Annotated in this window: 45 protein-coding genes and 1 pseudogene (1 of these 46 cut by a window edge); 22 read left to right on the forward strand and 24 right to left on the reverse strand. The window is 54.3% G+C overall.

The features are described 5' to 3' along the window. The 9 genes from murD to BLV48_RS14020 all read right to left on the reverse strand — a co-directional run. Positions 1-259 carry the beginning of a UDP-N-acetylmuramoyl-L-alanine--D-glutamate ligase gene (gene murD / locus BLV48_RS13980; RefSeq protein WP_091827411.1) on the reverse strand. Its footprint begins 1,091 nt before the window's first position, so 259 of the gene's 1,350 nt are visible here — the first part of the coding sequence; it begins with the start codon at positions 257-259; the stop codon falls past the left edge of the window. 25 nt (positions 260-284) lie between these two features. Then, on the reverse strand, positions 285-1,367 hold the full coding sequence (gene mraY / locus BLV48_RS13985) for a phospho-N-acetylmuramoyl-pentapeptide-transferase (RefSeq protein ID WP_091827412.1): 1,083 nt from the start codon (positions 1,365-1,367) through the stop codon (positions 285-287). Between the two features lie 4 nt (positions 1,368-1,371). Then, positions 1,372-2,745, reverse strand: coding sequence for a UDP-N-acetylmuramoyl-tripeptide--D-alanyl-D-alanine ligase (locus BLV48_RS13990; RefSeq protein WP_091827413.1), 1,374 nt, complete (start codon positions 2,743-2,745; stop codon positions 1,372-1,374). Beyond that, positions 2,742-4,256: a UDP-N-acetylmuramoyl-L-alanyl-D-glutamate--2,6-diaminopimelate ligase gene (locus BLV48_RS13995; protein WP_091827414.1), complete on the reverse strand. Its 1,515-nt coding sequence runs from the start codon at positions 4,254-4,256 to the stop codon at positions 2,742-2,744. The genes BLV48_RS13990 and BLV48_RS13995 overlap by 4 nt, the downstream gene beginning before the upstream one ends. Further along, positions 4,253-5,971: a peptidoglycan D,D-transpeptidase FtsI family protein gene (locus tag BLV48_RS14000; protein WP_091827415.1), complete on the reverse strand. Its 1,719-nt coding sequence runs from the start codon at positions 5,969-5,971 to the stop codon at positions 4,253-4,255. The genes BLV48_RS13995 and BLV48_RS14000 overlap by 4 nt, the downstream gene beginning before the upstream one ends. Next, a complete protein-coding gene (gene ftsL, locus BLV48_RS14005; RefSeq protein ID WP_091827416.1) occupies positions 5,958-6,371 on the reverse strand; it encodes a cell division protein FtsL in 414 nt (137 codons plus the stop codon). Before ftsL ends, BLV48_RS14000 begins: the two co-directional genes overlap by 14 nt. Then, positions 6,368-7,306 carry a 16S rRNA (cytosine(1402)-N(4))-methyltransferase RsmH gene (gene rsmH, locus BLV48_RS14010; RefSeq protein ID WP_091827417.1) on the reverse strand — a complete coding sequence of 313 codons (939 nt, stop codon included), beginning with the start codon at positions 7,304-7,306 and terminating at the stop codon, positions 6,368-6,370. The genes ftsL and rsmH overlap by 4 nt, the downstream gene beginning before the upstream one ends. 24 nt (positions 7,307-7,330) lie before the next feature. Then, the gene (gene mraZ / locus BLV48_RS14015; protein ID WP_091827418.1) at positions 7,331-7,783 is read right to left on the reverse strand and encodes a division/cell wall cluster transcriptional repressor MraZ; all 453 of its coding nucleotides are present in this window, start codon (positions 7,781-7,783) and stop codon (positions 7,331-7,333) included. Between the two features lie 310 nt (positions 7,784-8,093). Next, complete coding sequence (locus BLV48_RS14020; RefSeq protein ID WP_091827419.1) at positions 8,094-9,626, reverse strand: sensor domain-containing diguanylate cyclase; 1,533 nt, start codon at positions 9,624-9,626, stop codon at positions 8,094-8,096. A gap of 386 nt (positions 9,627-10,012) precedes the next feature. Here BLV48_RS14020 and BLV48_RS14025 point away from each other — a divergent pair, with 386 nt between their 5' ends. Further along, entirely contained in the window at positions 10,013-10,984 is a 972-nt protein-coding gene (locus BLV48_RS14025; protein WP_091827420.1) for an L-threonylcarbamoyladenylate synthase, read from the forward strand. Positions 10,985-11,028: 44 nt separating this feature from the next. Here the strand turns inward: BLV48_RS14025 and BLV48_RS14030 are convergent, their stop codons facing one another. After that, positions 11,029-11,427 (reverse strand): DUF3429 domain-containing protein, encoded by a 399-nt coding sequence (locus BLV48_RS14030; RefSeq protein WP_254775047.1) that lies wholly within the window; start codon positions 11,425-11,427, stop codon positions 11,029-11,031. A gap of 137 nt (positions 11,428-11,564) precedes the next feature. Here BLV48_RS14030 and BLV48_RS14035 point away from each other — a divergent pair, with 137 nt between their 5' ends. Continuing rightward, positions 11,565-11,879 (forward strand): cupin domain-containing protein, encoded by a 315-nt coding sequence (locus BLV48_RS14035; protein ID WP_217633025.1) that lies wholly within the window; start codon positions 11,565-11,567, stop codon positions 11,877-11,879. On the opposite strand, the gene BLV48_RS14040 is transcribed toward BLV48_RS14035, so the two are convergent. The 4 genes from BLV48_RS14040 to BLV48_RS14055 all read right to left on the reverse strand — a co-directional run bounded on the left by BLV48_RS14040 (position 11,870) and on the right by BLV48_RS14055 (position 17,599). Next, positions 11,870-12,667, reverse strand: coding sequence for a CLCA_X family protein (locus tag BLV48_RS14040; protein ID WP_091827422.1), 798 nt, complete (start codon positions 12,665-12,667; stop codon positions 11,870-11,872). The two genes, BLV48_RS14035 and BLV48_RS14040, sit on opposite strands and share 10 nt — an antisense overlap. A 162-nt stretch (positions 12,668-12,829) precedes the next feature. Beyond that, positions 12,830-15,493: an ATP-binding protein gene (locus tag BLV48_RS14045; protein WP_091827423.1), complete on the reverse strand. Its 2,664-nt coding sequence runs from the start codon at positions 15,491-15,493 to the stop codon at positions 12,830-12,832. A 7-nt stretch (positions 15,494-15,500) separates the two neighbouring features. Then, the gene (locus tag BLV48_RS14050) at positions 15,501-16,292 is read right to left on the reverse strand and encodes a response regulator transcription factor (RefSeq protein ID WP_091827424.1); all 792 of its coding nucleotides are present in this window, start codon (positions 16,290-16,292) and stop codon (positions 15,501-15,503) included. 218 nt (positions 16,293-16,510) lie between these two features. Continuing rightward, positions 16,511-17,599, reverse strand: coding sequence for an EAL and HDOD domain-containing protein (locus BLV48_RS14055; RefSeq protein WP_340147927.1), 1,089 nt, complete (start codon positions 17,597-17,599; stop codon positions 16,511-16,513). A gap of 453 nt (positions 17,600-18,052) precedes the next feature. Here BLV48_RS14055 and BLV48_RS14060 point away from each other — a divergent pair, with 453 nt between their 5' ends. The 9 genes from BLV48_RS14060 (at position 18,053) to BLV48_RS14100 (ending at position 30,362) form a co-directional block, all read left to right on the forward strand. After that, a complete protein-coding gene (locus BLV48_RS14060; RefSeq protein ID WP_091827426.1) occupies positions 18,053-22,555 on the forward strand; it encodes an SdrD B-like domain-containing protein in 4,503 nt (1,500 codons plus the stop codon). Between the two features lie 158 nt (positions 22,556-22,713). Next, positions 22,714-23,070: a DUF4870 family protein gene (locus BLV48_RS14065; protein ID WP_091827427.1), complete on the forward strand. Its 357-nt coding sequence runs from the start codon at positions 22,714-22,716 to the stop codon at positions 23,068-23,070. 443 nt (positions 23,071-23,513) lie between these two features. Continuing rightward, positions 23,514-24,539, forward strand: coding sequence for a diiron oxygenase (locus BLV48_RS14070; protein ID WP_091827428.1), 1,026 nt, complete (start codon positions 23,514-23,516; stop codon positions 24,537-24,539). Between the two features lie 118 nt (positions 24,540-24,657). Next, entirely contained in the window at positions 24,658-25,701 is a 1,044-nt protein-coding gene (locus BLV48_RS14075; RefSeq protein WP_091827429.1) for a 2Fe-2S iron-sulfur cluster-binding protein, read from the forward strand. A 100-nt stretch (positions 25,702-25,801) separates the two neighbouring features. Continuing rightward, positions 25,802-26,896 carry a 4Fe-4S dicluster domain-containing protein gene (locus BLV48_RS14080; protein ID WP_091827430.1) on the forward strand — a complete coding sequence of 365 codons (1,095 nt, stop codon included), beginning with the start codon at positions 25,802-25,804 and terminating at the stop codon, positions 26,894-26,896. Further along, positions 26,896-27,738, forward strand: coding sequence for an FAD/NAD(P)-binding protein (locus tag BLV48_RS14085; protein WP_091827431.1), 843 nt, complete (start codon positions 26,896-26,898; stop codon positions 27,736-27,738). Before BLV48_RS14080 ends, BLV48_RS14085 begins: the two co-directional genes overlap by 1 nt. Positions 27,739-27,740: 2 nt before the next feature. Continuing rightward, a complete protein-coding gene (locus BLV48_RS14090; RefSeq protein WP_091827432.1) occupies positions 27,741-28,538 on the forward strand; it encodes an NADH-quinone oxidoreductase subunit B family protein in 798 nt (265 codons plus the stop codon). Further along, on the forward strand, positions 28,531-29,826 hold the full coding sequence (locus BLV48_RS14095; RefSeq protein ID WP_091827433.1) for a Ni/Fe hydrogenase subunit alpha: 1,296 nt from the start codon (positions 28,531-28,533) through the stop codon (positions 29,824-29,826). The genes BLV48_RS14090 and BLV48_RS14095 overlap by 8 nt, the downstream gene beginning before the upstream one ends. Then, complete coding sequence (locus BLV48_RS14100; RefSeq protein WP_091827434.1) at positions 29,823-30,362, forward strand: hydrogenase maturation protease; 540 nt, start codon at positions 29,823-29,825, stop codon at positions 30,360-30,362. Before BLV48_RS14095 ends, BLV48_RS14100 begins: the two co-directional genes overlap by 4 nt. Here BLV48_RS14100 and BLV48_RS19540 read toward each other — a convergent pair. Both BLV48_RS19540 and BLV48_RS14105 read right to left on the reverse strand, forming a co-directional pair. Next, positions 30,290-30,505: a hypothetical protein gene (locus tag BLV48_RS19540; protein ID WP_309546610.1), complete on the reverse strand. Its 216-nt coding sequence runs from the start codon at positions 30,503-30,505 to the stop codon at positions 30,290-30,292. The genes BLV48_RS14100 and BLV48_RS19540 overlap by 73 nt on opposite strands. Next, on the reverse strand, positions 30,468-31,109 hold the full coding sequence (locus BLV48_RS14105) for an ATP-grasp domain-containing protein (RefSeq protein ID WP_309546611.1): 642 nt from the start codon (positions 31,107-31,109) through the stop codon (positions 30,468-30,470). The genes BLV48_RS19540 and BLV48_RS14105 overlap by 38 nt, the downstream gene beginning before the upstream one ends. Positions 31,110-31,293: 184 nt before the next feature. On the opposite strand from BLV48_RS14105, the gene BLV48_RS14110 reads away from it, so the two are divergent. Continuing rightward, positions 31,294-32,229, forward strand: a complete 936-nt coding sequence (locus tag BLV48_RS14110) for a DMT family transporter (RefSeq protein ID WP_091827435.1) — start codon at positions 31,294-31,296, stop codon at positions 32,227-32,229. A 23-nt stretch (positions 32,230-32,252) separates the two neighbouring features. Here BLV48_RS14110 and BLV48_RS14115 read toward each other — a convergent pair whose 3' ends face one another. Then, positions 32,253-32,672, reverse strand: a complete 420-nt coding sequence (locus BLV48_RS14115) for a hypothetical protein (protein ID WP_091827436.1) — start codon at positions 32,670-32,672, stop codon at positions 32,253-32,255. A 142-nt stretch (positions 32,673-32,814) separates the two neighbouring features. Further along, entirely contained in the window at positions 32,815-34,746 is a 1,932-nt protein-coding gene (locus BLV48_RS14120; RefSeq protein ID WP_091827437.1) for an FAD-dependent monooxygenase, read from the reverse strand. Positions 34,747-35,001: 255 nt separating this feature from the next. Here BLV48_RS14120 and BLV48_RS14125 point away from each other — a divergent pair, with 255 nt between their 5' ends. Continuing rightward, positions 35,002-35,481 carry a MaoC family dehydratase gene (locus BLV48_RS14125; protein WP_091827438.1) on the forward strand — a complete coding sequence of 160 codons (480 nt, stop codon included), beginning with the start codon at positions 35,002-35,004 and terminating at the stop codon, positions 35,479-35,481. Between the two features lie 41 nt (positions 35,482-35,522). Here BLV48_RS14125 and BLV48_RS14130 read toward each other — a convergent pair whose 3' ends face one another. After that, the gene (locus BLV48_RS14130) at positions 35,523-36,974 is read right to left on the reverse strand and encodes a DNA recombination protein RmuC (RefSeq protein WP_091827458.1); all 1,452 of its coding nucleotides are present in this window, start codon (positions 36,972-36,974) and stop codon (positions 35,523-35,525) included. Positions 36,975-37,090: 116 nt separating this feature from the next. On the opposite strand from BLV48_RS14130, the gene BLV48_RS14135 reads away from it, so the two are divergent. The 8 genes from BLV48_RS14135 (at position 37,091) to BLV48_RS14170 (ending at position 46,941) form a co-directional block, all read left to right on the forward strand. Then, positions 37,091-38,482 (forward strand): mannose-1-phosphate guanylyltransferase/mannose-6-phosphate isomerase, encoded by a 1,392-nt coding sequence (locus BLV48_RS14135; protein WP_091827439.1) that lies wholly within the window; start codon positions 37,091-37,093, stop codon positions 38,480-38,482. A gap of 61 nt (positions 38,483-38,543) precedes the next feature. Then, positions 38,544-39,077: a DUF3750 domain-containing protein gene (locus BLV48_RS14140; protein WP_091827440.1), complete on the forward strand. Its 534-nt coding sequence runs from the start codon at positions 38,544-38,546 to the stop codon at positions 39,075-39,077. Between the two features lie 81 nt (positions 39,078-39,158). Further along, a complete protein-coding gene (gene doeB2 / locus BLV48_RS14145) occupies positions 39,159-40,328 on the forward strand; it encodes a N(2)-acetyl-L-2,4-diaminobutanoate deacetylase DoeB2 (RefSeq protein WP_091827441.1) in 1,170 nt (389 codons plus the stop codon). Between the two features lie 450 nt (positions 40,329-40,778). Then, on the forward strand, positions 40,779-41,291 hold the full coding sequence (locus BLV48_RS14150) for a sigma-70 family RNA polymerase sigma factor (protein ID WP_091827442.1): 513 nt from the start codon (positions 40,779-40,781) through the stop codon (positions 41,289-41,291). After that, positions 41,288-42,268 carry a FecR domain-containing protein gene (locus tag BLV48_RS14155; RefSeq protein WP_091827443.1) on the forward strand — a complete coding sequence of 327 codons (981 nt, stop codon included), beginning with the start codon at positions 41,288-41,290 and terminating at the stop codon, positions 42,266-42,268. The genes BLV48_RS14150 and BLV48_RS14155 overlap by 4 nt, the downstream gene beginning before the upstream one ends. 172 nt (positions 42,269-42,440) lie before the next feature. Then, positions 42,441-44,813, forward strand: coding sequence for a TonB-dependent siderophore receptor (locus BLV48_RS14160; protein WP_091827444.1), 2,373 nt, complete (start codon positions 42,441-42,443; stop codon positions 44,811-44,813). Between the two features lie 131 nt (positions 44,814-44,944). Further along, entirely contained in the window at positions 44,945-46,276 is a 1,332-nt protein-coding gene (locus BLV48_RS14165) for a PepSY-associated TM helix domain-containing protein (RefSeq protein WP_091827445.1), read from the forward strand. Between the two features lie 176 nt (positions 46,277-46,452). Next, entirely contained in the window at positions 46,453-46,941 is a 489-nt protein-coding gene (locus BLV48_RS14170; protein WP_479691121.1) for a tyrosine-type recombinase/integrase, read from the forward strand. Between the two features lie 262 nt (positions 46,942-47,203). Here BLV48_RS14170 and BLV48_RS14175 read toward each other — a convergent pair whose 3' ends face one another. The 3 genes from BLV48_RS14175 to BLV48_RS14185 form a co-directional block, all read right to left on the reverse strand. Continuing rightward, entirely contained in the window at positions 47,204-47,620 is a 417-nt protein-coding gene (locus tag BLV48_RS14175; protein ID WP_091827446.1) for a hypothetical protein, read from the reverse strand. Further along, positions 47,613-48,182, reverse strand: a complete 570-nt coding sequence (locus BLV48_RS14180; protein WP_091827447.1) for a hypothetical protein — start codon at positions 48,180-48,182, stop codon at positions 47,613-47,615. Before BLV48_RS14180 ends, BLV48_RS14175 begins: the two co-directional genes overlap by 8 nt. 61 nt (positions 48,183-48,243) lie before the next feature. Then, positions 48,244-49,485: an MFS transporter gene (locus tag BLV48_RS14185; RefSeq protein WP_091827448.1), complete on the reverse strand. Its 1,242-nt coding sequence runs from the start codon at positions 49,483-49,485 to the stop codon at positions 48,244-48,246. 196 nt (positions 49,486-49,681) lie between these two features. On the opposite strand from BLV48_RS14185, the gene BLV48_RS14190 reads away from it, so the two are divergent. Next, complete coding sequence (locus BLV48_RS14190; RefSeq protein WP_091827449.1) at positions 49,682-50,644, forward strand: LysR family transcriptional regulator; 963 nt, start codon at positions 49,682-49,684, stop codon at positions 50,642-50,644. 178 nt (positions 50,645-50,822) lie between these two features. On the opposite strand, the gene BLV48_RS14195 is transcribed toward BLV48_RS14190, so the two are convergent. Beyond that, positions 50,823-51,722, reverse strand: coding sequence for a hypothetical protein (locus tag BLV48_RS14195; RefSeq protein ID WP_091827450.1), 900 nt, complete (start codon positions 51,720-51,722; stop codon positions 50,823-50,825). Then, positions 51,721-52,300, reverse strand: a pseudogene (locus tag BLV48_RS14200) (IS3 family transposase); the annotation flags it as partial. The gene BLV48_RS14195 and the pseudogene BLV48_RS14200, both read right to left, overlap by 2 nt.

Genomic DNA, 52,300 nt, shown 5'->3' on the forward strand with positions numbered 1-52,300 from the left:
CGATAACCGGATGCCGTTTGTCCACGCCCGGGCTGATGATCAGCTCGCCAGCCCGACCAAGCCAGTCGGCATCAAGCTCACCAAGACGAAGCTCTACAGACGGAAACTCAGCACGAAAGGCATCAACCCCAGCCGGAGCCTCGCGGGTGTCGCAGACCGCAAAACGAAGCCCTCGCCGTTGCAGGTAGCGCGCACAGGACAGCCCGGTCTGGCCCAGACCGATGATGATGCGCTGCTTGTCAGTCGTAATCAGACTCACCCTGCTCTCCTGCTCGAAACTATCGTTAACGAATCTTCAATGTCGCCAGACCAATCAACACCAGCACCACAGTGATGATCCAGAAACGCACGATGACCCGCGGTTCCGGCCAGCCCTTTAATTCAAAATGGTGATGGATCGGCGCCATGCGAAAAATACGCCGCCCGGTCAGCTTGAATGAAGCTACCTGCAGAATCACGGAGATGGTTTCCATCACGAACACCCCGCCCATGATCACCAGTACCAGCTCCTGCCGCACGATGACGGCAATCACCCCCAGAGCCGCACCCAGTGACAGGGCGCCTACGTCACCCATGAACACCTGAGCCGGGTAGGTGTTGAACCAAAGAAAGCCCAGACCGGCCCCAACAATGGCACCACAAAAGATGATCAACTCACCGGAGCCAGCCACGTATGGAATGTGCAGATAGTTGGCAAACTGAACGTGACCACTCAGATAGGCAAATACGGCCAGCGCCGCCGCCACCATCACCGTCGGCATGATCGCCAGGCCATCAAGGCCATCGGTCAGGTTGACCGCATTGGAACTGCCCACAATGACGAAGTAGGTGAAGACAATGAAGAAAATCCCCATATCAATGGCGACATCCTTGAAAAACGGCAAAATCAGCTGGGTTTCCACTGGTGACTGCGCCGTCATGTACAGCACTACGGCGGCACCCAGCCCGCCAATCGACTGCCAAAAATACTTCCAGCGTGCAGGCAAACCGCGTGGGTTCTTCTCGATCACCTTGCGCCAGTCATCCACCCAGCCGACGGCACCGAAGATCAGCGTTACAATCAACGTCACCCAGACATAGCGGCTGGTCAGATCGCTCCACAGCAACGTACTGATGGCGATGGAGAGCAGAATCAGAGCCCCCCCCATGGTAGGCGTTCCCGCTTTGCTCAGATGTGATTGGGGGCCGTCAGAACGGATCGCCTGACCGATCTGTTTTTCCTTAAGGCGCGTAATCAACCAGGGACCCAGAAAGAGCGACAGGCCCAGAGCGGTCAGGATTCCCATGATGCCGCGCAGGGTGATGTAGCGGAACACCCCGAAGCCGGTATAAAACTGTGACAGGTATTCAGCGAGCAACAAAAGCATGGTTTCAGTTATCCCCTTTCAACAAGGCCGCAACTACCCTGTCCATTGCGGCACTGCGCGAGCCCTTGACCAGAAGGGTCAGCTGTTCCTGCGGCAGTGCCTGAATATGTGTTATCAGTTGTGTTTGTGTCGCAAAATGCTCGGCTCCCTGCCGGATCGCCGCATAGGCATTGGCCGCTGCACGCATGGCAGGGCCGGTTACCAGCAGCTGATCAATATCACGCTCGGCTGCATAGCGACCCACTTCGGCATGCAGCTGTTTCGATTGCTCGCCCAGCTCTGCCATGTCACCCAGTACCAGCACACGATGCCCTGGCAGCTGGGCCAGCAGATCGATGGCTGCCTTTACCGCATCGGCATTGGCGTTGTAGCTGTCATCAATCACCAACGCGCCGCTGTCAAGGCGATGTGGACTGAGACGCCCCGCCACCGACCGGCACTGATCCAGTACACCGGCAATTTTTGACAACGGTCTCCCTGCCGCCACCCACGCCGCCGCCGCCGCCGTTGCATTGGCCACGTTGTGGCGCCCCAGCAACTTCAACGATACCGGCAGCTGTTCTGTACCGTCATCCAGCACAAAACGCCAACTGCCATCCGCATTCATCTCCAGCTTTGAGGCACTGACATCGGCAGCGCCATTTTCGACGCCAAAGCTGATCATGCGACGTTTCAGACGCTGCAGGCGCTCAATCCAGGCCGAGGCATGGGGCGAGTCCAGATTGACAACCCCCACGCCACCTTCGGGCAGCCCTTCAAAAATTTCGCCCTTGGCACGCACCACACCCTCAAGGCCGCCAAAGCCTTCCAGATGGGCCCCCATCGCATTATTGAGTATCGCCACATCAGGGCGGGTCATGGCTGTGGTGCGAGCAATTTCGCCCTGTGCACTGGCTCCCAGTTCGATCACGGCGGCCTCATGCTCGGGTGACAGCTCCAGCAGCGTCAGCGGGGCGCCGATTTCGTTATTCAGGTTACCCCTGGTTGCCAATACCTTGCCGCTGGTGGCCAATAGCCGTGCCAGCATCTCTTTCACCGTGGTTTTGCCGCCACTTCCTGTGACGGCAAACACGGGTGCACGGAACAGCGAGCGGTTGTATCCGCCCAGCTGCCCCAATGCCTTTAGGGTGTCGGTGACAACCAACTGAGGCAGGGTTGTGTTCATCAACTGACTCACAACCACGGCCTCAGCCCCCTTCAACTCGGCAGCACCGACAAAATCGTGACCATCAAAATTAGGGCCCTTCAATGCCACAAACAGATCACCCGACTGCAACTGCCGGCTATCCGTGACAACCCTTGCGACGGTCCTGTTCTCTCCCTGGAGATGCGCTCCGAGCACCTGCTTGAGCTCATCCAGTTCGAAGGCGCGCATCATACATCAGCTCCCTGTTTCAATACACGCAAGGCGTGTTCATGATCACTGAATGGGTGGCGTGTTCCATCTATTTCCTGATAGTTTTCATGCCCTTTTCCGGCAATCAGTACGAGATCACCGGGACCGGCATGACTCACAGCCCAGCGAATGGCAGCTGCACGATCCTGCTCCACATGCAGGCGCGCAGTCGCAGGCACCCCTGCCATAACCTCACGAATGATCTGCTCGGGTGGTTCACTGCGTGGATTATCACTGGTCAGCACCAGCCGATCGGCAAGCTTTGCTGCAACAGCGCCCATTTCAGGCCGCTTGCCCCGGTCACGATCACCGCCACAGCCAAATACACACCAGAGATGCCCACTGCCAGGCTGGTGCAGGCGCAACGCCTGCAATGCCTGCGCGAGCGCATCCGGGGTATGGGCATAATCAACAACGACCAGCGGTTGCCCTTCGGCCTGAGGTAAACACTCCATACGTCCGGCCACCGGCCTGACTGCACCAAGGGCTGACGCGATCTGCTCAAGATTGAAACCCATCAGCTGCAGAAGGGTTGCACTCAGCAGCAGATTACTGACGTTAAAGCTGCCCAGCAGGGCCGAATGCACTCGCTGATGACCCTGAGGGGTTGTAAGCTCAAACCGGCAGCCGCTGGCATCAAACTCCAGCTGACCGGCAGCCACATCAACTCCAGGCTCGACACTGCCGAAACCGAGAACACAAGACGATTCGCTGGCTTGACGATCAAACAAGGTGCGACCAAACACATCATCCAGATTGATTGCCTGCAGCGGCGGCGCATAGTCTGCAAACAGACGCGCCTTGGCATCGCCATAGCGAGCCATGTCACCATGATAATCAAGATGGTCCCGGGTTAGGTTGGTAAACGCTGCCGCCGTAAAATGCACCCCAGACACACGCTTCTGGTCCAGTGCATGGCTGGACACCTCCATCACCACGTACTCGGCACCCTGAAGCCGAAATTGGGCCAGCAATGCCTGCAGCGCGATGGGATCGGGCGTGGTATGGGTTGCCGGCTGCAAATCATCGACAAAACCGTTGCCAAGGGTGCCGATTACGGCACAGCGATGCCCCAACGACTCGAGTGCCTGTGCCAGATAGCTGCTGCAGGAAGTCTTGCCGTTGGTACCGGTTATGCCGACCACCTTCAGATGCCGGCTGGGCCGGTCATGAAAGCGGCTCGCCACCTGACCTATCACCTGGTCCAGGTTATCAACCTCCAGCAACGGAACGGAAACCTCGGCTCGTTCGGCGCTGTCCAGTACGCCATGCTGTACCATCACCGCAACAGCACCCTGCTTGACCGCATCCGCGATAAAGTCAGCACCGCGATGATTGATACCTGCACGCGCAAAGAACAGGTCGCCAGGTTTAACCCGACGACTGTCCAGCGCCAGACCACTGACATTCACACTGCGATCAGACGGCAAAGCCGCAAGCGTTGCACACGCCTGCGGCAGTAATGTGAGCAATGATTGAGAATACTGATTCATTGCATCGCCACATGAGTTGATGGAGGTTCAGGCCATTTATCTGGCGGCACATTCAAAAGCCGCAGAGAGCCGGCTGCGATACGCGAAAATATTGGTGCCGCTACTAACCCGCCGTAATATTCCTGCCCTTTTGGGTTGTCGACCATCACCGCGATAACCAGACGCGGGTTGGTCAGAGGTGCAACCCCTGCAAACACCGACACATACTTGTCTTCGGCATAACCGCCGCCGCTCGCCTTGTGAACCGTTCCGGTCTTGCCACCGACACGATAGCCTTCAACCGCTGCCCGTCGGCCCGTACCTTTTGCACTTATGACGGTTTCAAGCATATCCAGCACCTGAGGCCCCACACCCGGCGGCAAAACCCGGGTGCCAGCGGGTGTCTGAGTCTGTTTCAGCAGCGTTGCCGGTCGCATGATGCCGTCGGCCGCTAATGGAACATACGCCTGTGCCAGCTGCAAAAGCGTGGTGGAAAGACCATAGCCATAGGACATGGTTGCACGTTCAACACGCTGACGCTCCGCCAGGAACGGCAACACTCCGGTACGTTCACCGGGAAAGCCTGTGCCGGTATCTCGGCCAAGGCCCACATTGTGCAGCAGGTTGCGAACGGTATCATGCGGCATTTCGAGTGCGAGTCTGGTCACTCCCACGTTGCTCGATTTGGTGATGATCCCGGTAAGATCCAGCTTGCCGTAGTTGCGATGATCCTTGATGCTGGCGCCACCCACTCGAATGTATCCGGGTGAAGTATCGATGATGGAATCACGCGTATACTGGCCACTCATCATGGCTGCTGCCACAGTCAAGGGCTTCATGGTGGAGCCCGGTTCAAACAGGTCCGTCAGTGCCCGGTTACGCAACGCATCCGTCTTGAGTTCCGAACGGTCATTGGGGTTGTAGGATGGCTGATTCACAAGCGCCAGAACTTCTCCGGTCTTAACATCCAGTACCACGGCAGAGCCGGCATCAGCACGATGCGACTCCACCGCTGCCTTAAGCTCGCGGTAGGCCATGTACTGCAGGCGCAGATCAATACTCAACTGCAGATCGCTTCCAGCATCGGCATCCTGCAGTGAGCGGATATGCTTGATGGTACGCCCCACACGGTCTTTGAGCACCAGCTTGCGCCCAGGCTCGCCCCTCAGGCTGTGGTTATAAGCCAGCTCAAGCCCCTCCTGACCTTCACCATCCACGTTGGTAAAACCGATCAGGTGGGTTGCCACCTCTCCTGCCGGGTAGTAGCGCTTGTATTCACGGTCTGCATGCACACCCGGAATACCCAGTGCCTCAACGGCCTCTGCCAGCTCGGGCGTTACCTGTCGTTTCAGATAGAGAAAGCGGCGCTCGGGGTTTGCTGTCAGCACCGACTTGAGTTCGTGCGGCTTCATATCAAGCAACTGGGCCAAACGGGTCAGTCCGCCGTGCTGCAGGTCGGTTCGCAACGGGTCTGCCCAGATGGTTGCAACCGGTGCACTCACCGCCAACGGTTCACCGTTGCGATCCGTAATCAGCCCACGATGAGCCGGAATCAACATGGTTCGCAGCGTTCGAGCATCGCCCTGACTGCGCAGAAAGGCTTGATCATCACCGTAGAGTGACAACAGTTTTGAAGTAATACCCGCCACGATCAGTGCCAGCAAAAACACAACCAGCCAGATCCGCCAGCTTCTGGCTGCATGGGTCTGTATGATCGGGTCTTCACTTTTGCTCATGACGTATGATCTCGATTGCTTCTGTTTCCGGCACGACCATATCCATTTCACTGGCCGCCAGCGACTCTATCCGATGGTGCGAGGACCATACACTCTGCTCCAGCAGGTACTGCCCCCACTCCACCTGTAACTCGTCCCATTGCTGCACCAGAATCTGGTGCTGGTTAAACAGACGGCGGTATTCATAGGCCGAAAAAATGACCGCCATCGCACTGATCATCACCGCCAAGGTCAGCCCCGTCACCAGCAACGCCGGCACCAGCAACTCACCTCCGCTTACCATTCGCTGCTCAGGTTCCCCTTTTGCGCGCTGCGGCAACAGCCTGCGCCGCGCAGACCCAAGCCACTCCTGCCAGAACTCGGCCGTCAACCAGACGGGTGTGCCAAAACCAAGCTTCATGCCAGTTTGATGGCGGCACGCATTACAGCACTGCGTGCCCTGGGGTTCTGGTTCAACTCATCCTTACCTGCCTTTACAGCCTTCCCTGCCGATTTAAGGCGTCGTTTCATCATCGCATCGGTCACCGGCACACCTGGCGGCAAGTGCTCATCCCCTTTAACGTGACGACGAATGAAGCGCTTCACAATCCGGTCTTCCAGCGAGTGAAAGCTGATCACGACCAGCTTGCCCCCTGGAGCCAACACCTCAAGCGCCTGATCCAGGCACTGTTCCACATCATCCAGTTCACGGTTAATGTGGATGCGAATGCCCTGAAAGGCACGCGTCGCAGGATTTTTGCCTTTTTCCCAGCGAGGGTTGGCTTCTGCAATGATTTTTGACAGCCGTGCCGTTGTGGTAATGGGAGCCTGCTCTCGTTCAGCCACGATTGCGCGCGCCATACGCCTTGAAAAACGCTCTTCGCCGTAGCGATACATCACATCCGCGATTTCCTGCTCATCAGCACGATTGATCCAGTCTGCGGCACTCTCACCGCTACTGATATCCATGCGCATATCAAGCGGACCGTCGTTGACGAAGCTAAAACCTCGCTCAGGATCATCCAGCTGAGGCGAACTGACCCCCAAATCCAGCAGCACGCCAGTGACCTGCCCCATCAAGCCACGCTGCTCAACAAAGGACTGGAGCTGTGCAAAAGAACCATGTTCGATACTGAATCGAGGCTCACCGGCAAAGCGCTCAGCGGCAAAGCTGATTGCTTCGGGGTCCTTGTCGATGGCCATGAGACGACCGCCTGCAGAAAGCTCTGCAAGGATACGCGCACTGTGACCGCCACGGCCGAAGGTGCCGTCGATGTAGAAGCCTTCCGGATCTGTTACCAGCTCCTTGACCGCCTCTTCCAACAGAACTGTGGTATGGCTGAATGTCTGACTCATGCTGCCCCGTTACCTGGGAGTGCGTTAAAGTGACAGTGACTGCAGTTCCTGGGGGATCTCTTCATCCTCATCAGCCTGCAAATATTCGTCACGCGTACTGTTCCAGAGCTCTTCACTCCAGATCTCAAACTTGTTGCCCTGCCCCAACAGCACAATCTTCTTGTCCAGCTGCGCATACTCTCGCAGCGGTGCCGGCAGCAACATGCGCCCATTAGCATCCAACTCCAGATCGGTCGCATGACCGGTCAACAGACGCTGAATGCGACGCACCGCCTTGTTAAAACTCGGCAGCGCATCAATGCGGGCCTGAATTTCGTCCCACTCGGGCTGAGGATAAAGCAGCAGGCATTTGTCTTCGGTATCAATCGTCACCACCATACGGCCGTCACAATGGCTGTGTACCGACTCGCGATAGCGTGCCGGAAGCGCCATTCGGCCCTTGGCATCGAGATTGATCGGATTGACTCCGCGGAACATGACGCCCACTGTCTTTCCCCAAATAGCCCACTTTTAACCACTTTTTCCCACTACGCGACACTATAGGTAGTAAGCACAGTAGATGCAAGGTCGAAAACAAGTGAAAAGGGTGTGGTTATCAGATGAGATCGAGGCCACGTCCTGCCTGACCGAAAATAGCTACAGCCCATGCAGCATGCGACCTGCACAGGAAGCTGATAGGAAACATGAGGTTGCAGGTGTAAAAGTGGGACGGGCGTCAAAGCGTTGGTGGGAGAGACGACAGCTATTGATCTCAAGCCACGAGAGATTCGCGGCCCAAGAGCAAGGTTCAGTGCATCACAACCTTGTTTCTGCCATTGCTTTTGGCCGCGTACAGGTTGCTGTCTGCACGACCAAACAGGGATTCGGCTGTATCGTCAGACACGACCTCTGCCACACCGATTGAGATCGTGATGTGTACCGGGCGACTCTGGAAATTGAACGGGCTTTGCTCAACAGCCTTGCGCACCTTCTCGGCCGCTTGACGGGCGGACTCCCCACCGGTCGACGGCATCAAAATGACAAACTCTTCGCCGCCAAAGCGAGCAATAAAATCAACCCCGCGCAAACTGCTGCGCAGCACTTTGGCCATCAGCCGCAGCACCTTGTCGCCCGCCAGGTGACCATACTGGTCGTTAATGCGTTTGAAAAAGTCGATATCAGCAACACAAAGAGCGAAAGGTGTGCCGTAGCGCTGATAGCGCGCAATTTCATTCGCAAGTTGCTGGTCATAGGCAAACCGATTCGCCAATCCCGTGAGCGGATCGGTACGCGACTTCATATGCGCTTCTTCCGCACTTCTGCGGAACCCGGCAGCCTTCGACTCCATCTCCTCAAGGCGACTCAACAGGATCTTCCGCTCCCGCTGCAGTTCGGCGACATGCTGATTTTCCGCTTTCTTGTGTGTATCAACCGCTTTGATCAAGCTTGCCAGCTGAGTACTGACAGCCGTTTTCAACTCATTGATGTCACTGGTCTGTTTGACCGCTTGACTGATTTTATGAACATCATGGCGCACCGTCTGGTCCAGCAGATTATTGCGCTTAAGCTGTACCACATCAGCCGTTTCTGCCCTGTCCAGAAAGCTGCGCAGATAGGCAAGCTGTTCATTCAACCCCACAAGATAGGCCTGAATATCCTCCCCTGTACTACCTCCGCAGGTCCGCGCCAAGGCGGAAACTTCCTCAAGACAGCGTTCCAGCTCTTCCGGACCAGGGCCCGCCTCCAGGCGACTGATCAATTCGTGGGTACGTGCTCGATGCTGGACAGGTACATTGAACAGCTGAATCAGCTCAAGCAATCGCTGAGCCATACGCTTGCTGATCACATCGTTTAGTTGCGCCAAATCATCAGTGCTTACAGCACCAACGTCAGAACGACTAATCTGTCGCTGGAAGGTCAAAAGCGTATCAATCAGCCCCGGCAACTGCCGCATGTTGTTAGCCACACCGGCAAGCTTTTGCCTGACTTCAACCACCCCCCCTTCCTCGCTTTCAGCCGTACCCTGCAACAACAGCCCCCACTCATCGATGCGTTTGATCAGCTGCCTGGCCTGCTGCGCCCGTGTTTCATCCAGCAGACGGACATGTTTTTCGGTTTTGCGCAGCAACTCTGGCACTTTATCCAGCTTGCCAGTCTGCAACTCAGTCACCAGCGATGCCAACAACTGGTCAAGCTCAGCCGATTCGCCATGCGCCGCCAAGTCAAGTTGAACGGCCAGGCTGCGAAGACAGTCAGCCGCCTGTGAGCGCTGCTGCTCATGCTGCTCCACCTCAAGTGCCAGCGCTCTGTATTTACCACGCCAGTCAACCTTGTCTGTCATCGTAAAATCTCCATTTTATCTGAGGCAGAACGGTTCAATTCAGATACTCGCAAAACGATACACAACCGGAAACCGGAACACCCTATTTGACCGCATAAATATCATGACATCAAATTGCGACAACGGCTGCAGCAGCAACATTAAACCGTTGTGGACACGATTCATTCAATTTGCGGAGCGTTCGCCAAAATCGCGACAGGAGCGCACACAGCCCTGTGATTACGCCATTTATCTGTTCGAAACACTTGAAACACTCCTCAACCCCATACCCCGACTACAGTAACGCCTTTTGAGCAGCGACTTTTTAACACCAGGAGCAGTATGAAATGGATGCTCGCGACGCGTCCAATGTTACAATAATTACCAGTCCGTTACTGGTGTGATCCATGAAGACAGAAAGACTCAGCGCTCAAAACCCCGACCACCTGCAACGTGCCGGCGAACTGTTGCTGGCTGGCGAGCTGGTCGCCGTGCCGACAGAGACGGTATACGGGCTGGCTGCCGATGCCTCAAACCCCGAGGCGGTAGCAAAGATTTTTGCCGCGAAACGGCGCCCGACCAACCATCCGCTTATTACGCACATCGCCTCACTTGATCAGCTGCCACGCTGGGTCAAAACCGTGCCTGACTGGGTCGCCCCTCTGGCAGCAGCGTTTTGGCCTGGCCCACTGACACTGATTTTTGATCGCCATCCGGATGTCTCAGATGTCATTACCGGCGGCCTGCCAACGATCGGAGTGCGTATGCCCGATCACCCGGTGCTGCTGTCATTACTGCAACGCTTCGATATTGCTGTCGCCGCTCCGTCGGCCAACCCGTACCAGAAACTCAGTCCCACCAGTGCGGAACAGGTACTGGCCAGCATGGACGGGATGATTGCAGCCGTGCTTGACGGCGGTCCCTGCGGTGTCGGCACGGAATCGACCATTTTGCGTGTGGATGAACACAGTGCAGAAATTCTGCGAAGCGGCCCCATCTCAGCAGAGATGCTCCAGCCCTATCTGCAGGTACCGGTGCGCACTCCGAGCAGCCATGAGCACGCTGTCTCCGGCAACAAGAAAATTCACTATCAACCCAATGCCCGCATCACGCTCTGTAAGACTGACGAGATAACGGCCCTGGCTGCATCAGCAGCCCCGCACTCAGGTGCGCTGGTGTATTCAACAGCACTGAGATCACTGCCTTGCAAGCACCTGAAGGTGATGCCGGCTGATCATCAAGGCTATCGTCAGGCACTGTATGCCGCCCTGTACGAAGCCGATTGTGACGGTGTAACCCAGCTATGGGTCGAAGCACCACCCAAAGATCCCGCCTGGGCTGATATATGGGACCGTCTGAGTCGCGCCGCTGCCAACTGACTGGTGCGAACTGCTGCTTGAGCTGGATAGAGCGGGATCAGTGATCAAAAAATCACGAAAAACATCCAGCTACCATGGCACACCAAAACCACAATACTAAGACAGCGTCTTAACTGCCGATAATCGCCGTTTTTCACCTGACTGTAGTCGTACCCCCACCAAAGCGCGTAGGCTACAAAAAGCAGCGCAAACGCCAGCGCAACTGGCAACAGCAAGGCCACCCACCCCAGCAAACTGGGGAGCATGCACAGACAAAGCCGCCAGCTATTGCTCCACTTGTCGTCTTGCAGTGCCACGCCCCAATGAATCCCGCCCAGAAACGACAGAATTACCGCGCTGTATGACAGGAAGTAAGTAACTGCCCAAGACTGATGCATCAGTACTGTTAACCCGACAAAGGGAATCAAACCGGACAAACCAAGTAGATAGGCTGTTTTGTTCATGAGCATGTTATCAGTGTGTTGGCGTTTATACCGATACGACAGCTGCCGGATTTGGTTCACTCGGTCATGCGGAAGCCGTATTGTCATGTTGTAGGCTTCTTGCCACCCACCTTATGTTTCTGAGCCAGGACTCTAACGTGCCGAATATATACAACAACATCCTCAGCCAGCTGCCTGAAGAGGTCTTTTCCAATCTACTAAGCTCGGGCAGCATTCGTATTGAGCGCATTCTGTCCACTGGACAGACTTCACCCGAAACCGGTTGGTATGATCAACATGAACATGAGTGGGTTATTGTTCTGCAGGGGGCTGGAGAACTAACCTTTGCCAACAGTGATGTCATCAACCTGAAACCGGGCGACTATCTGAATATCCCTGCTCACACCCACCACAAAGTGAGCTGGACTGACCCCATGCAGGTCACCGTTTGGCTGGCCGTGTTTTACACATGATGACAAATGCGCTTGAGCCCCGTGCCCAACAGATCGAAATAGTCCCGAAAGGCTTGATGAACTCTCTGCCGCTGCTCGCCTTGCGGAAACAGCCCAAGGCGAGCCTCTTTTGAAGAACGGCTACCCTTGACCAGGAAGTGATTACGGATCGGCTGATCCTGCACAAATGCCTCAAAGGCTCGCGCGCACATCTCTTCCGGGAGGCTGTAGTAGAGGCCGTTCAGCTGCCGGTCCATCGCCATGGAGGCGCGACAGAGCTCGCTGGGGCCTTCACCCGACTGGTCCAGCATGATCGCCTTGAAGCAAGCAAACAGGCAATCATTCAAAGGATGCGGCACGGGCGTAGCGTCATGCAACCAGGCTTTCGAGGCAAACATGCCTTTGGGTGCATCACCGAAGCATTTGTCAGCCAGATAGTGATCGAGGGCATGGAACCACTCATGTGCAATGCTACCAGGGACCGCATTCTTCGCCAGCGAGAAACAGCGTGTGGACGGTGTGTAATGGGCAGCCACGCCCGGGCGCCCACCGATACCATACTGAAAAGCCAGCGTACCACGCAGCGAGATAAGTGCCTCAGGTCCATTCAAGATTGTCATCAGGTCACCCAACGCATCGTAGAAATGGGCTGCGGCCTGTTCGTTTTCGTCTCGTGTTACCCAGCGACCGATTTCAATGGAACGAAAGTCATAACGTTTGCGGATGTCGGCGAAATTGATGATTTCACCAAAGCGATGCTCTGGACCACGGCGGTAGAAAGTACGACTGGAATTACGAGGTGCTGCCATCACATTACTTGCACAAGACCTTAAGACGCCGGAAAGCCTGCCTGAATATCAAAAGGGTTTCCAGCATTAGAACACGCATACAGCGACCACAGAACTGCGCGCACTTTTGATTCAGGGCCCGCGCCAGCTTTTGCTGCTTATTTTTGCAGGAGGAACTAAAGATCAACTCAACTCCAAAAGTCGCCTGTGAATGGCTTTGAAATCTCCCCTTTGCGCCAACGCGCTCAACTCTTCGGCGAAACAAGCACTTTCTGGATGTTGCTTGCCCAGTTGTTCACACCATTCGGTTATATCAGTAACAGCACCCAACTCCAGCCACACTTCCAGCTGTTGAATGGAATCCTCATTTATAACAATACTTGAGGCCGTCACACTACCTGAAGAATGCGCTTCCGAAGAGTTCGACGCTTGTATGTCAGCCAATCCACACGCACGAGCAACCTCATGACGCAGCAGAGCCAGGTCCACCGGCTTGCCCAGCAAGGCGGTGTAACACTCTCCCGTTTCTTGGCGTTCCGGTTGCAAGTACCAGGTAGCTGATAACAGCAGTACCGGCACCAGAGGGTCTATTGCTCGCGCCGCCTCGAGGACGGCACCACCTGACGCCTTTGGCAAACGATAATCAGTCAGAATGATGTCCGGCATTGTGTTCTTAGCCTGCAAAGCATTGATCGCTGACTCCGCGTCGGCGAACGTTACAACTGTAAAGCCTAGCTCTGACAGCTCCATGTACAGTAAATGACGAATCTGTTCAGAATCTTCAACCACCCAAGCCTCAAGGCCATCGGCATTATACAAAGGCAACATTCGAGTCGGGCTTTTAAGCACAGCAATGCCTGCATCTTCTCTACCCGGTTTGACCGGCACAGTGAAACGCACGCAGGTACCTTTATTTGGCACACTGCTCAAGAAAATATCCCCCCCCATTCGCTCGACCAACTCTTTGACAATAGCCAGCCCAAGGCCGGTTCCCTCCCCCTTATCAGACACTCGAAAAAGCGGGTCAAACAGCTGATCATGCTCTTCGGCATCTATACCACACCCTGTATCTTCAACCTCACACACCAACTGAAGCACGGACCCTTTCTCACTCTCGTGTGTATTCCTATCGTAAATACGAAGCGCAATATCACCATTAACCGTATATTTCGCTGCGTTATCCAGCAAATTAAGCAATACCTCACGTAAAAGCGTCTCATCACAGCGAATTACCGACGGAAGTAATTCATCAACTTCGAGCTTGAAGTCATTATTATTTTTACCGGCCAAAATACGGCCTTCATGCGAAACATTATTTATAAAAGCATGCAGATATAGATCAACCTCGTTCATTTCTATCGAGGTAACATCACGTGCATAATCAATCAGACGGTTAATCAGGTTAAGCATATGGCTGGCGCTGTCATAAATGATACGGCTCATTTGACCATTTTTACCTTGCTCCGTACTCAACAGCTGTGAATATCCCATAATGGAAGTCAGTGGTGACTTCAGATCATGTGTCACACGGCTTAGAAATTTTGTTTTTGATGCATCCGCCTTGTGCGCAGCGTCAAGCGCCTGATTCAATTCCTGTGTCCGCTGAGCCACCGCCCGCTCGAGGCGATCACGCTCGGCCTTTTCACTCTCACGCAGCTGCAACTCCAGCATGCGCCCATACTCACGCTGCTTAAGCACGTAGATCAACAGCAGCCCCACAATCACCATAATCTCAATGCCGATTCTGGCCAGAGAAAAACTTAAGCTATAGTGAATATTGAGGGCAAAGCTCATAATAAGGAGTGTTGTGACCAGCCAGTTCAGTGACAATAACCCGATTAGAAAGGGTTGCCACCTCGCTGAAATTTTTATCGCTGCAGGCACAATACACAGCCATAATAATGCAAAAAAAATGTGTACTCCTGATGCAAGCCTGCGTACGGCAACGCCATCAAGAAAGAAACCTGTTACCGAAGCCAAAAACGTTACACCCAAAACACCTATTGGCACCCAGCGCCAGTATGGATGTTTGTTAAGTCCCAGAAAAAAGACACTGACTGCTATAAAAAGAGACTTCTCGAGCAAAGAACTCATAAAACGAATATTTAGGCCGATATCCGACTGCTCCGAGAACAACAGGTAACTGATATAGCCCTCTTTTTCAGCTTCAAGAACAAATAGAGCCAACATCCAACAGGCAAGCAATAAGTAGTGCAGGTTATGTTGCAACAGCAGCACAACAAAAAGCGTCAGTACAATGGCAAACAGAACGGAGTGCTTTTGATACCTGTCACGCTCAGCAATAACAAAGTCAACGGGGTTCCAGCTTGTAATCACCAAAGCAGGGCGATGATTTGAGCGTACATGCAGCAACAACAATACTTGCTCTTTGGCGTTCAGGCTGACAGGTACAACCGCCCGAGTCGTCTTGATTTCTCGACTTTCAACAGGAACATCAGCGCCTATGCGCCAATGCCCGACAGTTTGCCTGGTGTCCGGTACCAACAGCCATGCATCGATTTCATCCAAAGCCCAAGGGGAAATTTCCAGCCAGCGATATAACGGCATATCACTGTCATTACTCAACACCACCCGCAGCCAAATTGACGATTGTTCACGTGGGGCAGCCAGTATCGCAGGAGTATCCTCAACCGGCACCCAAGACGCTTCATCAAGAATCTGGTAAGGCTCATGGCGCTCGCCATAGGCCACATCCAACACTTGCATCATGCTAGCCAGATTGGTTTTTGAATCCTGAACACTTAAATCCAGAACCGACTCTGCCCTAGCAAGCAGCGGTGCCAGCAGCAGGATACAAAACAGTCCTATCACGCGTACCAAAAGCATGACACTCTCACTGCACTGGACAAGCCTGACGAAAAGCCGAAGGGGTTGTGCCGAAACGCTCTTTAAAGGCAGTGGAGAAGTTCGCACTTCCACTGAAGCCGACCCGGCAGGCAATCTCGCCAACGGATAATGCCGTGTTGCGCAGCAATTGACATGCCTCTTTCATACGTTCCTCTCGAAGATACTCAAAAACAGTCATTCCGGAACAATGTTTGAAAGCGGCATTCAAACGCTTAGTGTTGGTGCCTGTCAGGCGCGCCAACTCCTGAATACCGGGCGCATCATCAAGGCTGCGCAACAGATACACCCGGGCACTGTGAAAGAGGACAGAATACAGATTGCCATCATTATTGCTGACTTCGCTCACCGTTCCAGGTACACCCATCACATCCGTAAAATGCTGAGGGCTTTGGATCAGACGATTCCGCAGGTGGACCGACAGTCGCAACCGTACCTCGTCAAAACTGAAAGGTTTTCCAATAAAATCCACAGCTCCAGCCAGCAATCCCTGCACCCGCTGTTCGGTACCGGAGAAAGCAGACAGAAAAATAACCGGAACCTGGGCTGTAGCTGGATCACCATTTAACGCTTTACATGCCGCAAAACCATCGCAACGCGGCATATCCACATCCATCAAAATCAGGTCTGGCGACAGCAGTTTGGCTTTATGGACACCATCGACACCATCATGCGCATGATAGAGGCGACAACCATATTGTTGCAGATAGGTTGAGATAAGCATCCGCTCCGCTTCAGCGTCATCGATCACCAGTATCCTTTTTCCCTTCAGCACATCCATTCCATACGCCCAACCGAATTACGTTCATGCTTGTGTTGTCGGCAATCATCGCACACAAACGAGCGTTTCATGTAATCAACCTATATTTTTTCCCTCTGGCAAAAGACTTACCCATCGGGCAAAAACCGAACCTATTCTATAACAAAACCAATGCTGCTAATGGGCATGACGACTACAATCAGCACGGCAACACCTGCTTTTCATGAACGCCTGACAGCTCAGGTACCATAAAGCCCTGCCAACGCGGCGCTTGTCCAGCTGCAACTCTCCAGATAGTAACGATTCAAGCGGATCACCGCTCTATCGGTCGTCGCTCCCAATGCAGCACCTTCAAAGGCAATCACCAGCTTTAAAACTTTGCCAAGGTTTCCTGTGCGCAGCATCAGTGCACGCTTGATCGCGTCACTCAAGGGCAACTGTTCACACACGGACTCCAGACTTTCGCTCAACATCAAGTCTGCCATCGACAGCAATCCCACCATAAATGCGGCATCAGGGTCATCATTGAATTCACCGGCCGCCAGTCGCAGACACATGGCAGCCCGCGTCAAAGCCTGTGGTAACAACAGCATATTGCACGGATCATCGTTTGCGAGCACCAGCGTGGTGACCAGTGTGCGCAGCCGATCGATACCCAACAGAAGTATTGCCTGGCGCAAACTGCTGATAGTATTGGCGCGCTTGCAATGCGCTGAATTGATCATTCGCAGCAGGCGTACACACAACTGTGGTTCATGTGCCAGCAGTTGCTCGATCCTGTCATAATCCACTTCCGGGTGTTGCAGCTCGCTTAGTATCTGCAACTGCGCCTCTCGATGCCCCTCCCGCTTGACTGCCGTTTTCCGTTTGACTTCAGGCCGTGCATAGAAGTACCCCTGAAACAGGGTAAACCCCTGCAATTTGCAGGACTCAAACGTTGCCAGATCTTCCACCTTTTCCGCCAGCAAGGTGATGCCCCGCGCCCGGTATTCATCCAGGTCGCGCTCTTTGAAGGTCTGATTGAGCATATCCAGCTTGATAATATCCGCCAACTCCAGCAACGGTCGTGTGGCCGGTGTCAGTTCAAAATCATCAAGCGCCAGCGCATACCCCCGCGCCTTAAGCCCTTGCAACGCCGCAAGCACCTCGGAGTCGCCTTCAACACTTTCCAGCACCTCGATTACAACCTGTTCTGGATTCGGTGGCAGCAACTCCGGCTGTAACAGCCAGTCACGTGGTGCATTGAAAAACAGTTTGCGACTGCCACACAGTGATTCAATACCGGTTTCGTAGAAGGCCGCATTACAAGCCCTCGCTGTGGCCATCATCTGATCATCTATAATCGCAGTATTTGCATTTGCACTGGCCCGATAGAGCAACTCATCTGCCACATGCCTCATGCGCGCATCACAAATAGGCTGCAGAGCTATGCAATAGTGTTGACTGGACGACATAAGCTGATGCCTGAACGAATGTTAGACGTAAACCAGCCTTAATCATAAAGGAAGTCCCTGATCGGAACTTTGGAGGCAAAGCCAACAGGTTTGCTCAAGGCGACTTTTGCTTGTGTAAATTTTCAACCAAGTTCTGCTTACTTCAAACGCTTACACATGCTCTTAACACTATGCGGATGGATTAATTTGAGTGGCACGGTCCTTGCCCCGGACAGAATCCAAAATGAGTCGTTCAAGCAAACGTTTTCGCCCTCAATAAAACAGGCATTTCATTGCTCGATGGTAGATTCTTGAGTTGATAATTCGAACTCAGTAGGACTACACGCCATGACGAAATGCCTCCATTCGATCTTGGAAAAATCAACTGCTTGTCCACATGACATGCGATCAAGCTCTGCAAAAAGATCCGAAGGGATTACCAAACGGTTGCCTAAACTATTGCGGCAAGCCGCCCTATTAATTCCTCTTACCGCTACCGCTGGTGTTGCGACTGCCTCTGACCTGGTTTTGGACTCGGTTATTGTTGGCAACCCCTCACAAGTTAGGGCAAGCGAAGAGGTAAACTATGAGGTCAGCCTGCGAAACAGCTTGAACGCAACAACAGCCGAGAATGTCGTCCTCACGATCAACCTGCCGGGAACTGCTGAATACATTGGGCATTCGGTGGCAGGCTCAACTGATAGTTGTAGTCATAACAGTGGCGTCCTGACTTGTAACCTTGATGATATCCCTTATTCCGTCGCGGTTGACACGACTGTTAATGTACAGACACGCATCACAGCCTCAACCCCCAACAGCGTAACCTACTCATCTAATGTTGCAGCCAGCACCGAAACTGCGGGCACCAATGACCAGGGCTCACGCAACGTGAGTGTTGCAAGCGGTACGGATTTGGAAATGCTGCTAACAGGTGACGCATCGGTGATGTCGGGCGGCGTAGTGACCTACGTCGCATCCATAGAAAACCACGGCCCAGACACCGCCCCCTCTCCACGCGCGGTGATTACACTATCACCCGATGTAACACGCACTGGTGGCCTTCCTGCGGGTTGTACACAGAGCAACCAGGTCATCACGTGCACCAGCGGTACGGCATTGTCCAACGGAAACACCTGGTCGATTGGAAACATCACCGCCATCGTCACACCCTCCAGTGGTAACGTTTCAACCACGGGTTCAGCCAGCTTCAACAACGGTACAGGGTTTGACGGTATTTCCAGCAACAATACCAAGACAGTGCTCACCGAAGCGACACCGGGGAGCGACCTTCGTGTCGAGATGACCCGTGTTGGATCAGGCACAATTGTCCAGTTTGATACGGTACAAGTCCGTTTGCGGCCAATTTATTCAGGCCAGGACCCGAGCAACCTATCAATGGTTGCAACCATTGATTCTAGCTTTGGGATCCAACAGGCTCCGAACTTTACCCAAAACGGCTGGAATTGCGCAGTAGCAGGACAACAGATCACCTGCAGCAGAACCTCCGGAGGTGGCGGTGACAACGTTGCTAACTATCAGATCGGCGATGTGCTGATCGACTTGGAGGCGCTCAGCTCGGGAGCAAACTTGCAAAGCAATACCGTTGTTTCTTCTGGTGGTTTGAGTCCAGACGCCATCCCAAGCAACGACACCGCGACGCTAGCTCTTACCGTCGCAGCGCCAAGTTTCAACCTTCAAGGCTTCAAAACCGGCCCGTCTGTGAACGAGTCACTGCGTGTGGTAAACGGCGAAACGTTCACCTACAGATTACGCGCACGCAACGACAGCAATATTCCGTTCCGCGGTGAGCTGCGCATGACCGATACACTGCCAGCGGGCATAGAGGTTACAGCTATCAATGCGAACGGCTGGGCGTGTACGCCCTCCACCACTCCAGTTACAGGCTCGGCTTCAATTGTTTGTAACCGGGATTACTCTGGCACACCTTTGGCGAGTGGTACTAATGCACCTGACGTGACCCTGACTGCGAGAGTGGTGACCGAAGGCGGCCCGTATCAAAACCAGATGTGCGTGAGCTACCACAACGTGCCGGCAGGCGTCGTTTATCCCACTGAATCAAATGGCGATGCCACCAGCGGCGATAACTGCCAAACGCATACCGGAGTAAGCGGCTACCAGGCTGTAGATAGTGCCGATCTATCTGTTGCGAAAACAGCATCGCCGGCCTCGGTTGCAGCGGGTGAGGTATTGACCTATACGCTGGAGTTGGTAAATGCAGGTACTGCTAATGCCACAAATGTAACCCTGAGCGATGCCTTTCCCGACCTGTTTACCGGGCACACATCTGGACAGAGCTATCTTGGCGCCACATTGCTTTCCTCTGGAAATACAACTGTCGCTAGTCTCGACGATATTTGTGGAACCAGTCATCAGAGCGGCAATGCCGGTAGCCATACACTGAACTGCACATTTCCGACAGTTCCGGTGTGTACTCAGGGTAGTGATTGTGCACGCATTGAGATTCAAGTACGCCCCCTTGGCAATACCAGCAACGCCGACCCGTTAACCAGAGTCAACAACGAGGCCTGCGCGTACTCTGCGAGCACCGCTGACTCAGACTTCAGCAACAACTGTGGCTCGGCGTCTAGCGAAATTACTGCAAAAGCCGACATTTCTGTCGTCAAAACAGCCGCTTGGCTTGAGGACCCTGAGCCCATCGCGGCAGGTACAAACCTGACGTATACCATCACGGTTCGCAACCCTGCAGCCTCGTCGGCTTCTGGTGCAGCCAACGTTGAGCTGGAAGAAACTCTTCCTGAAGACGTGACTTTTGTTTCCGCAACCCCAACTGTAGGTAGCTGCTCCGCTCCCACCTCTGAGACCGTGATTAATTCCGGTAACAATACATTTAGCTGTGACCTGGGTACGTTGGCACGGAATGCATCACAAACGGTAGAAGTTGTCGTGCGCCCCAACCATGGAACACAGGGCAACACGCTACAAAATGATGTTGCAGTGTCCACCGACACTCCTGAGTGGGACAGCACCAACAATACCTCTTTCGCCACCACGGACGTTGCCGTGGCACGTGTCGATCTGGTCAGCACCCAGCGTGACAACGAAAGTACGCTTGGAGAGGTCGCCATCGGAGATGAGGTTGTCTACACCCTGCGCACGGTAAACCGTGGTCCATCCGTCGCCGAAGATGTCAAACTCTACACCGTGCTGCCAACCTCTGGCCTGTCGTTTGTCCGTTTCGAATATGAAGACGCCAACAACGGCAATGCAATCACGCCTGGGCTGCCGGCGGGTGTATCGTGCACCAGTCAACCCAATCCGGGGGACTTCGGCAAAACCACTGATCGTGTCAACGAGCTGTTCTTCACAGCTTCGCCTGATCCGATACCTGATCCACTACCGACATTGCCCGGTGCCCTGTATGGCCGGTATCACAGCGATCTTGAAAATGCAGACATCGTATGCGACGTCGCAGATCTGCTGGCCGTAAATGATTCGGTTGAATTCCGCATGGTACTCAAAGGTGAAGAAGCCGGAACCTTTGAGCCTTACACTATTGCACGCTCACTCGAACACCGTGCAGGCATCGCAGACATCGTACCTGCCAATGACTTTGAGCCGGAGAACACTACGGTCAAAACCGAGGCCGACTTGACAGTATTGGAAAAAACTGCAAGCGCTACACAGGTATCGGTTTTTGAGCCATTCAACTATCTGATTCGTGTTGGCAACAATGGACCGGCCGAGGGTTTGGGTGTCAAGCTGACAGACTCGCTGCCGGCAAATATGGAGCTGGTTGGGGCAGTTAGCATTACAGCCATCACTTCTGGTACAGCAAGCAACCAGACCTGCACCGGCGTGACAGGTGAAACCACCTTCGAATGTGATTTCGGTGATGTCAGTTCTGATTTTGAAGCTACAGTGGTTGTTCCCGTACGGCTAACTGCGGGCAGTGGCACAATCACCAATACCGCTGAAGTGGTAGTGACCGGGAATACGATCGATACTGATTCGGATAATAACGAAGCCGAAGGACCTGTAGATGTCGTCAAATCCAGCCTTGCAGGCCGCGTCTATCACGACAATGATGATAGCGGCAACTACACCAGCGGTACGAACCCGGCCATTGCGGGGGTTACGGTTAACCTGACGGGTACTGATGCTTTCAAAAACCCGGTCAGTCGTTCAACGACCACTGATGGTAATGGTGAATACCTGTTCACCAACCTGGCACCCGGTAACTACACTGTTACTGAGCAGCATCCGGCCAGCTGGATTGATGCTGAAGAAACGGCCGGCTCTGAAGGCGGCAATATTGCCACCAATGATGTGATCAGCGACATCACATTGCCCGCAAACACTGACGCAACCGAATACAATTTCGGTGAACTCAGAGATCTGGGAACCGGCACCGTCACGGCCAGCATTTCGGGCCATGTCTATCATGACCGCAACAACAATGGCGTGTTTGATACGGACGAAGCTCCTATTGCCGGCGTAACCGTACGTCTGGAAGGTAATGGTAATGGGGACGTTCGGACCACTACCACCAATACCAGCGGCTATTACGCATTTAGCGGTCTTGAACCGGGCGTGGAGTACACCGTTACGGAGGAACAGCCTTCAGGTTGGGTCGATGGCCGTGAGACAGCAGGCAGTGTCTTCACCGACTCAGCCAACAGCAACGATGTGTTTGTCGTGAATGTTGGAGATGACGAGCATGGTGAGGAATGGAACTTCGGTGAACGCAGGTCTTCAGACCTGACCCCCACCGCCATTCCGGTGATGGGTCCGTTCGGTTTGCTGTTGACTGCATTGCTGCTGGGCCTGATAGCGATGCTGTCACCGCGCATTCGCCGTCAATTTTGTTGATTCACTTCAGCATCTGAACAATTAAACAAAGGCCACACCGCAAGGTGTGGCCTTTTGTGCAACTACAGGCAATAGCGTCATATCACCGATTGCGAGATAAACGCATCCCCGGTTATTATGGCGCGTTTTAAATATTCAATTTGAAATGGAGTTTTGATATGACTGAGCAGGTAGTAACTGCGGAAAAGCCCACCACCGAAGGCAGCTGCAAGCTGGTATACATTCTATATCTGGCAGGGCTTGTGTTTGGTATAACCGGTGTTATCGGTGTCATTATGGCCTACATCAATAAAAGTGATGCACCGGAATGGCTGCAGCGCCACTACCAGTTCCAGATCCGCACATTCTGGATCGGTTTTCTCTATCTGGTAATCGGCAGCATCCTGTCGCTGGTAATCATTGGCTGGTTTGTCATCCTTTTCTGGGTTGTATGGCTAATCATTCGTTGTGTCAAAGGCATGAAAGCGCTGGACATGAAACAGGCACCTGCCAACGTCACCGGCTGGCTGTTCTAGGCTCTGATTTTGTTGCACCGAAGCCGCACCTGTACGTGCGGCTTTTTTGTGCCTGAAACCTTCCAGTGATCTGTGGCCATCGCACGCTGGCCCGCTAATCTGACAAGCCCCCCCACGCCCTGCCAAGGCAGGGCACACCCCTCTTTTTCTCCCGCCCTTCGAATCTTTGACATCTGCAAATATTGATATGAGTCAAAACAAAAACATTTTTTAGCTTATTAAGTATCCAATTAAAGGATCAAAAACATAAAAAATAATCAATAATGCTTCTTATTAAAAATAAAATATTATTTATTTTCAATAGGTTAAATTTTTATAAACAATAAAACAGGTATTTTCCAATATGATACATAACGTATTTTTAAAATATTGATTTATGTATCACGAGTGCTAAATTGCGAGGGCTTTCAAACAACAAGAACCCCGATACAGAGGTAAGCTCCATGCATGATAAACTCGCTAACACCATGGAATTTCCGCCGGAAACACCGCAGCCGAACATCTACCCGCTGCGCTGGGAAACCAAGTCTTCCAAAGTAGAAGAGATCTGGGATGCATCTCTGCGTGAAGCCTGGAACCCGAAAGACCTGCCCTGGGACACCTTTGACGCTTCCAGCTACTCATGGGAAGAGCGTGAAGCAATCGCCTACTGGTGGACCCTGCTCTCTGTATTTGATGCCTCTGCACCGCCGGTTTTCGCAGAAGCATTCATCAAAACCTACGAAGATCACGAAGAAGATGCCATCCGTCGCTGCTTCTTCTCCGTCACCCGTGACGAGCAGAACCACGAACAGATGTGTGGTCTGGTGATCACCAAAATGCTCGAGTCCGCCAGCCCATTGGAATATGAACCCAAGACTGAACTGGGTCGTCGTCTGCAGAAAAATGCACGCTGGCTGTACTACAACGGTGGTCGTTACTGGAATGGCTACAAGAAAGCCGTTCCCAAATACAGCCTGGCCGTACTGTTCAGCTCATTCCTGATGGGTGAAATCGCGGCAGCCACCATCTTCAAGCAGATGTCTCAGAGCTGCGAAGAGCTGGTATTCACTGAAGCGTTCAAGAACATCGGTCGTGACGAAGGCCGCCACATGGCGATCTGCCTGTCGCTGATGGAGCGCGACTATCCGAAGCTCTCCCGGGAAGAGAAGTCGATCATCACCAAGCAGATCCGCGCAGGCTACCTGTTCCTGTCTGCCGTGCTGTTCGAGCCGCCGGCCGAGTTCTGGGATCTGCCTGAAGACTTCATCGCTACCCAGCGTGAAGCGGAAGCCATTGCACGTGAAGCCGGCTTCGGTATCCCGACCTACGAAGACAAGCGCGAAAACTGGCGCAACGCCATGCTTAACCTGAAAGCGGTTCTGGACAAGTATGACACCCCGTTCCCGGCGATCCCCGAAGTGGACATCACCGGTGAGGAAGTGACTCAGGCGGATCTGGATTCTGCGGATATCATTCCGATTTTCTGATCCCACCTGTCCGATGCTTGCTTTTACAGCCGCCCCGACCCAATCGGGTCGGCTGTTTTCCGTTACCAATTTCTGCTGTTACAGGGCTGACTGAGCCATTCAGAGCCCGGAGGTGCGTATGACTACAATCCGTTTGTCCCCGTCCGGCAAAGAGGTTGAGGCCAAAACCGGCGAGACCGTGCTGGAAACCCTGGAAAATGCCGGCTATGCCCTGCCCAACAATTGCCGCGCCGGAGCCTGTGGCGAGTGCAAGGTCAAAGTGCTCAGCGGTGAATTCGACCAGGGCATGGTGCTGGATATGGCACTGTCTCAGGACGAGCGTGCCGAGGGCTATGGCCTGATGTGCATGTGCAAGCCACTCAGCGATACCCTTGAGATCGACTGGGGCACGGATGATGCCAAACCCAAACTGTTTCCGCCGCGCGAAAATATTCGCTGCGTGGTCGTGGACCGCATCGAGCGGACGCCGCGTATCGCCGAAATTCGCCTGCGCCCCATTGGTGAGCCGATTCGCTTCTGGCCGGGTCAGTATGTGAGCCTGACCGATACCCAGAAAACGGTCACCCCACGTTCCTATTCCATCGCCAACGCCCCGCGCCCTGATGGCGAGATCGTGCTGCAGATCACACGCGTGCCGGATGGCAAGACCAGCAACTGGGTTCACGATGAAGTAAAGCCCGGCAGCATGGTCAACGTGTCAGGCCCCTATGGCACCTTCATTGGCGACCCCAGTACTGATGGTCCCGTACTGTGTCTGGCCGCCGGTACTGGCCTTGCTCCGATTCTGAGTCTGGCAGATGCCGCCCTGCGCCGTGGCTTCAAGCAGCCGGTGCACCTGATGTTTTCGGCTCGCACCGAAGATGAGATCTATTGCCGTGGCCTGATGGAACTGTGGAATGCGCGTCATCGTCGCTTCAAGTTCATCCCGACTTTGACCCGGGAACAGAAAGAAGGAATGCAACACGGTCGTATTCCCGACATCATCAAGGATCTTTATGCGGACCTGTCGAAGCATGCAATCTACATCGCCGGCAGCCCGGAGTTTGTAGATGCCTGCATCGAAGCGGTCAAGGCGCAGGGTGCTCAGGCCGAGATGATCCACACCGAAGGCTTCTTCGATCAGGCACCGCCGGTCGCACCTTCCAAGTCTCAGCTGGTGTGACACAAAGCGCTGCCGGAAATCAATCCGGCAGCCTCTGCTGCTTGTATTCATCGCCCTTTGTGCCTAACGTTGAATGGGTATCCCCGACAGCGGCGACAGAATGGAACCGGCAGACTTTCTCCCCCGTCATCGACTTCAATCCCTGTTGGATCACCTGTTACAGCAGGGTTTTGAAATCCTTGCGCCACAGGTGCGCGATGGCGCTATTCTGTTCAGACCAACACAGCACGTTGATCAACTGCCGAGAGGGGTTACCCAGCAGCAGGCACCCGGGCATTATCGACTGCAGCAGGGTGATTCCCCACGCTGCTTCAGCTGGGCCAACGGCCCGCAGGCAATAAAACCTCTGACGTTTACCCCGCAAGAAACACTCTGGCGCTCGGAGCTGCAGGCCGATGGCAGCCTGCGCTTTCATGAAGCCCCCGTCGTGACCCGTGCTACTGCGGTGATCGGGATACGTGGCTGTGATTTGGCCGCGCTGGCACTGCAGGACCGCCACTTTCTTGAGCGAATTGAAGACCCTCTCTATCGTCAACGCCGCGACAGCCTGCTGCTGATTGCGGTGGACTGCTCGCACCCGGCTGACACCTGCTTTTGTGCCAGCACTGGCGACGGACCCGAAGCGCAAACCGGATTTGATCTGGCCCTGACCGAGCTGGCCGAAGGTTACCGTGTCAGAGCCGGGAGTGTGCGCGGGGAAAGTATCATGCGGGCCCTGCCACTGGTTGCGTCCGATGCCACCCTGCGACAGGAAGCCATCGAGCAGGCCACACAGGCACGCTGCCAGCAACGGTCCCTGCCAGCCTTCGATCCAGCCGGTTTGATTCATCAGAGTGAACACCCAGCCTGGGACAGGGTCGCTGATGCCTGCCTCAGTTGCGGCAACTGTACCTCCGTCTGCCCCAGTTGTTTCTGTCACAGCGAGGCTGAAGCCCCGACGCTTGATGGCCAGCAATCGGAGCACCAGCGTGAGTGGGACTCCTGTTTCAGTGAAGGCCACAGCTACATTCACGGCCTGCATGTCCGACCGGATACCCGCAGCCGCTATAAACAGTGGTTGACGCACAAGTTCGGCAGCTGGGTGGAGCAGTATGGCCGCAGCGGCTGCACCGGATGCGGTCGCTGCATCGGCTGGTGCCCGGTAGGGATCGACCCGTTGCAGGTGCTCCGCGAGCTGGGCGAAGAGGTGAAATAATGCGTCATCAGCAGCTCCCCGCCAGTGCCGAAGTCGTCCGCCGAGTGCAGGAAACCGCCGATATTTTTACCCTGCAGCTGCGACTGGACGATCCGTCAGACCCCTCGCTGCTGACTATTCAGCCCGGCCAATTCAACATGCTGGACGTGTTCGGTGTCGGTGAAGTCCCGATCTCGTTCAAGGCCCTGACAAACGACCATGATGGCACGCCCCTGCTTGAACACACCATTCGCGCGGTGGGCCGTGTCACACGGGCACTGTCGGCACTCAAGCCCGGCGACCGAATCGGCGTTCGCGGCCCCTTCGGTCACGGCTGGCCTCTGGCCGAGGCTCAGGCAAAGGATGTGTGTGTGATCACCGGCGGACTGGGCTGCGCCCCGGCGGTTTCGGTGGTTGAGCACCTGTTTGTAAACCGCTCGGCATTCGGCCGGATTCATATCATTCAGGGGGTACGCCACTCGGACGATCTCATCTGGCGTACCCAGTACGAGGCCTGGGCGCGCCAGCCCGATACCGAGGTACAGCTGGCTGCAGACAGCGCCGCGCCCGACTGGCCCTGGTTCAGCGGCAAAGTCACCGAACTGATCACACGTCTGTCATTGCGACCGGCGCAAACCCGCGTCTACTGCTGTGGCCCCGAACCGATGATGCGCGCCAGTGCCGAACAGCTGATCGCTCAGGGTGTGGCCGAGGATGCAATCTGGCTCAGCCTTGAGCGCAACATGCAGTGTGCCACCGGCCACTGTGGCCACTGCCAGTTCGGCGCCGACTTCATCTGCCGCGACGGCCCGGTGTTCAACTATCCGCACATTCGTGACCGGTTGGGCCTCAAGGGGGTATAGAGGTGAGTAGACCCAGAGTTGCCGTGCACAAGTTCAGCTCCTGCGATGGCTGCCAGCTCGCGTTTCTGAATCTGGGCGAGTCGCTGCTGCAGCTGAGTGAACAGGTGGAAATTCTGCACTTTCTGGAAGCAGGCATGAGCGAAGCCGATGCTCAAGTGGATATCGCCTTCGTTGAGGGCAGCCTGTCTACGCCGGATGAGCTGGAGCGCATCCAACAGGTACGTAAAAACAGCCGCTTTCTGGTCAGCATCGGCGCCTGTGCCACCAGCGGCGGCCTTCAGGCACTGCGCAATCTGGACGGCCAACATGATGAATGGCGTGATGCCATTTACGCCCGCCCCGAGTTCATTGAGACCCTGCAGGAGGTAAGGCCTATCGCCTCCGTGGTGGACGTGGATCTGGAGTTGTGGGGTTGCCCTGTCAGCAGTGCTCAGGTAGTGGCAGCCGTGCGCTCGCTGCTGTTCGGCGTCGCACCAGTGGATGATCGTGACCGGGTCTGCCTGGAGTGCAAGCGCCAGCAGGCCGTATGCGTGATGGTTACCGAGGGCAAACCCTGTATGGGCCCGGTCACACGCACCGGCTGCGGAGCGCTCTGCCCACGCTTTGGCCGCGACTGTTATGGCTGTTATGGTCCTGCCGAAACGGCCCAAAGCGACACCCTGGCACGCCGTTTCGCAGGCTTGGGCCTGATGCCGGACGCCATTGCCCGACGTTTTCTGCTGATCAACTCTCAGGCCCCCGCGTTTTTGCAAACCGGTCGGGTATTCTGGCACTCGGGACAGGAGGCTGAAGATGACTGAGCGCCGTATCCGCATCGATGTACCCGCCCTGACGCGGGTAGAGGGTGAGGGCTCGCTGCGACTGGAGGTCGTTAATGGCCAACTGGTTGAACTGGGCCTGTCGATCTTTGAGCCACCACGCTATTTCGAGAAGTTTCTGGAAGGGCGCGATGCCCATGAAGTCGTGGACATTGTGGCCCGCATCTGTGGCATCTGCCCCATCGCCTATCAGGTCAGCGCCCTTAATGCCCTCGAGTCACTGGCCAAAGACCCCTTGCCACACTGGGTACAAAAACTGCGCCGGCTGTTCTACTGTGGCGAATGGCTGCAAAGTCACGCCTTGCATATCCATCTGCTCGCCCTGCCCGATTTTCTGGGTTTCGACTCCGCCATCGCCATGGCCGAGCAACACCCGGAGACAGTCCGGCGTGGCATGCAACTCCAGGCGCTGGGCAATGAGCTGATCCGGTTGCTGGGGGGGCGCTCGGTACACCCCGTTGGCGCCCGCATTGGTGGCTTCCACCGCGCCCCTGAACCCAAGCAGATATCGCCCCTGCTGGACAGGCTGCGCCAGGCTCAGCCACTGGCCCGTGACCTGACCACTTTTTGCGCAGGACTGGACCTGCCGGATGACCCGCAGGACTTTATCAGCATCGCACTGACTCATCCGGATCGCTATGCCATCGAGTCCGGTCGGCTGATTACCAGCACCGGGCTGAAACTGGGGGTTGAAGAGTTTGAGCAGCACTTCCACGAACACCACAAGCCGGATTCCACCGCCCTCTGGTCGGATCTGAACGGCGAACCCTATCTCACCGGTCCATTGGCTCGGTTGAATCTCAATCACCAACACCTGCCGCCCGCCATCCAGCAAAGTCTGAAGGCAACCCGGATGCAACTACCCAGCAACAACATGTTCCACAGCCTGATTGCCCGTGCGCTGGAAATCGAGCTTGTGATTCACGAGGCGATCAACATACTGCAGGACTATGAATACCCAAGCGCTCCCTGCCCGCAGCCCGAACTGAGCGCAGGGGTCTGCTTTGGCATGAGTGAAGCGCCGCGCGGTCTGCTTTGGCACCGCTATGAGGTAGGACCTGATCAGCGGATCAAGGCAGCGCGCATCGTGCCGCCCACCAGCCAGAATCAGGCGCGCATTGAAGCGGACCTGTATCGCTCGTTGACCGCATTCGGGTTGAACCGGGATGAGGAGTCTCTCAGGCTGAGGGCCGAGCAGGTCATTCGCAACTATGACCCCTGTATCTCCTGCGCCACCCATTTTCTCAGGCTGGATATGCGTCGATCATGAGTGGCTGGCGGGTGATCGGCATCGGCTCTCCGTTCGGGGACGACCGTGCAGGCTGGGTGGTCCTGGAACAGCTGGCACAGCACTCACTGCCAGAGAATGTGGAGCTGATAACGCTGGATCGGCCAGGCCTGGATCTGATCAATTGGCTTGAGCGGGACATAAAAACGATTCTGATCGATGCCGCACAGACAACGGTATTTCCCGCGGGGCACTGGATGCCGCTTGATATCGACCAGCTGGACAGTTCTGAAGACCTGTCCAGTCATGGCTTTGGTTTGGCACCCACGCTGAAGCTGGCACAGGCCCTGGGGGGCCTGCCGCATCGGCTCCGGCTGTTTGGGATCTGCATCGCCCCCCGCTCAAGCCAGCCTGAACACGACACCCTGTCCTCCAGCGTCATGACAGGGGCAGAACAGCTTTCGACCTGGCTGGCAGAGCAGATTGCCGCTGATTCAGATGCGCGCTATACCGCAACCGGCAGCGGCGGGGTCGGATCGATCGGATCGTCATCCCGCTCCGACTGCTCGCGCAAGTAGTGCTCAATCGCCTGCGAGACCTGCTGACTCAACCCCTGCAGTCCGGTATTGCCGAACAGGCGGTTGAACTCCAGCAGGTAGGGGTAGCCATCCACCATCGCCACGTCAAAGCCGGCATGGTCGATCTCCAGTTGCTGGGCCACGCGCAGCACCAGATCCACGGCGGCCTGTGGCAGTGGCGTCTCGATATCCACGGTGCCCCCCCTGAGACAGGTTGTTATGAAAGCCATCATGACCCTGGCAGCGCCAGAAACCGGCCACCAGCTTGCCACCTACCACTATGATGCGCAGGTCACGATCAATCGGCAGCTGTTCCTGCACGTAGATCACCGGCGTCTTCGCCAGATAGGCATTCCAGTCCGCCCGGTTCTCGATCAGAAAGACGCCCTGCCCCATGCTGCTTTTCGGAATCTTGGCAACGAAAGGCAATGGCATCTGATCCCAGACACGCTCCGCATGTTGCGGATCATTGGGCTCAATCAGCGTCCAGGGAATATTGCCCGCTGCCACCATCTGAAAGGCACGGGTCATCTCAACCTTGTCATGACCGATCAGGTAAGAGGAGAGGCTCGGAAATATCTTCTTGTTGAGGCCAAATACCAGTGCGTTGACCTGCCAGTATTCAGGGAAAAGAACCCAGTCCGCCGACTCAATTCGTTCGCGCTCACGGAACAAATGCTCCGGCTTGATGTAGTGAACATCGGGAAGGTGAAGGGTTCGGAACGCATCAAAGGACACGCATTTCATTTGTGTTGAACCGGTGAGTTGAAAGTCGCGGATAATAATCCGCTTCTGCGGCGGCGTAAAGCAATTTTTGCTGCATTTTTGAACAGAAATACGGTGCTGTTTTATCGGCCCGGCGGCAGGGTGAATTCACCCGGCAGAGAGTGTAAGCTGTGTTACATTCTGTTCGTCTCCAGGAGTCATTAACATGTCGGCCCAGCGCAATCATCTCGACTTTTTTGCCATCAGCATCATGCTGATGCTGTGCACCATCTGGGGCTTTCAGCAGGTGGCGCTCAAGCTGGCGGCAGATGACATCGTACCGACGCTGCAGATCGGACTGCGCTCGGCCTTTGCGGCCAGTGTGCTGTTTCTGTTGATGCTGCGCAGTGAAGGTCGTGGCGTGTTTGCAGATGGTACCGTCAAGGCGGGCATACTGGTAGGAACCATGTTTGCCGTCGAGTTCCTGTTTGTCGGGCTGGGGCTGGAGTACACCAGCGCCTCTCATATGGTTGTATTCCTCTATACCTCCCCCATTTTTACCGCGCTGGGGATGCACTTCGTCCATGCTGACGAACGCCTGAGCCGCATTCAGTGGAGCGGTATTGGTCTCGCTTTTTTGGGCGTCTGCATCGCATTTCTGGGGCCGGGCAACACCGGACAGCAAACCACCCTGTTGGGGGACTTCTATGCCCTGCTGGCTGGTGCCGTCTGGGGCTTCACCACCGTTGCCATTCGCCGTTCAAAACTGTCGGAGGCACCTGCCGTCAAGACGCTGTTTTACCAGATGGCTGCCGCCTCGATCCTGCTGATCGGCATGGCGTTTGCGTTGGGCCGCGGCGAGATGAACTGGACCACCGAAACCAGTATCAACATGGCCTTTCAAGCCGTGGTGATCGCGTTTGCCAGTTATCTGACCTGGTTCTGGCTGTTGCGCCGCTATCTCGCATCACGCATGGCCACATTCACTTTCATTACGCCACTGATCGGTGTGCTGTTCGGGGTCCTCATTCTGGGCGAGACCCTGAGTGTACAGTTCATCAGCGGCGGCCTGCTGGTGCTCACCGGCATATTTCTGGTCAGTGCCAAGGACCTGCTCAACCGACGCAAGGCACGCCTGGTAAGAGAAGCCCTTGACTCATGAGCCTACAGCGGCGGGGGCCGTGATCAAAGACTTATGGCTTGCTGAACGTTCTGATCACTGCCGTTCGGCCCCTGCTGTCCACCGGACAGTTGGCGCTCTATCTCTTCCCTGATCATTGCTTCGATCTTCATCCGCACATCAAATGGCAGTTGGGCCAGAGACTCTTCAGTCAGGCCCAGCTCCTTGAGCACCTGGTAGCGAATGCGTTCAGCAGGTGACATCTGCAGCAGGCGCATCAGCTCATCGTGCGCATCCTGCTCTGCCGTTTGCTCCATGCGCATGTTGTTTTCTGCAGCCTGATCTCGCTCAAGCTGTTCTCGGCTTTGAGCAGCCGTTCTGGCGGCCTCTTCCTGCAGCAGCACGGCAAAATCCACCTCTCCTTTTTCACTCGCGGATCGGGTCTGCGTGATCATAGGAGTTGAGTGTGAGTCGATCCTGATCATCCGGGGCTCCTTTATTAGGTGACACCAGACTCAAGCAAGATTCAGGCCATGATCTTTAACTCAATCCTATCAACAACTTGAGCGCCACAAGTGGCAAAGTGCCGCCTGCAGGCAGGTCAGTGCTTGCCGCTGCGGCGACGCCTTATGCAATCATGAACTCATCAAAGAATGCACTCAGTTCTGCATGCGCATCAAGCGGCAGGATAGTGGCAATATGCTGGTCCGGCCGAACCACAACCATACAGCCGCTGTCGCGATCGATACCACGCTGCTCGAAAACATCGTGGCTGGCATTGGTCTGAAACACCTTCTCATAGTCCCTCAGCCCATATTTGCCCTTGGCAGGCCAAAGATAGTTCGGCAGCGTTTCTATAGCCAGATCCTGCTGTTGAAACACAGCGTAGACATCGATCACCGAGTCAATATCCGCATCGGCAGGCGTATATTTTTTGACCGGTGATGATTCAGCGTTTTCGAGAAACTGTACCAGCTTGCCAGTCTCAGAAGCGGTATCTCGCGGATCCTGCCTGTTGCCGAACACGAATACGCGCCAACGACCGTCCGCCTTGTTCAGATGGCCAAGGTGGACAGGACAACCATCGGCGACACGAACCGCTTCGGCTGAATGGAAACGCTGACCAATCGGGAAGCCCGTTGCCAGCCCCTGATGCTCATGACCGGTAGACAGATAGGATTCATCGTAACCAATGGATGTCCCTGCGATAAAGCCGTTCTGTCTGGCGATGAACTTCTCGATATCCGCCGTGCTGGTCTTCCTGGCCTGTCCATCTGCCTTATCTGCACTTGGGCGCGTGGCCACCAGGGCGGACATTTCACGATCGGCATTGATCAGCATCTGCGCCACCTTGCGGCGCTCCGTAACATAGGTCTGCAACAGCTTGGGATCAGACTTGCCCTGCAGCACTGCGGCCAGTTTCCAGCCCAGATTGAACGTATCAGGCAGCGAGGTATTCAGGCCCCAGCCACCCTTGGGGCTGTGCGTATGACAGGCATCACCGGCCACAAAGGCACGCGGGATGAGACCATCCGGGTTGCCCACCGGGTTGTTGTCGAATCGTTCGGCAACACGCTGCCCCACTTCATAGATTGACCACCAGCCTACTTCCTTCACATCAAACGAATATGGCTGCAGAATCAACTGAGCCCTGGCGATGAGGTCATCAGCCGTTAACTCGAGCTGAGATGCCCTTTGATTATTCTCCAACAGCCCCAGCTCCACATACAGTCGGACCAGATAGCCACCCTCTCGGGGCACGATCATCACGGCGCCGTTTTCCTTGGACTGGATAAAGGTTTTGACGCGGATATCGGGGAAGTCGGTTACCGGCAGAACGTCCATGACGCCCCATGCCTTGTTGGCAGAGTCACCCTGCAACTCAATACCCAGACTCTTGCGCACCGCACTGCGCGCACCGTCAGTACCGACCACATAACGCGCCTTGACCGTTTCAACTTTGGCCGACTGCTCGGCATCAACACGCTCAAAGGTCGCCGTGATCGGGTGTGCATTCAGGTGCTGGGTAAGACTTTCATCCACTTCCAGCTCAAGCAATCGACGACTGTAGTGCGGCACCAGATGTGTAACCGATTGCGCCATGCCTTCCAGCAGCAGTTCATGCAACCGTGCCTGGTTCACAACACCGTGAACGAACTCAGACAGACCGAGGCGCGCATCCGGCACCTTGTGGGTGCGCTTGATGTTTTCGGGATGATCGGTGTCTGGCTCCCAAAACGCATTCTGACGCAGCTGGTAGCACTCTTTTACCAGCATCTCGCTGCTGTTGAAGGCTTCCATGATTTCCATGGTGCGGCAGGAGATGCCATCGGCCTGGCCAAACAGCATGGGGCCGGACTTCTGCTCAACGATGCAGGTTTTGATATCGGCAAACTCGGACAACTGACGCGCCAGTGCCAGCCCTGCGGGGCCACAACCGACAATCAGGACATCCACTTCCTTGGGCAGATCCACAATGGGCAGCGGGGCAACCGGCTCACGCGCAGCATCAGGAATTTGGTAGTTGCCGGGTTTGAAACCGTTTAGATGATATTGCATCACGCGATCCTCTTATGCTTATTCGCAGGGCCAGTATGACTTTAGCCTGTCTTTGCGTTTGTTGGTTGCATGAAGACTAGAGGATTGGCGCTGCGAGCCTGTCACCTGAAAATGGGGACAAGACGCTCGCTCATCAAGAATGTGCAGTGTCTCCTCGGATAAAAGAACCGCTTTTTTTGATGATAAATATCACCTATCCTTCGATCCGATTGATAATGGTCACCATTAAAAATCCCGCTGCACAGGAGTGATGCCTTGCCTACCCCAGCAAAGTTTTATTTAGAAGATTTGAGCGTTGGACAGATATTCACCAGCGGTACGGCACAACTTGATGAAAAGGCCATTGTGGAATTTGCCCGCAGCTACGATCCGCAACCTTTTCATCTAGACGCGTCAGCGGCAAAAGACACCCTGTTCGAAGGGCTTGCCGCCAGCGGTTGGCATACCGCATCGACAACCATGCGTCTGCTGGTGGAGGGCGGAATGCCGGTTGCAGGCGGCCTGATCGGTGCCGGCGTCGAAGTCAGCTGGCCAAAACCTACACGCCCTGGTGACACCTTACAGGTGACAAGTGAGATAACCCGGGTTACACCCTCCCGATCACGGCCAGACCGGGGCATTGTCACTGTCCGTTCGGAAACATCCAATCAGGATGGGCATATTGTCCAGATCATGACGTCCAAACTGGTCGTTTTCAGCCGAAGTACCGGCCAAGACGACATGATCCGTGGGTGACGCCTTGAGTCACGCGTCAGACCTATCGCGCACAGTTCACGTCAACTGCCGGTATCCAGCTCCAGTTTGGCCTTGTCGACCAGTTCTGTCGGCAGTTCTTTCTGCACCGAAACGCCGAGTTCCTTGAACTCGGCCGCCTGCTTGATCAAATTGCCTCGACCCGAGTACAGCTGTGCAAACGCGCGCTCATAGCTGATGCGAGCGCCATCCAGCTTCTTGCCCACATCCTGCATGCTGGTGAGAAAACTGTTCAGCTTGTTGTAGAACCGCTCGGCCCGGTCAGCCAGCTCGGCGGTATGCTTGCTCTGATCCTCAAAGCGCCACAGCTGCCGCACGATGTTGAGACTGGTCAGCAGCGTGGTTGGTGTCGCCACCAGTACATTCTGCTCCAGTGCCCGCTGATACAGGGTTTCATCAGCCTTCAGCGCCTCTACATAGGCCGACTCCACCGGGATGAACATGATCACGATTTCAGGTGAATTCAATCCCGGCAGACGATCATAACGGCGCTCGGCCAGCTCCTTGATGCGATCGGCAACCGCACGGGCATGCTCGCGCAAAGCCTGCTGACGTTCACTGTCCTGTTCAGCATTGACATAACGAGTGTAGGCCGCCAGCGAGGTCTTGGCATCAATGATCAGGTGCTTGTCACCGGGCAGATAGACGATCGCATCGGGACGCTGGCGTCCATCTTCACCGTTGAAGCTCACCTCACGCCGGTAATCGACACCGGCCCTGAGGCCCGCGTTATCCAGTACGTTCTCAAGCATCAACTCGCCCCAGTTGCCCTGAACCTTTTTCTGTCCCTGCAAAGCAGTGGTGAGTTTTTCGGCCTGTTCGGTAATCGCACGATTCAGCTGCTGCAGATTCTGCAATTCGGTACGCAACTGGACACGCTGCTCCGTTTCCCGCAGGTGAATATGCTCTACCTTTTCCCGAAAACCCTTCATTTCGCTTTGGATTGGATTCAGCAGATGGTTAAGGCTCTGCTGACTCATTTCGGTAAACGCCTTGCCCTTGCGCTCCAGAATTTCGCTGGCCAGCTGCTCAAACTCCTTTTTCAGCTGCTCACGACTGGCTTCGAGCTGTTCCATCTGCTGCTGGAAATGGCGTTCCTGCTCTTCACGCCGTGTCTTAAGGGCACTGTGTTCAGATTGCAGCTGCTGCAACTCTTGCTGCAGTGACTGGAGGCGTGATTTCTCTTCCTGCCACCAGCTTGCATATTGCCGTTCGGCCTGCTGACGTTCGTCATGCTGCACCTGCAGCCGGCTCAGCTCGACCTTCAGCCTGAGTTGCTCCTGTTGCTGTTGCTGAGTCTGGTCACGCAGCATGTCACTTTCATCCTGCAGCTGCTCAAGCTGGAGTTGAAGCTGGGCAGCAACCTGTCGCTCGCGTTCAAGCTTCAACCCGCTGCGCCAGCTGACCAGCGCCCAAACCAGCAGCGCGATGATCAGCGAAGAAACAATGGCAGGAAGCAGATTTTCAACAGGCATAACGGTCTCATCCGTACGGGTTTTCAACATGTTAGCAAAGCCGAGACGGATTCTCTTCACTCCATCTCGCAACGCTTTGCGGTACACTGCAGCTTTTCGTCAGCCCGAGACCCAAGATGCAGCCCGTTATTCTGGCCGGTGGCAGTGGCAGCCGCCTCTGGCCCCTGTCCCGCCAGCATCATCCCAAGCAGTTTTTAAGCCTGGCCGGCCAGCAAAGCCTTCTGCAGCAGTGCCTGCAGCGCGCCGCTCAGATCAGTCAAGTCCCCGCACTGCTGATAGGACGCGAAGAGCATCGTTTTCTGTTGGCCCAACAGCTGCAGGAAACGGGGTTGCAAGGCCGCATTGTGCTGGAACCCAAAGGCCGCAACACGGCGGCCAGTCTTGTACTGGCCGCACTGGATGCCATTGAGCGGGGCACACCCTGCCAGCTGTTGCTGGCCCTGCCGGCTGACCAACTGATCGAACCAATTGATTCTCTGGTGCAGGCGACTGAAAGCGCCAGACTCGCCGCCGAATCCGGCCAGCTTTGCCTTTTTGGCGTAGTGCCAGATCATCCCGCAACCGGATATGGATATATTCTGCCAGACCCTGAAGACCCGGTGCAGGTTGAGCGCTTTATCGAGAAGCCGGATGCGGCACAGGCGGCTGATCTCATTGAGCGCGGAGCCTTCTGGAATGCCGGGGTGTTACTCACTCGGGCGGACACATTACTGGCAACTCTGACGCCTCTGCAGCCGGATCTTATTACAGCCTGCAAGCATGCCTGGCAACAGCGCACGACCGATCTGGACTTCATCCGGGTGGGTGTCGAGCCCTTTCTAACCTGCCCGGAGATCTCTATCGATCATGCGCTGCTGGAGCATGCTTCCAGCTGCCACGTTACCGCACTGCAGGCCCACTGGCAGGATCTGGGCAGCTGGGCAGCCCTCGAACAGCAGCTGCCTGAGACACCCGATGGTTGCCGCGCTCAGGGCAAGGTGACACGTTTACACTGCCACAACACGCTGTTCATGGGTGGGGAGCGATTGATTGCAGCCCTGGGGCTGAGCAACCTGTTGGTGGTGGATACCCCGGATGCCTTGCTGTTGGCCGACAAGAACTACGCCAACGAGATGAGGCAACTGGTAGCCGAACTGCAGCAACAGGGCCGATCCGAGCTGATCAACCATCCCCGGGTCCACCGCCCCTGGGGCTTTTACGAGCATCTTCTTGACGGTCCCGGCTTTCGCGTCAAGCTGATCAGCGTCAACCCCGGTGCTGCCCTGTCTCTGCAACGCCACCGGTATCGTGCCGAGCACTGGGTCGTTCTCAGCGGCCATGCCAGCATCTCGCGGGATGCTGAACATATTGAGCTGGGTGCCAACCAATCCATCGCCATTGCGCAGGGACAGCTGCACCGGCTCTCCAACAATGGCATGGAACCCCTGTTGATTCTTGAAGTCCAGTCAGGTGATGTACTGGATGAAGCCGATATTGAACGGCTGGATGATCGCTATGGCCGTGGGTGACATGGGTACCGAATAATCCGTATGCAAGCACGCTACGTAAGCTGAATCAGGAGGCCCCTAGATGATACAACCCAAACACCTGCTGATTCTGCTGTTGTTACCGTTGCTGACGGCCTGTGCCAACAACGACTGGCGTACCGCCAGCCGTGCCAGCGCCGGCATCGCTCCCGACCCAAGCACAACACCCGAGCCCGTGATACAGGTCTATGCCGCAGACGCCTGGGGCTGGCGAGGGATCTTCGCTGTGCACACATGGATCGCGCTCAAACCGCGCAACGCGGATCAGTACACCGTATACGAGGTCGTTGGCTGGCGCGAGCGGCGCGGCTTGCCGGTGCTGCGCATCGAGCAGGACACGCCTGACCGCCACTGGTTTGGCGCCAGGCCTGAGCTGATTCTGGACCGTCGCGGCGAAGGCGTGGATGAGCTGATCACCCAGATCGAGAGCACGGCACAAAACTACCCCTGGAAACATGAATACCGGGTATTCCCCGGCCCCAACAGCAATACCTTTCCGGCCTGGGTCGCTCAAAAAGTGCCTGATCTGCAACTGGAACTGCCGTTCAGAGCCATCGGTTCGGGCTGGGCAGACTGACGATCGATTTGGGGGTTGGCGCGACTCTCTGCCAGACTGTGTGACATGACAAGATGTACAACCCACTGACAAGGAGGGGGCATGTCTCATTCATGGCAGGCCATCATGCAAGAGGCTGTTCAGTTCAGACACCAGCTGCATCGCCAGCCGGAGCTGACCTGGCAGGAGCAAAACACCAGCCGAATGATCCGAGAACAGTTGGACAAACTGGGGATTGCCTGGCGCAGCTGTGCAGAATACGGCACGCTTGCCACTCTGGCTGCTGATGCAAGCGGACCTCATATCGCCCTGCGCGGCGACATAGACGCCCTGCCTATCGAAGAGCTTACCGACCTGCCCTACCGATCTGAATCGCCCGGCTGTATGCATGCCTGCGGCCACGACGGCCATACCGCAGCTCTTTGGGCTGCGGCAGCCTGGCTGAAGGCTCACGAAACAGACCTTCCTGGCCCCGTTACACTGCTGTTTCAGCCGGCTGAAGAAGGCGGTCATGGCGCCCGCAAAATGATTGAAGAGGGGGCGCTGAACGGTATTGACCGTATTTACGGCTGGCATAACTGGCCCGCCATACCCTGGGGACAAGCGGCCTGTCCCGATGGGCCGGTCATGTCCGGTAACGGTACCTTTCACATCACCCTGACCGGCAAAGGGGGCCACGCCAGCCAGCCCGAAATCTGTCGCGACCCGGTGCTGGCCGCCGCAGCCGTGACCCTTAACCTGCAGCAAATCGTCAGCCGACGCCTGCCACCACAGTCCGCGACCGTGATAAGCGTTGCCTCCATTGAAGCGCCCAGTGCACCGACCGTGACACCCGAGACCGCTCGCATTGAGGGCAGCATCCGTCTGGCACAGCCCGAGCTGCGTCCACTGGTGAACGAACTCATCGAGCAGATCACCCAAGACACCGCGCGCACCTACGGTGTCACGGCGCAGGTTGAAACCGTGAAGCGCTATGAAGCCACCATCAATCACCCTGAAGCGGCCGCAGAATACCGCCGTGCACTTGAGTCCTCTCTTGGGGAAGAGTGGCAGATGCAGAACCTGCCGCTACCAATCATGGCATCGGAAGACTTCAGCTATTACCTGAACGAAGTGCCGGGGGCGTTCGCGCTGATTGGCATGGCACGGGAGGACAACTTCCAGGCACCCTGCCACAGCCCACACTACCAGTTCAATGACGACTTGCTGCCCAGAGTGGTAGAGGTTTTTGCCCGACTGACAGGAGCGCCTTTGCCGGAAAAGGCCGATTGACTACCTATCGAATACCTGGAGCACAACCGGGATGGTGAACCGTTTGTGGAAGTCGCAATGGCAACAAAAGACCTTGTGGAGCGCGAAGTCAGATACATACTCCTCAAGTTCAGTAGTAAAGTCTGCAGGCTCTACAAACTGTTGGAGGCAATAGCCCAATGAAGCTCAAATTTAAAACCCTGGCCTATGAGACCATATGCTATTGAGTTCGTGGTGGGCTGCTTTGACGGACAACCAATCAGCAGTATTTGGCCCGAAGCTGACGTTAGGCTGACCGTCCTCAACGGCTGAGAATGAGGCAAGCTGATATGGACCAATTAACTGACAGCTATTTGCCAGCCGCTCAAGCCGCCAGCCAAAGCCTGCCTCCCTGATTCAACCCGCTGTTGCGTACCATATTAACAATGATTATCATTTATAAAAAATTACAGGCTGTGGTTGAATTGCGTCATGCCGTCGAAAAGTATCTGCCCAACAGAAGCACTCTACATCGAGCACAACACGTGGTTACGCTGCTGGTTTCGTTCACGTACTCAGTGTGCCTGCCAGGCAGAGGATCTGGCCCAAGATACTTTTTTACGGGTTATTCGGCGTCGTGGGCAGCTTCAAGACCAGCCTTTGCGTGAACCCAGAGCGTTTCTGGCCACAATAGCGCGAGGTCTGCTGACAGACCACTGGAGACGCCGTGAACTGGAGCTGGCCTGGCAGGAAACACTTGCACAGCTACCTGAGGAGTCCATACCATCTCCAGAACTGGGGCTGGTACTATTCGAAACACTGACAGAAATCGATCAAATGCTGGACACCCTCAAACCCAAAGTGCGCCAGGCCTTTCTGCTGGCTCAGCTTGAAGGGTGCACCTGCCGCCAAGTAGCTGAGCAACTTGGCGTTTCCCGTGCTACCGCAGAGCGCTATCTCGCCAAGGCACTTCGACACTGCTATCACCTGCAGTATGAACCATGAAATCACACAAGGACACCGTCCCGGCCCCTATCATTGATGAAGCGATTAGATGGCTCATCCGGCTTGAAATGAACGAGGCAACTGAAGATCAGCATACAGAGCTGGAACAGTGGCTGCAGCGCAACCCCCTGCACCGGTTGGCCTGGTCACGCGTCAAGGACCTACATGGGGGCTTCACCACGCTCCAATCCCAGCCCATCGCACATGCTCTCAGAACGCTGGATAAACAACGCCAAATCTCTCGACAAGGCCGTCGCAGGGCCCTCAAGACACTGTCACTGGCTGGAATGATGTTGGGTAGCGGCTGGCTGACAAAGGAATACACCCCATGGCAGCGCTTGTTATCGGACTTCACGACCGTAACCGGAGAGCAAGCCACCCTGGATTTGCCTGACGGTAGTCACTTGATGCTGAATACAGACAGTGCCGTCAGCACGGACTTGGGTGGACAGCTTCGCACGTTGACCCTGCGACGTGGGGAAATGCTGCTTGCAACGGGCCGGGACTCTGGACATGAGCAGCCCCGCCCGTTTCGAGTCGAAACATCAGCAGGTCGCATACAGACTCTGAATTCGCGTTTTACCGTACGGCTCGAAGACCAACGCGCCAGAGTCAGCATTCTTGAGGGACACGTCGAACTGCTCAACCGCAAAGGCACCCATCAGCGGGGTCAGAGCGGTGAAAGCATATGGCTGTCGGCAAACGGCATATCACAGGCCGCTACAGGCACAATTCCAGCCGATGCATGGACGAGTGGCGTTATAGCGGGCAAACGCATTCCACTGGGAGAGCTGCTCGATGAACTAAGTCGCTATCGCACCGGTGTTATCGACTATACGCCCAGGCTGGCAGACTTTCCCGTTTCAGGCGTTTTTCAGTTACACAACACCGATGACACTCTGAAATTCCTAGCGAATACCCAACCTATCAAAGTTGAATTCAGGACTCCATTCTGGGTGGTCGTCGACCTTGCCTGACAGCGACAAGCCCCTTTGGGCCTTTGATTACTTATGTCAATTCCCTGGCACTTTCTCTGCCAGAGACTCAACCATCAAAAAATTAAATGCAAATTGAGGGGATTTTAATTCTCATTCGGCTTTTATTCAGCCCCCGCACTCGACAACCCTAATTTGTTAATGAGGATTGAGAATGAACCATCCCCCCCTTCGCGTACAGTCGTGTGTATTGCGCCGCTCCCCCCTTGCCATCGCCCTCCAGGCCGCCACTCTGAGTATCGCGCTTGGCCTTACAGCCGGGGCACAGGTATTCGCGGCGACAAAATCCACCGAGGTGCACCAGTTCACCGTTCCTGCAGGCCCTCTGGACTCTGCCCTGGAGCAGTTTGCTCGTATGGCCGGGGTTAATCTGAGCTATGAAACAAGTGAGCTGAACAGCAAGACGACGAAAGGCCTGAAAGGCAGCTATGCAACTCAGGAGGCATTGCAGCAACTGCTGAATGGGACCAGTCTGATCGCCATTCCTGAAAACGGCGGTTACCGTGTCAAAGCCAAACTGAGAGGCGATGAGGTAGTAACGCTTCAGGCCATTGAGGTGACCGGCCGTGCCTCTCAGACTGACTTTGCCGAAACCACCTTCTCAGCCACCAAGACCGAAACCCACATTCTGGATGTTCCTCAGACGGTCAACACTGTGACCAAAGAGGTGATTGAGGAGCAGAGCCTGTTGCTACTCAATGATGTGGCCCCTTTCGTGGCCGGGGTAAACGAGTTCTCGGTATACGATGATCTGACGATTCGCGGCTTTCGCAACTCGGATGACCGACGCGTCAATGGCATGCGTGTTTACAATAACTTCTGGTCCCAGCCCTATATCGCCAACGTTGAACGCGTCGAGGTCATCAAGGGGCCGTCCGCCATGCTGTACGGGCAAGCCAGTCCGGGCGGCGTGATCAATATAGTTACGAAAAAACCGCTTAACGAAAGTCGACATGAGATACGCGGTGATCTGAGCAGCTTTGGTTCAGGCAAAAAGCAGGGCCTGGTCGCCCTCGACACAACGGGCCCTGTCAATGAAAGTGGTACATTCCTGTATCGCTTCAACGCTTCAAAATGGGACCATGACTCGTTCCGAACCGAGATCTTCGACAAAGGCTACAGTCTTTCGCCATCCTTGTCGTGGGTTCCCAGCGATGATACCCGCCTCAACCTGGAGTTCAGCTACACCAACCGCAACACCGTACTGGACCGCGGACAGCCGAATCTGGCCGATGCAGACTCGCTGGGCACAATACCGATCGACGTTTCGGTCACTCAGCCTGGTGATGGCCTCGACTACGAGGACCTGACCGCTTCACTGTCCCTGGACCAGGCCTTGTCGGATCAGTGGCGCCTCGCAGCCGCGTTCCAGTACCACAGTTATGACGAGCACCTGACCGAACACCGAGTAGGCAGCAGTCTGCCTTCCGGCAGTGAATACAACGTACGATACGGAGATCGTACAACTGAAGCAGAAACCCTCAGCGGAACCATATATGCGACCGGCCATTTCGATACCGGGCACATCTCCCACAAACTGGTTGTCGGGGGTGATGCATTAACGCAAGAGAATGAATCACGTGACATGGGTGCCAACAACGTCTTCGTGTTTGATGTTCTCAACCCTGAAAATATCAGCCGACCCGTGGAAAGTTACACGTTCACCACCCCCTCATTGAGCCCTTGGGGAGCTGAGAACAAACGTGTTGGCCTGTTCATTCAGGATCAAATGACGTTAGGCGACTGGGATTTGCTGGCTGGCGTACGCTACTCGCACTTCACAACCACCCCGGTCGGAGGAGAGGAAAACTCGGACAGTGATCTGGCATTGCGCCTGGGTACTGTATACCGCCATACCGACAACTTGAGCTTCTATGGCACTTACGCCGAAGGATTCGAGCCGAATTTCGGTTACACAGCGCAAGAAGGCGGTCCCTTCGCTCCAACTACCAGCCGACTCTATGAAGTGGGTGCCAAGCATCAGGCATTTGATGGCGACCTTTTGTTCACAGCGGCACTCTACCACATCGTCAATGACGACATTGTTACTTGGGCCAACGTCACCGGAAATTCCGACCTGATGCGTCAACGTGGACAGGAGCAGTCCACAGGACTTGAGCTGGAGATGATTGGCAAGCTTACGGACCGACTATCCATTATTGCCAATTATGCCTACAACGAGGCCGAGGTCACCAAGGACGAAGTAAAAGAGAATGAAGGCAAAACCAAAGAGGGTGCTCCCAAGCACGCGGCGTCAATCTGGACCAAGTACCAGCTGAACCAGGCACTCTCAATGGGTGTCGGTGCCGAATACGTGGGCGAGCGCAAGACCTTCCAAGAAGGCTTCGACCTGCCGTCATACACTCTATACAACGCCGGACTATTCTACCGCACCAACAGCTGGAATTTGTCTCTGATGGGTAAGAACCTGACCGATGAAGACCACTGGACCGGTGGCTACTACCCTGGCCGAGTCTATCCGGGGAATCCGCTTCAGGTAATATTGTCTGCCAGCTACTCTTTCTAAGTGACCTGATTACAGACCCTGAAGAATGGCTGACTGCCGCCGCACGGGGCAGTCAGCCTGCTAATTCACTCTACTCTATTTTGACAAAAGACACCGGCTCAGACCGGTGCTCTCTGTATTGGGCATCGTTTATGAAAGTTCGAACCTGGTTCCGCATTCACAGCTTTACCGGTGTGATTACCGGCCTGCTGCTATTCATTATCTGCTGGAGCGGAACATTCGCTGTCATCGCACACGAGCTGGACTGGCTTGTAACCCCCGAAACGCGGATAGACGTACCCAAAGCCCCACTGGATTGGGAAGCAATGGTCAGAAATGTAGAGGATGCCTATCCCGACGCCACGCTGCGTTGGCTCAGCGCTCCCCTACACCCCCTTTCATCCGCCGAGGTCATAATCGACTTGCCCGAAAAAAAGTCTGTGCGTGTATATGCCGACCCTGCATCAGCCGAACTGCTCGGGGACTACAGCTACTTTAACGTACAAAGGTTTTTTCGCAGTTTTCACAGGAACCTCTTTCTACCCGGCATCGGCATATATGTGGTTTCCGCCTTCGCCGTCAGCATGCTGGTCTCACTGGTTGCCGCGCTGATGTTCTACAAGCGCTGGTGGCGCCGGTTCTTTCGCTGGCCAAAGTTACATAGCCGAAGCTTCTGGAGCGAATTGCACAAAACCGGCGGCCTTTGGTCATTGTGGTTTCTTGTTGTTATTGGCATTACGGGCCTGTGGTATCTTGTCGAAGCGGCACGGTACGATTTCATTGATGGCAAAATCAGCTATGCCGGCACTGCTCATTATGCGATCCACCAACTGCCGGTACCGAACCACCCCAATGGTCTCCCCGCTCAACCACTTACACAACTGATTGAGAAAGCCCGGACAGAGCGCCCCGACCTCGAAATCCGCAGTGTTTACATTGACGGCCCCACCATCGTGATTCAAGGCCAGTCCGACCACCTGTTGGTCAGGGATCGCGCCAACCGGGTACGCCTGGACCGCTACACTGGTGAGGTCCTCTACAACCAAACGCCACACGATTATTCACTCTATTGGCGCTGGACCGATACCGCCGATCCGCTGCATTTCGGTGACTTTGGCGGCCTGTGGAGCAAATCGATCTGGTTCCTGTTTGGCCTGCTGCTGTCGGGACTCATATTGAGCGGTACCTACCTGCATGCTAGGCGCTTAGCCGGTGAAGCCAAAGAACGCCATCGCTGGCCGGGAACCAGTGCCGCAATGGTGGTTTCTGTTTTGGTACTGGCGGCCTCATCTTCCTTTGGCTTCATTGAAGTCAGAGACTACTACGGACTCGTGGTGGAGGGAGCACACCAATTTCCTAATCTGGCACCTGGCGTCAGTGCAGTAATTAACGGTTGGATAGCTGTGACACTGGGCATTCTGGCTGGGTGGGTATGGATGCTATGGAGATCAACTTCTGCGCTTCAGCGCAGGCCTACAGACTGATCAATACTTATCCCCCAACTGAGGAGGATAGAGCGATGAGCGAGCCCCGTGTTACTGTAGAACACCTGAAGTCACCCTGGAACAAAGGGAAGTTGCTGGGACAAAAACGCCCACTGAAACTTAAATAGATTTGGGGTATTCGAATCCGTCTTGAGCTTGTAGGAAAGGCTCGTGACCTGGCGATGTGTAATCTCGCGATCGATATCAAACTACGCGGCTGTAACTTGATGAACCTAAAAGTCAAAGACATCAGCCACGGTACAACGATCCAGAGTAGAGCCATCATCGTCCAGAAGAAAACAGGCAAGCCAGTACAGTTCGAGATTACTGAAGAGACCCGAAAATCCCTGCGCGATTGGATCGGCAATAAAAGGTTAACAAGCAATGACTTTCTGTTCCCCAGCAGGGTCGTTCCCAACCGCCCTCTGACTACACGGCAACATGCCCGCATCGTTGATCAGTGGGTTACAAGTGTTGGTTTGGATGTCTGTGACTACGGGACACACACGATGAGAAGGACCAAGCCGACTCTGATATACAGACGTACGCATGATCTGAGGGCAGTCCAGCTACTACTCGGTCATTCGAAGTTGGATAGCACTGTCCGATACCTAGGAGTGGAGTTGGAAGACGCGCTCGTTTTGGCAGAACAAACTGATGTTTAAGGACTAAAAGGGCCGGCATGAGCTGGCCCTTTGCGGACCTTTAAGGAGTTCTAATAAATGTACACTGACAGTTAACGCTTGCAACACCGGGAAAATTGGAGCGCGGCGGAAATTTTATCCGTGTGATTGCACGTGTTAGCTTGACAAATTTACGTCTGCGGCAAGAGTTTCAATGAACAGATAAACTGTGTGTTGCCTCAACTTATCTGTTTATTGAAACACTAATTTAAATCCATTTTTAACGGCTCAACAACCGAGACACCTACTCTTTCCCCTGTAATTTATAGCTTGCGTAGAGCAAGCCTATCCCAACAATGGCTGGCAGCGTGACACCGGCAAAATCCACGTGCAGGGCTTCAGGCCCTGAGATGCCAACCACCACTTCCCAAGCATGAAATATGGAATGGAATACCAGCCATGAAATCGGCATTAACCAAAGTAGAAATCGGTGTTTTTTGTAAAGTACGCTCTTATAGAAGACGCCATAAAACAGTGCCACACCAATCAGCATGTAGATCATGCCTATGTCTCGCAAAAAGTGCTGGTTGAACGGGCCGCGCTCCGGGACGCCAGGAACAAGCCAATACCATTGTTCAGGGTCGATCAACATGAAGAAGCCATTGGCAAAGGCTGCCAGCCCTATTAGGCTAGCAATCGTGATGATGACTTTACTAATCATGCTCTGCGCCCATCGCTAATGTGTCGGATCGTGTCGGGGCAAGAGAATCCTCATTGACTTTGATTCGGCTACAGGCTTTACCGTAACCCAATGCATATTTAAGGGCCGGATAGACGCGATAAGAGCTGATGCAATAGGCAAGTGTAATCAGTCCTTCTTGACCCCATAATTCCAAGATTTGTTCTCGTAGATCATCGGCTTCCGGGTTGTGCGCTAGCACAAACTCGGTGAAGCGCACGACCAGTGCGATCTCTTCCGGCAGTTCGTCCATATTTCTATCAATGATGGCGCGTACTATCTCTGGGTCGACTTTTTCCTCTAACGCCATATTGACGACCAGTTGGGTACACGGCCCACAGTCGTCCCAAATGATGGCGCGAAGTCTGGCGGCATAGAGTGGTTCAGGCGGTAAGTTCCCTGAATGGGAGGACATGGTCTGAAACCCCATAAGTTTTAGAAAGGCGCCCAAGCTGGTTTTAAGGATGTCCTGCATGTATCGAACGTCGTAGTCGTAACGGGTTTTCATCGACAAAAGCATTTTTTTGAAGATGTATTTGATCATGGTTGTATCTCTTATGTTGACTTAATTCTGAATTAAAACCTTGTAGGTGGTGCTTTTAAGATCATGACGGGTACTGAGCTGGTAGCTTTATGCTCCGTTCTTGCTCTTGAGCCTGAACGGGCTTGAGTAAGAGGATGAAGCTCAATACAAAGATGGCGATGCAGACGTAGAGCATCAGTGAAAAGTTCTCTGAATTCAGGAAACCAGAGGCGATCAACGGGCCGCTCGCTAAGCCGATTGATGAGACGACGGCAGCAATGGTAGAGAGCTTGCCACTTGTGTCTTGTTCAGCCGTGACCGCCAATAAATAGGACTGAATGGCGGGCCAGGAGAAAAACAGCAGAGACATCGCGATGACATAAAGCAACGGTGTTAGTTGGGATGCGCTGAGCATGATTGCGGATACCATCGACATGCCTATGCCAGCCATGATCCAATACAAGCGCCCATAACGATTTCCACTGATCACAGGTAACATGGCACCGAGCACCCCTAACAACCCAGTCGTCGCAATGTACATACTGACATCGTCATTGCTGATGTTTGCGCCAAGGCCAATCAACCCGACGTAAGCCCAAATGGCACTGGCCGCGATTTGGTAGGTGATGATCGCGAGCATCAGCAATAAGGCATTGTGTGATGTACCAGAGAACGATGCGGTGTGGTCACTTATTGGTTGATTTGACGTTGAGTATTTGAGAGAGAGCGCCGGTAAAAAAGGCAAAATCGCAAGGCTCATGAGCACAAATGCAGCCATCACATAAAACACCGCATATGCACTCAGTTGTGCTTCAAGTTCGGGTAAGAAATACATGACGATGGAGCCGATGCTGAACTGTATGAAAAGCAAGGTGCCAAAGGCGCGATCCGGGTTATTCAATCTGGCAAGAACAGCAAAGCCAATACCAAGACTCAGACCACCGAATGTGCCTGCTAAGAAACGCCAGCCCAGCATCAGTGTGTAATTACTACTCCCTGTTGTACTTACCGATAGCTCACTTAGCCATATTGTTGAGAGGTCAATCGCTGACAATAACACTAAGAACAAGAACATAGCCGGTTGCCATTGAATGCGTCGCACCAAAAAGATGGCGATGGTGCTGCCAATCAAGCCACCATAGCCGTTGAGTGCAACGATTTGTCCGGCTTCTGCTTCGTTGAATCCGATGTTGCCAGCCAGTGCATTGACGAATCCCGGCATGAAGTTAATGTAGGAAAGCCCTACCATAGTAATAAACGCTAGGAATAAATAGGTCAGAGGGTGACCTGCGGGTAGTTTGTTTGAAATGAAGTACTTCAACATAAATTCTCAACCTAATAAATCTATGAACGTCTATAGGTGAGAATTTTATGAACGGGAATATTTTTGGAAAATAGGCCGACATCCCAATTAGTCATGAATACTATTCATGAATCATTCTTGGTATAGTCAATCACCAAATACGCTAATTTTCGTGTGTATATGATGGAAATACTTAGCTTACGGATAATATCAATTCATGGATAAACTTAGATCATTAGAAATCTTCTTAGCCACCTGTGATGGTGGCAGTTTTGCGGCAGCAGCAAGGCTATGTAACAGTGATCCTTCCACCGTCAGTAAGTCCATTGGTCGCTTGGAAGCGCAGCTAGGATTGACATTATTTCAGCGCTCGACCCGACAGTTGCGGATTACCTCTGCGGGTGAACGTTATGCCGATACGGTGCGTAAAATGATCCAAGATCTCACCACCTGTGAGGAAGAGTTGAAACAGCTGAATGACTCCCCTTGTGGCACGTTGAAAATCAGTTCGGCGGTTTGTTATGGGCATCTATATCTTCGCCCGCTATTGAAAGCGTTTTGTGAAACATACCCAGATATAAAGCTGGAACTCGATATAAACGACTTCCATGTGGACATCATCGAAAACGAGATTGATATTGCTTTACGCACTGGGTATCTCAAAGACAGTCGGCTTGTGGCGCGGTGCTTGAGCCCGATGGACTTCCTGATATGTGCTTCGCCGGACTATTTGAAAACGCATGGCACGCCAAGCTGCCCAGAAGACTTCCATAAACACCGCTGGGTTGGTTTTCGAATCAAAGAAACCCAACAGCTTCAGCCGATTTTTTTACCTGATAAAACAGGTGAATATATGCCTTACGAATTAGAGCGCAGCCATATCACTGATGATGGCGAAGCGATGGCGTATATGTGCGCTGACGGACTGGGCTTTGCCCAACTTCCGCACTTCCTTGCCAAGAAGGGCTTGGAACGTGGTGAACTGGTTTCCCTGTATCCCTATTTCAGACCACCGCATCCAGACAGTGGCGTGTTCGCTATTTACCCGAAACGTGCATATTTGCCTGTTAAAGTGAGAGTGTTTGTGGATTTTCTTACTCGATCCTTGGCTGATACGGGCGAAGGTTCTACCTATACGTGGGCGGAAAACTGGACGCCTATGATAGATTTTGGTGGGTAGGGCTTATAATTTCCCTATATTGCGAATAAATTGAGCATCGTTTCGATAAGCAAACTGAAAGCAGATAATCTTCGTTACTCATGAAAACTACCCCTCTATTTTACCCTATGAACACCCAATTTAAGCATTGACGCTCTTAGCATGCAATCTGTTTTGCGAGTGCATGCTATTGTCTTAACTAAGCAGAAGCCGCGTCAGCTTGCGGCTCGTGCAACTTTCTTTTTCCACTAAGGGTTATCACGATCCAAACTAATGTAACGACGGCCAGTAGAGTAATTCCGTTTGCCGCAACAGGGCTAAGAACGAATAACGTTCCCAACCAAGCCGCGCCAAGAAAAGAAGGAAGCACTAACTGAGCAACAAAAGATTTTAGAGCAAACACAAGAGAAAATATGAGGCTACCCGACAGTATAATCGATGCAATCCACATAATATCTTGATCACGTCTGTAAGTTGAATCTAGTGTGTCTTCAACTTTAAATTTTAAACCCAATAGCATTCTGCGTTCCATTAAGTAGTGAAATGCAATAGCTAATTGATGTTTTAACTTAGTGAACAGCTCATCGCTTGCTAACTCTTGTGTTCTCACGACCACTCGTGTGGTGCCGTCATCCACAGAGCGGAGTAAGAAGCTTCCCCAATTTTCAAGTACAAACGTTTCTTCAGGCTCGACGAGAAGCACTTTGAAGTTATACGGAATAACAGCTTTGTCCTCGTTTATTGTGCCCCTAACGACATCATTGGTCGTTATATCTTTGAACTGGGGCGTGATCATATCAGCGTATCTAGTATTGTAGCCCAACGCTTCTTCAATAAAGTCATAGCTAAAAAAGCCAGCGCGATCTGCGCCAAGCTGCATCAGCCAACGCCAAACTTCTGGCTTAGAAGCGTCGATTTCAATGGCTCGGGTCGATGCAATAAACATGTTATCACCATCACCAGCGAGATCCATGTTGTATTCAAAGCTGGTTGCTCCCCAGTGGCGAATATAGGGTTTAACAAGTAAGGAATAAACAATTAGCTCGACAATGAGGACGAGGACAATAGCTATGGTGGTTTGGGTGATACGGTTAAACACGATATTCAACTCCACGATCTGTATGAAAAATCAGACCCGGCACAGGTCGCCGGTTGCGTAATGCCATCTGTAGCGAAGCCTTGGTCAATGATACCGTTTTCTGCTTTCCCAAAGACCAGCCCACAATGCGACGGGAGTACAAATCAATGACAGCAGCCAGGTACAGCCAGCGTTTTCCAACGCGAATATAGGTCAAATCGGCAGCCCAATGCTGATTGGTTGCTGTCGGTTTAGGCAGGTCTTTACGCAAGTTCGGCGCACGTTGGTAGAAACGGTGTAACCCGGCAAGTTTGCGGTAAACACGGCTAACACGGGCCTTCAAACCCGCTTCCCTCATCAACCGTTCGACTCGTTTTTTACCCACATGGACTCCTTGTCGCTTTAGGGCCTGATGTACCCTTGGACTGCCGTAAGTTTCTCGACTTGCCTCAAAAATCCGAATGATGCGTTCGGTCAGCAAAGTATCGCTTTGCTGACGCCGGCTCACTTTGCGTTTCAACCAGGCATAGAAGCCACTGGCTGATACTTTCAGAAACCTGCACAAGCGGCGCACACCGAACTGCTCGCGATGCTCAACT

The organism is Marinobacterium iners DSM 11526 (genome assembly GCF_900107855.1).
Lineage (GTDB): Bacteria > Pseudomonadota > Gammaproteobacteria > Pseudomonadales > Balneatricaceae > Marinobacterium > Marinobacterium iners.

Bases quoted from the DNA above. Each gene is read 5' to 3' on its own strand.
- mraY (WP_091827412.1), bottom strand. From the start codon at position 1,367: ATGCTTTTGTTGCTCGCTGAATACCTGTCACAGTTTTATACCGGCTTC.
- BLV48_RS13990 (WP_091827413.1), bottom strand. From the start codon at position 2,745: ATGATGCGCGCCTTCGAACTGGATGAGCTCAAGCAGGTGCTCGGAGCG.
- BLV48_RS13995 (WP_091827414.1), bottom strand. From the start codon at position 4,256: ATGAATCAGTATTCTCAATCATTGCTCACATTACTGCCGCAGGCGTGT.
- BLV48_RS14000 (WP_091827415.1), bottom strand. From the start codon at position 5,971: ATGAGCAAAAGTGAAGACCCGATCATACAGACCCATGCAGCCAGAAGC.
- ftsL (WP_091827416.1), bottom strand. From the start codon at position 6,371: ATGAAGCTTGGTTTTGGCACACCCGTCTGGTTGACGGCCGAGTTCTGG.
- rsmH (WP_091827417.1), bottom strand. From the start codon at position 7,306: ATGAGTCAGACATTCAGCCATACCACAGTTCTGTTGGAAGAGGCGGTC.
- mraZ (WP_091827418.1), bottom strand. From the start codon at position 7,783: ATGTTCCGCGGAGTCAATCCGATCAATCTCGATGCCAAGGGCCGAATG.
- BLV48_RS14020 (WP_091827419.1), bottom strand. From the start codon at position 9,626: ATGACAGACAAGGTTGACTGGCGTGGTAAATACAGAGCGCTGGCACTT.
- BLV48_RS14025 (WP_091827420.1), top strand. From the start codon at position 10,013: ATGAAGACAGAAAGACTCAGCGCTCAAAACCCCGACCACCTGCAACGT.
- BLV48_RS14030 (WP_254775047.1), bottom strand. From the start codon at position 11,427: ATGAACAAAACAGCCTATCTACTTGGTTTGTCCGGTTTGATTCCCTTT.
- BLV48_RS14040 (WP_091827422.1), bottom strand. From the start codon at position 12,667: ATGGCAGCACCTCGTAATTCCAGTCGTACTTTCTACCGCCGTGGTCCA.
- BLV48_RS14045 (WP_091827423.1), bottom strand. From the start codon at position 15,493: ATGCTTTTGGTACGCGTGATAGGACTGTTTTGTATCCTGCTGCTGGCA.
- BLV48_RS14050 (WP_091827424.1), bottom strand. From the start codon at position 16,292: ATGGATGTGCTGAAGGGAAAAAGGATACTGGTGATCGATGACGCTGAA.
- BLV48_RS14055 (WP_340147927.1), bottom strand. From the start codon at position 17,599: ATGATGGCCACAGCGAGGGCTTGTAATGCGGCCTTCTACGAAACCGGT.
- BLV48_RS14060 (WP_091827426.1), top strand. From the start codon at position 18,053: ATGACGAAATGCCTCCATTCGATCTTGGAAAAATCAACTGCTTGTCCA.
- BLV48_RS14065 (WP_091827427.1), top strand. From the start codon at position 22,714: ATGACTGAGCAGGTAGTAACTGCGGAAAAGCCCACCACCGAAGGCAGC.
- BLV48_RS14070 (WP_091827428.1), top strand. From the start codon at position 23,514: ATGCATGATAAACTCGCTAACACCATGGAATTTCCGCCGGAAACACCG.
- BLV48_RS14075 (WP_091827429.1), top strand. From the start codon at position 24,658: ATGACTACAATCCGTTTGTCCCCGTCCGGCAAAGAGGTTGAGGCCAAA.
- BLV48_RS14080 (WP_091827430.1), top strand. From the start codon at position 25,802: ATGGAACCGGCAGACTTTCTCCCCCGTCATCGACTTCAATCCCTGTTG.
- BLV48_RS14085 (WP_091827431.1), top strand. From the start codon at position 26,896: ATGCGTCATCAGCAGCTCCCCGCCAGTGCCGAAGTCGTCCGCCGAGTG.
- BLV48_RS14095 (WP_091827433.1), top strand. From the start codon at position 28,531: ATGACTGAGCGCCGTATCCGCATCGATGTACCCGCCCTGACGCGGGTA.
- BLV48_RS14100 (WP_091827434.1), top strand. From the start codon at position 29,823: ATGAGTGGCTGGCGGGTGATCGGCATCGGCTCTCCGTTCGGGGACGAC.
- BLV48_RS14105 (WP_309546611.1), bottom strand. From the start codon at position 31,109: ATGAAATGCGTGTCCTTTGATGCGTTCCGAACCCTTCACCTTCCCGAT.
- BLV48_RS14110 (WP_091827435.1), top strand. From the start codon at position 31,294: ATGTCGGCCCAGCGCAATCATCTCGACTTTTTTGCCATCAGCATCATG.
- BLV48_RS14115 (WP_091827436.1), bottom strand. From the start codon at position 32,672: ATGATCAGGATCGACTCACACTCAACTCCTATGATCACGCAGACCCGA.
- BLV48_RS14120 (WP_091827437.1), bottom strand. From the start codon at position 34,746: ATGCAATATCATCTAAACGGTTTCAAACCCGGCAACTACCAAATTCCT.
- BLV48_RS14130 (WP_091827458.1), bottom strand. From the start codon at position 36,974: ATGCCTGTTGAAAATCTGCTTCCTGCCATTGTTTCTTCGCTGATCATC.
- BLV48_RS14135 (WP_091827439.1), top strand. From the start codon at position 37,091: ATGCAGCCCGTTATTCTGGCCGGTGGCAGTGGCAGCCGCCTCTGGCCC.
- BLV48_RS14140 (WP_091827440.1), top strand. From the start codon at position 38,544: ATGATACAACCCAAACACCTGCTGATTCTGCTGTTGTTACCGTTGCTG.
- doeB2 (WP_091827441.1), top strand. From the start codon at position 39,159: ATGTCTCATTCATGGCAGGCCATCATGCAAGAGGCTGTTCAGTTCAGA.
- BLV48_RS14150 (WP_091827442.1), top strand. From the start codon at position 40,779: ATGCCGTCGAAAAGTATCTGCCCAACAGAAGCACTCTACATCGAGCAC.
- BLV48_RS14155 (WP_091827443.1), top strand. From the start codon at position 41,288: ATGAAATCACACAAGGACACCGTCCCGGCCCCTATCATTGATGAAGCG.
- BLV48_RS14160 (WP_091827444.1), top strand. From the start codon at position 42,441: ATGAACCATCCCCCCCTTCGCGTACAGTCGTGTGTATTGCGCCGCTCC.
- BLV48_RS14165 (WP_091827445.1), top strand. From the start codon at position 44,945: ATGAAAGTTCGAACCTGGTTCCGCATTCACAGCTTTACCGGTGTGATT.
- BLV48_RS14175 (WP_091827446.1), bottom strand. From the start codon at position 47,620: ATGATTAGTAAAGTCATCATCACGATTGCTAGCCTAATAGGGCTGGCA.
- BLV48_RS14180 (WP_091827447.1), bottom strand. From the start codon at position 48,182: ATGATCAAATACATCTTCAAAAAAATGCTTTTGTCGATGAAAACCCGT.
- BLV48_RS14185 (WP_091827448.1), bottom strand. From the start codon at position 49,485: ATGTTGAAGTACTTCATTTCAAACAAACTACCCGCAGGTCACCCTCTG.
- BLV48_RS14190 (WP_091827449.1), top strand. From the start codon at position 49,682: ATGGATAAACTTAGATCATTAGAAATCTTCTTAGCCACCTGTGATGGT.